The sequence below is a fragment of the Enhygromyxa salina genome (assembly GCF_002994615.1).
GTDB classification, from domain to species: Bacteria; Myxococcota_A; Polyangia; order Nannocystales; family Nannocystaceae; genus Plesiocystis; species Plesiocystis salina_A.
On record NZ_PVNK01000112.1, the window covers coordinates 1 to 55881 of the forward strand.

Here is a 55881-nt window from a genome sequence, read left to right on the forward strand (position 1 = left end):
GGCCCCCGACGCCCCGGCCCCCGACGCCAAAGATCCGACCGGCGCCGACCAAAAAGACGACGCCAAAAAAGACGACGCCAAGGCGGACGGCTGAGCGCCTGAGCGCCTAGAGGTGCTTCGCAACGTCGGGCTTGCGGACCTTCCAGATCCAGCCGTCGTACAGGAAGTGCAGCAGCGAGGTCGCCGTGTAGTACACGAGGTAGGGCTCGCTGCTGCGGTGATCCACGAGGGCGAAGAACAAGCCTGACAGCGCGAGCGCGATGATCGGGCCCCAGACCAGCGGGCGCGCGAGCATCCGGGCCGCGACGCCCCGCTGCGCGTCGGCCCGCGCGGCGAACTTGCGGCGGCCGAACACGTGAAAAAAGAACACGTACTCGACGGCGTGGGCGACCCCGAAGCACAGGTAGCCGACGATCGGTCCGTGGGCCACGAACACCGCCAGCAGCGCCGCCGTCGAGCTCAAAAAATTAATCCGCGGGATCCGCTCGCGCAGCTCGAGGGTCGCGGCGCGCTCGTGGCCGAGCCAGCTCAGGCCGAGGTTCAAGGTCACGCTGGCGACGAGGGCCAGGACCGCCCAGCCCAGCCAGCCGTGGATCAGCGGGTCGACGGTCTCCAGCAGCTTTCGGGCGTTGCCGATCCCGGCGAAGGTCGAGGGCCGGAACATCGTGGTGAGCACCGCCGTGAGCGCGACCGCGGACCACAGCAGGCGCAGATCTCGACGACCGTGCGCGCGCGTCTCGAGCCCGCCGCGAGCCTTGGCCGCGTAGATCCGGGCGATCCCGTGGCGCTGCATGATCGTGTGCCACATGTTCCAGGTGCCCGTGACGATCAGGACCAGCATCCACGGCCGCAGCTTCAGCCCGAACAGCTCGAGGCGCAGCTCGCCCTGGACCCGCAGGATCAGCGCCAGCGCGACGAACAACAGCGCGGGGACCACGGTGTAGGCCCGCAGCCGCTGACGAAAGGTCTCCCGATCGCCGTAGACCAACAAGAAGGTGTAGTGGCGATGGACGTAGCTGACACCGAGCGCGAGCAGCATCGCCAGGCCCAGGCCCGGCTCGGTCCCGTTGCCGTCACGTCCGCCGATCGACCAGCTCCCGTCGAGGCCCAAGACGAAGACCACGAACAGGTAGAAGGGGACCCACGCCCAGGCGATGCAGGCCGAGTCGAAGCATGGGCCGACCAACCAGCCTGGCCCGCTCGCGGACGACCTCAGATCTGCGCTTCCCGCGGTACTCATCGCGTTCCGGCGGCCCCCGCTGAGTTTAGGAAAGATGGCGCGCCTCCCACAGCCAAATCTGCTGTTTGGGCGCAACCCACAGGTGTGTATCATGCCGCCCTCCCCACTCGATGAGCGTCGGGAGCAAGCAAGGAGACCTGCCCACGATGGAATTTGGTTCCCCGGAATGGATCGAGACGTCACTCGCCCGCCTCGACGATCTAGAGCGAGAGCGTGGACAGCACGAGGAGGCGATCGAGACCTCCGACGACCCCGCCGCGCTCAAGCAGCACACCGCAGCCCTCGATCGCCTCGACGCCGAGATCAAGTCGCTGTACGCCCAGCTCGAGGCGGTCGCCGAAGACGACGAGGACGGTGACGAAGACGACGAGGCCACCGCCGAGGTCGCGCCGCCCATCACCCAGGGCGACGACGAGCTCTCGGCCCCCCACTTCGCCGCGACCACAGCTGGGACCGCGGCTGCGACGAACACGCCCGAGGTCGTCGCCGAGACCCTCGCGTCTGCGGCCGGGAACCCGTTCGGCAGCCCGAGCCCGAGTCCCGCGGGCGGGGGCGGGGGCTTCGACGCCCCCGCGCCGATGTCCTACGACGACGACGACCTCAAGCCCAAGGGCGCCGGGGGCAAGTGGGTGTTCCTCGGCGTGGTCTTGGTCGCGGCCGCGGGGATCGGGGGCTTCTTCGCCTGGCAGAACATCCAGGCCAACAAGCCCAAAGAGCAGGGGCCGACCGAGCCCCAGCGGGTCATCAAGGCCGCCGAGGTCCCCGACGACACCGAGGCCCCGAAGGCGGCCCAGAGCGGCAACGCGACGATCTCGCCCAACGCCAACCCGGCCGCCAACAACAGCGGCAACACCAAGAAGAAGAAGAAAAAAGAAGAGAAGAAGTCCAAGCCGATCGAGCTCAAGGGCGGCGACGGCCCGCTCTGATCCGCCTGGCCGGACTCACTCACTCGCTCGGCGCGCCGAGCCAGCGCAGCGTGTGCTCGCGAGCGCGCTCGAGGGCTGCGGCCCCGCGCGCGAGCGCGCCGGGGTGAACCCGAGGCAGGTCGTCGATGACGATGACCTTGCGCTCGGCCCGGTCGCGGCGCTCGCCGGCCTCGTCGCCGGACAGCCGCGGCCACCGCGAGCGATGCGGCAGGTGGTGGTAGAGCGCGCGCTCGCCGGGCGCGAGCGCCGAGAAGCCGGGGCGATCGCTGATCCCCCCGTCCGCGTGGAGGCGGCCGCCGATCCGCACGGGCCCGAACATCAAGGGCAGCGCGCAGCTGGCTCGGATCGCGGGGCGCAGCGGTCCGCGCTCGTGGACCCACGTGCGACGAGCGCGGAGCTCGTGGGTCACGGCCGCGAAGGGGATCGGGCACTGCTCGATCCGCTCGACCAAGGGCTGGCTGCTGTCGGCGCGGGCGCGGGCGAGGCCGTCGAGCAGGAGGGCGTCGAGCTTGCGGCCGCGCAGCAGCCCCAGGGCCGTGCCCGGATCGCGACCCTCGTCGAGTTCCCGCCGCCGCCGCGCCCGTCGTCGAGACCGACGCAGCTCGTCCCAGCTCGGATCCCAAAAATCTTCGCGGCGCAGTCCCACGAGCATCTCGACCAGCTCCTCGCCCGGCACCCCGCTGGCCCAGAGCCCGCCCGAGATCGCCCCCGCCGAGGTCCCGACCACCCGCCGCGGGACCAGGCCGGACTGCTCCAGCGCGCAGATCAACCCGACGTGAGCGTAGAAGCCAAAGAAGCCGGCGCTCAGGACCAGGGTAAAGGGCTCGGCGGCGAGCCAGTCGGCGTGGGTTGCGATCTTCATAGGCAGTAGCGCATCCGCCAGACGCGTTGGCCCCGGCCCAGGGTGATCTGCTCGCGGCGGCTGCTCGCGTCGCAGGGGTTGTCGCGGGTGAAGGACCACTCGCCCGCGAGGTTGCGAAACCCGAGCGCGGCGGCCTCGACCCCCTCGAGCTCGGCCATGGCCGCGAGCGCGAGCTCGAACACGTCGCTGGCGAAGTGCAGCTCGCCGCCGGGGCGGAGCAAGCTGGCCACGACCTCGAGCATGCCGGGATCGACGACGCGCCGCTTGCGATGGCGATGCTTGAACCATGGATCGGGGAACAACACGTGAAAGCGATCGACAGAGCCCGGGGTGAACACCCGCTCGAGATCGACGTTGATGTTGACGTAGCCGAACGCGAGGTTGGCCCGGGCGGCCTTGCGCGCGCGCTCGCGGTTGCGCTCGACGAGCGCCTCGCGGATCTCGAGCCCGACCACAAACCAGCTTGGGTGACGCTCGGCGAGGTCGAAGGAGAACTGGGCGTCGGCGCAGCCAAGCTCGACCTCGACCCGCTCGGCGACGGCCGGGATCTCCACCTGCTCCGCGCGCGCGACCAGATACTGAGCCCCGAGCGGGTTGACGTGCTGGCGAATGCTTCGCACCGAGCGGCTTGCAATAGCAAACCCCGCCCAAGGGTGCATACATTTCGGTTCGACGCGCGGCGAGAACACTCGACAGGCGCAGCCCCCATAGTCCACGCTCGATCGATGCCTGACGCGGATTTCGATTCACCTGGTCCTTGTCCCTGCGAAGATCCGCACACGCGCGCGCGCCGACTCGCGGGCGAGCTTCGCCTCGCGCGCGCGGTTCACGAGCGGGTCATCCACGAGCTCGGCAACCCGCTCCAGAGCCTGGCCATGCTCGTCGAGCTGACCCGCGACGAGCTCCGGGCCCAGGCCCCGGACGGCCCCGGCGTCGCGCGCCTCGATCGGGCGCTGGTCTCGGTCGAGCGCATCCGCCGGGTGCTGGTCGCCTCGGGCCGCGTGCGCGCCAGGCTCTCGGACGGCGAGAGCAGACACATGGCCGCGACCTGGGGCCGACTGCTCGACGAGCTCCTCGGCTTCGTCGGTGAGCGCGTCGAGGCCTCGCGCGCGAGGCTCGTGCGCGAGACCGCTGAGATCGACCGACTCGCGGTCGAGCCAAGCTCGATGCGCGAGGCCACGCTCGCGGCCTTGGTCGGCGTGTGCGCTCAGCTCCGGGCCGGGCGCGGCGACGAGATGACGGTGAAGGTGCGAGGCCGGGTAAGCCAGGACCAGCTGTGTCTGACCGTGGCCCTGCAGGGACCGGGGGGCCCGCTCGAGATCGAACCTCAGATCTACGCGTGGGTCGACGAGCTGCTCGCCGACGCGCGCGACTGTGACTGCCGACCCGAGGCCGGCGCGCTGGCGGTGTGGGCCCCTGCGACGTCCAGGGTCCGACCCCCGACGCCTGAGTGGGGCGGCTAGAATCGGCCTGTGGGGCGGCTCGAATCGGCCTGTGGGGCTGCTAAAGTCGGCCTGTGGGGATCCCCGAGGCGTTCACGTCCGAGAGCCTGTACACGCCCGACCAGTGGTACGTCCACGACGTCGTCGAGAGCGGCGAGGACCACCTCGTTGGGATCTGCGACACGGCCACCCTCGCCGACCACCCGATGGTGGTCGCCCAGCGCCCGTGGCCGGGTCAGCCCAAGCACATCCCCGGCGTGATCATGGTTCAGATCACGGGCACGCTCGGCAACATCCACGCGGTCACGGTCCTCGGCCTGCGCATGAGCGAGGGTTGGGTCGGGTTCGGGACCAACATCCTCGATGCGCGCTTTCGCGGGTTGGGTCAGATCGGGCCACCGCTGCGCTGCGAGCTGAAGGTCGAGGATCTGCGCGAGATCAGGGGTCAGCGCTTCGCGACCTACAAATTTCGCTACGAGCAGGAGGGTCGGGTGATCTACACGTCCCGCCAGCGCGCGAGCTGGATGCGTAGCGAGGGCGCTTGACCCTCCGTCGCGGCGTCGACTAGCGTCTCGGACAAGCTCGTTACCCGCTGGAGACGCCCGTGAACCTGATCGACATCATCAACCGCATCGCGACTCGACAGCGCTGGCCGCTGCGCCAGGATCAAAACGGCGAGATCCGGGTGGAGGTCACCCTCGACGCAGGCCGCACGCAGGTCGTGACCCTCGCCTTGGGCAACGACCCCGAGGGCGACGCGGTCGCCTACGTGTGGTCCGTCGCCGGTCACATCTCGGTCGCCCGGGACCTCGCCGCGGTCATGCGCTACTCGGTCCGCCTGTCCTATGGCTGCACCGCGATCAAAGACGACGAGGTGATCGTCAAGCACTCCCTGCGCGTCGCGGGCAGCGACGACAACAGCTTCCGCAAGGCGATGTTCTTCGTCGCCCGCGCCGCCGACACCCTCGAGGCCGAGGCCTACGGCGGCGCCGACAACAACTGAACCTCCTGGCCCCCGCTATCGAAACACAGTCGAGACCATCATGAAGCTCCCGTCCAAGATCTCCGCCCTGCTCCTCGCCGGATCCCTGACCCTCGCCGTCGCCGCTTGCGGCAAGCCGACCGTCGACGGCGCCGAGAGCCGGTTCAAGGCCAACAAAGACAAGATCTCGGTGCTGATCACCAAGCAGCCCAAGAACAAGGCCGAGTTCGAGAAGAAGGTCGCCGAGTTCGAGAAGGAGCACGAAGAGGCGATGAAGGCCGGGACCGACGAAGAGAAGATCAAGAAGCTCAGCGCGCTGAACTCCCGGATGGAGAAGTACCTGGCCGAGTTCGAGAAGGCTGACGGCAAGGCTGGCGGCGCGACCAAGGCCAAGGTCGAGGTCAAGACCGGGGGCAAGGACGCTCCCTCGAACAAGCTCGACAAGGCCGGGGCGCCCGCGGTCGCGCCCGCGGCTGGTGGCAAGCTCGGGGGCGGGACCGCGCCCGCGGCCCAGCCTGCGTCTGGGGGCATGGGCGGTGGCGCCGCGGCGCCGGCCCAGCCCGCGTCCGGCGGCATGGGCGGGCAGTAGCGGCGCGGCGTCCCCGACCGAGCTCGGGGACGAAACGATCCCGGCGGCCCGGACCTACAGCCGGGTAGATGCGAGCGTCCGAGGTCGAGACCCTCCTGCGCGAGTCCGAGCGCCAAGCGCTGATCCTCGTCCTGCGTGCGCACCCCGAGTGGACGCTCGCCGAGCTCTCCCGCTGCGTCCACTCCCAGTCTCCATGCGCCGAGGCCCTCGCGCGCCTGACCGTGGGTGACCTGCTCGTCGGCGTCGGCTCCGAGCGGGGTGACCTGCAGCTGCCCGACGACGGCGGCCCGCTGATCAACCGCGCCCTGCTCGAGCGAGCCAAGCGGGCCGACGGCGAGGTCTTCGACGCGCTGGTCGAGAGCGTCATCCTCGACTCCCCTCACACCGCAGTCAGCGCCAAGTACCTTCGCGCTCGCCTCGGCGGGCCGCGCTGGAAGTTGCAGGCCGCCCTCGCCCGCCTGGTCGCGGCCGGCGTGGTCGAGCGTGGCGGCAAGACCAGCGCGACTCGATACTGGCCGCGCGGACCCACACAGCCCAAGTCGAGGTGATCCTAAGGACAAGCCCGAACTGACCCAGACAGCGGTCGAACCGCGTCGATGCTCATCGTCCACGATCAGTCCACGATCGGCGGATGAAACGCATCCTCGCGATCTCCACCCTCTTGCTGATCCCGAACTCCGGCCTCGCCGAGGCGCCGGACCTGTGCGCCGAGGTCTACCTCGACGCCGATGGTTCGGTCGCTACCGACGACGACGGGACGACCGTGTCCCGCTTTTGCGAACCGACGGGCCCGACCCCGCCCGTGTGGGCCCAAGACATCTGCTGCGAGCTCGACCGCGACGACGCCCGCTGCGTGCCCCCGGACGCCAACGGACGCTGCCGGTCTGGGTTCACGATGTGGTGCGAGTACGGCGAGCTGATCGACGGACGCGTGGCCTGCTACCAGCCCTTCGATGACGCCTGCGACGCGGGCTACTGTCAGGCGACCTTCGTGCCGCCCGCGGAGGCGGGCGGGGCGCTGCTGTGCTGCAACGGCCCGTGCGTGGGCTTCGACCCGAAGCACCCGATGTGTGACGGGGAGCTGTACTACTGCTGGGCGCCGTATCAGCACCAGAGCGGCGTCGTCGAGTGCTACGGGGGCGAGCCCTTCTAGCGTCCGGCCTTTTCGAGTTCAGCTTGTTCGGCTTCGAGCGTCGCAATCTCCGCGGAGTGAGATCCGCCCGTGAGCTCATCGATGATCCGCAGTGCGGCGATCTCCCGGCTGCGGACCTTGAACTCGGCCTCCACCAGGCCCAGGCCTGCGTAGTGTCGGCTCGCGTAGTGAAAAATGATCTTGGTCAACATCAACGTCGAGGCGGCGCTCGGCCTGTCTCCCGCCTTCATGAACGCGACTGCGGAGCGCTCCATGTCTGCTGCCAGGGCCACACCTCGTTCGGTGAACTCGAGACTCGGGTCATCGGGCTCCATCGCCTGCCACTCGCTGAAGGCGGCGATGACCTCGTCGCTACTGGCGAAGGGCGGCGGCTCGCTATCTTCGACGCCGAGGCCTCGCTGCGAGCTGCCCTTCGCCGCCACGGTCTCGGGGTCGAGATCGACATACCTGGTCGCAAGCCCCATCACGGTCGCGCCGATCGCCAATCCCACGCAGACGCTCGTCACGACCATGATCCGTGCCTTTCGTCGGCGGAGCTCCCGCTCGGGTTCACGCAGGCAGTCGCCGAGCTCGTCGAGCAGCTCGCCCATGCCCGGGAAGCGCTCCGCCGGCCGCGAGGCGAGCCCTCGTCGCAGGGCCGCGACGAGACGCTCGGGGATCCCGGACACATCCGCGGGCGTGTCCGGCTGCCCTTCGGTGATCGCAAGCCACAGCGCCAGGTCGGTCTGCCCGACGAAGGGCCGTTGACCGAAGATCACCTCCCACAGCGCGACACAAAACGAGAACTGATCCGAGCGCGGATCCCCGCGCTGATCCGCCAGGCGCTCGGGCGCCATGTAGGCCGGCGTCCCGCCGACGGGGCTGTCGCTCGAAGGTCGATCCGCTGGCCTCGCGTCGCGGCCCCGATCGCCTCCGTCGGTCCACAGCGCCCGGGCGACGCCGAAGTCCGCGACACGCACGCGCCCGTCGTCACCGACGAGCACGTTCTCGGGCTTGAAGTCACCATGCACGAGCCCGGCCTCGTGCGCGGCGGCGAGTCCTCGCCCGGCTTCGATGAACAGCCCCACCGCCTCACGCCACTCGAAGGGCTCGGCCAGTCGCGCGCGCAGATCGCTGCCCTGAACGAACTCCATCGCCATGTAGAAGAGGTCATCGACGCGATCGACCTCGTGAACCACGACGACGTTCGGGTGGTTCAAGCGGGCCAGGTTCATGGCCTCACGCCGGATCTTCTCGTCCGGCGCCCCAGTTGGCTCGTACCAGAGCTTGAGCGCGACCGTGCGATCGAGCTCGCGGTCGAGCGCCTCGAACACGACCCCCATGCCGCCGCGGGCGACCTCGCGCGCGACGTCGTACTTGCCCAGCGCGGTGCTGTGTCGGTCCGTGCCGACCGCGCTGAGGCTCTCGACGATCCCCACGCGAGCGGCGAACCTGTCGAGCGGCGACCACGAAGCCGTCAGCCGCTCGTGCTCGGCGTCGAGCTCCTCGACCGTGAGGCGCTTGCGGTCGTCCTCGTCTTCGTCGAACTCGTCCTCGGGCGCGTCGCCAACCACGGGCTTGACCTCGCCGACAACCTATCACCGGTGGGCTTTCACGGGTGATGCTCGACGACGAGGATCGCTGACCTTTCGGCCAGGTCACGTCCACGATCAAGCGTGATAATTTGCCGCCGTGGAGCTCGAAGATCTGCTGGAGCGCTGGCGAGCGGACCCCAGGCGTCACGGCGAGGAGTTCGGCTCGCGCCTGTACGCGTTGGCCTATCGCTACATCCGCAAGCGCGTCCACGACGACGCCGCGAGGGATCTGGCCCAGTCGGCCGTCGCCACGGCCCTGGCCAAGCACGAGGACTTCGTCGGTGGGAGCTTGCAGCGGTGGATCAACAAGATCGCCTCGAACCAGGTTCGTAACCACTGGCGCCGGCAGCAGCGCGAGCGAGTGCTGGTCCGCACGCCCGCGAGCGAGCTGCCCGACTCGCAGACCAGCGGGGTCTCCCGCGTGAACCGCCAACGCCAGCGCAGCTCGCTACGCAAGCGGATCGCAGCCCTGACCACGCCCTACCGCGTGGTCATCAACTGGCACCTGCGCGGGCTCTCACCGCAAGAGATCGCCTCCGAGATCAGCTTGCACCCGGGCACGGTGAGGGTTCGACTTCACCGCGCGATCCTGCAGCTTCGGAGCGCGCCCATAGCCTCGTAGTTTGTAGTCACCTCGCTCGGGTCATGGCCTGGGGTGTGCCGATCGATCGTTCGACCGACCGACCGACCCCGGCGAAGAGTTCAGCGAGGAGGTCGAGGGCGCGGCGTGTGTGTGCGAGCCCTGAGTCAAGGCGCCTCGAGCGAGCTCATCCAGGACGGAGTCGGCCACAGCGACGTCGAGCCCACCATGCACAAACAAGCACGCCCGGAAGGACTTGAACCTCCGACACCCAGGTTCGAAGCCTGATCGGCCAACCCCGTGAACGATGACTGATGTCGCGTGTTCGGGCGGCGGCTGGCTGTCAGGCTGGGTGTGGGGGTGGGGAGGGTCTCCGGGTGGTGCCGTCTGGGGGCGGTGAGATCCGCCTAGTTGGAGCACATACGGAGCACATGTGTTCGGTCCGTCACGCTACGCTTGTGCTTGCCAGTGCCAGTTTTGCAGCCGCTGTTTCTGTCGCTACAAGCTTGGTCTCAAGGGTCTCCGTCGGGCCCGCGGCCTGACTCAGGAAGATCTCGCCGAGCGCTCTGGCCTCTCGGCCGACACGATCCGGCGGATGGAGCAGGGCTCATTCTCGCCGTCGATGGACACCATCGGCAAGCTCTGCCATGGGCTAGCAGCCCGGGGTGCAATGCCTCGTGTCGCCTCGCGCCGGAATGTTCGCCGAGGGCGCGAAGCCAAAACGCCGCTGTACCGGGCGTACTGCAAGTTTTGGCGACAAAGCCATCGGCGAAAAGGCCAAGCGAGGCGGCGCGAGGCATTGCACCCCGGGCTGCTAGCCCTCGCCCGGTCAACCCTGCTCGCCAGCTACGAACTCGGCGAGCGAGATCTCTCCCGGGAGCTCATCGACGCCATCGCTAGTCTCTCGGACCGCGAGCAGCGCATCGCCTTCAACCTGATCAAGGCCATCCGAGGGCTCGGCAGTGGTTAGAATCTGGCGTGGCCGTGCGCCCGACACTGCTCCCTACCCGGCATAGCGAGCACGCGCGTACAGACCTACCACTCGGGGAAACTAACATCTTCTCCCGTGTGCTCCGCACACCGCCACTCGAGCGACCTTGCGCCGAGATGCTCTGCGGTGTGCTGGTCAACACCCCAGTGCTCCGTGAACAGCTCATGCGCTGGCTGGCCGATCACGCGGGGCTTGGCAAGCTTCCGGCCCTGGGGTCCGCCGCAATACACGTCGCTACCGAGCAGGCGATCGAGACCAAGCGCGACGACTTGCGGATCACTGCCGCCGATCCTGACACCGATGCCTGGGTCTTGCTCTGGACGGTCGAGCTCAAGGTCTTCGGTGGGTTCAACTACAGTTCTCCGATTAGGGCGCTGCATGAACGCGATGATGGGCCCGCACGGAGTGACGAGGTCCACCAAGTCAGGAACTACGACGCATGGCTCGCCAAGCAAGACGTCCAGGAGGACGTCAGGAGCGCGCGAGCCGGCTTCGTCCTGAGCACGGACCCCACGATCACTTTGCCCGAGGGGCTCGAATGCCCATGGAAGCCTCTGACGTGGACCGAGCTCGGGCTCCGAGTCGAACGCGCCATCATCGACGACTCACTGCCGCCCGGTGAGGCCGTGCTCGCCAAACACCTCGCGGGCTTCATCCGCGACCACCTGTGGACGCACACCATGACCGAGAACCCGATCCGATTCGATGACCTCGCCCTTCTCCGAGCCCACGCTAGCTACGGCGCCCAAACCCAGGAGCGCGTCGACGGCCTGGTCGCGCGATTGGTTCCACTACTCGAACGTAGCGGTCTGAAGCTCGGACCGATCAAGCACTCTCGCAAGATGTTCATGGGCCATCGACGCTCGATGGTCTGGACCAGCACGAATCCAGACGCCAAGGGTGATCTCCCCTGGTTGATGGCGGGGATCATCAGCGAGGGGATCCCCAAGCTCGCCGTGTGGCTGGAGACGGAGCCGAAGCACGCCAACAAGATGGCGGGCTGCGAGGCGGTCCGAGAGAACCTCGCCGCGTTGCATGAGCGCAACGTCGAGTGGCACGCGCATCCTGCCCATGAGGCCTCCTGGCAGGATCTGAGTCTCCGGGCCCCGCTCGAGCCCATCCTTGGCGCCAGCAATCAGGTCCAGCACTTCGAGGAGTTCTTCACCAAGGCGTTCGCCGACCTGCACGAGACGGGCGTCGCCGCCGCGCTTGCGGAAGCGTATCGCTGACTCACAGCCCGCCGAGATCCGGCCCCGACCCCTTGACCGATCCCCAGACCGCCACGACAAGCACGTACTCCTCGCGCTCGACGTAGTACACGTGGTGCCGAGTCTTGCGCATCATCACCCGGCGCACGTGCTCGCGGGGGTGAGGGTAGCGCTTCCCCACCCCGGGTGCGGTGCTGATGAGCCGAAGGACATCAGCAAGCTCCTCCTCGAAGAGGTCGGGCGCCTTGTCGCGATGCGCTCGCCACCACCCGTCGATCTCGAGGATCTGGACGTCGGCGAGCTGGGTTGTGACGACAGCCTTGTTCACCGACGGCGCTCACGAAGACGCGCGAGGATCTTCTCCGCAGGGTTGACCTCGCCCCGAGCCTCCTGCTCGAGGCTGGTATCGATCGCTGCGTTGAGGGCCTGACGCTCTCGCTCGTCGAGTTCGTCGCCCTCGTCGTCGATCACGAGATTCACCACGGTTCCCTCGGGAAGGGCGATCTCCTCGTCGACGACCAGGCGACCGTTTCGGACTGTGGCGCGGACTCCCACCAAGGCAGCGTAGCCCCACCCCGAGGACCAACGCAACGCGGCACCGGAGATCGCCCACGATCCGGGCCTGGACATCGACAGCGCCGGGGGTCGGCTTTCGCAGGCGGTCTTCCAGCTGCCGGCGACAAGCATGGCGCAGCACATGAGTCGGTCCCATCCTCGTGGTTCGGTCTGCCGCCAACTGGCGGCAGGGGTTCACGCGTGAGGCGCCGAAATTCGAGCGTCCCACCCGCCGATGTCGGCGTTGATTCAAGAAAACGACAGATGGCCGCCCACAGCCCGCCACGTGCAGATGGCGAGGGTTTTTCCAGTTCGTGTGTTCCGCGTGTGGATCGGGCGTGGGGGAAACTTATCTCCGCACCATCTGCAGAATTTCACGGAGTGAATCGCCGAATTCAATTTCTTCACGAGCTCGCAACGCGGCACCGATCCACCGGTTCCCCACGAGCTCGAACCATGCATCACCACGTGACGGTGCTACGCCGATCGTCATGGTTGCGAACTCCGATGCCTCGCCGGTGATGACCGCCGACGAGGTCGCGGACCTCCTCGGCGTCGATCGCAAGTCGATCTACGCCGCCGCCCGACGCAACGAGATCCCGCATCGTCGCCTCGGTCGTCGCTACCTCTTCTCGCGCCACGCGATCCTCCGCTGACTCGGAAGCGATCTACCCGTCCGCGCGTAGGGTCGTCGCGCTACTCTGGCGCTCCCGAACACGCGGCATCGCAACCCTTCTCGAAGGAGGGACGATGAGCGTCCGTCAACGAAAGTGGACCGACAAGCAAGGTCGCGTCCGAACCACCTACATGATCCACGTCGTCGTCACGCTGCCCAACGGTCGCAGGGCCGAGGTTCGCAAGACCTCGCCCATCCCGACCCGCAAGGCCGCACAGGCGTACGAACGCCAGGTCCGTGAGCAGCTACTCGCTGGTACCTGGGGAAAGGAGGAAGCGCAGCTTCCAACGATCACCGAGTACGCGGAGGACTTCCTGGCCAACGCCCGGGATCGCCTCAAGCCGAGCACAGTCCAAGAGTACGAGGCCACGATCCGGCTTCACCTGCTCCCCGAGCTCGGTCGCAAGCGACTCGATCAAGTTCGACCGAGGGAGATCCGACAACTCGTGTCGACGCTGCGCCAAGCCGGCAAGCAAGCCAAGACCATCAACAACGTCCTGTCCGTGCTCAGCGGCATGCTCAAGCTCGCGTGCGACGACGAGCTACTCACCCACGTGCCGCGGATCAAGCGGCTGAAGACCGAGGAGCCGAGCTTCGACTTCCTCGACTTCGACGAGGCCGAGCAGCTGATCGAAGCGGCGGCCGTCGAGCCCGACTGGCAGCGGTTGATCGTCGTCGCGCTCAACACTGGGCTTCGGCGGGGCGAACTGCTCGCCCTGCGCTGGGAGAACATCGACCTGCGAGCGCGTAAGCTCGTGGTCCGTCGCTCGACCACCCGCAACATCGAGACCGCGCCGAAGAACTGGAAGTCACGAACGATCCCGCTCAACGATCGGGCACTCGAGGCTCTGCGAGCACACCGGCACCTTCGCGGTCCGCTGGTGTTCTGCCACGAGGACGGCTCCCCGATCGCCGACCACCAGGTCCGCCCGGTCCTGCGCCGCACGTGCAAGCGAGCGGGCCTCCGCATGATCGGCGCGCACACCATGCGCCACAGCTTCGCCTCGCAACTCGCGATCCGCGGTGCCTCGATCAAGGTGATCCAGGAACTACTCGGCCACAGCGACATCAAGGTCACCATGCGCTACGCCCACCTGAGTCCGGCTGCCCGCGGTCACGCTGTCGAGCTACTCGGTCACAGCAAGAGCACACTGACAGCACACGCCGATCACGCCCGTCGCAGTCGGTGACGCCACCACACGCAAGTCCATGATCTAACTAAACAAAAAGCGCGCCCGGAAGGACTTGAACCTCCGACACCCAGGTTCGAAGCCTGGTGCTCTATCCAGCTGAGCTACGAGCGCGTGGCAGGGGTTCTAGCACAGCCACCCCGGCCCGCAAAAGCCCCCGCGAACGTCGCCTTCGCCCGCTCAGGCCTCGAGCACGTGGGCGAGCAGTACGGTCACGTTGTCCTTGCCGCCGGCCTCGTTCGCGGCGTCGATCAGCGCCGTGCAGGCCCCGTCGAGCCGCTTTTTCTTGGTCTCGACCAGCTCGAGGATCTCGTCGTCTTCGAGCATGTCGTTGAGCCCGTCGGAGCACATCAGGTAGATGTCGCCGATCTTGTACTCCTCGACGTAGACGTCGACGGCGACGTGCTCGCCGAGGCCGAGGGCGCGGACGACGACGTTGCGGTGGGGGAAGTTGCGGATCTCGTCGCCGCTCATCTCTTTCATGCGGCGCCAGTCGTTGAGCAGCGAGTGGTCCTCGGTCATCAGCTGGATCGCGCCGTCGCGGATCCGGTAGACGCGGCTGTCGCCGACGTGGCCGATGTAGAAGCGACCCTGGGCGAAGAACATGGCCTCGACCGTGCAGCCCATGCCCTTCTTCTCGGCCTCGGCCGCGGCGGTGTCGAAGATCTCGGAGTTGGCCAGCTTGATCGCGGTGACCATCCGGTTCTTCTCGAGCTCGACCTGCGGGAGCCGGAAGGGCCAGGTCCGCGCGCCCTCCTGGACGGCGCGCTTGTAAAACTCGCCGATGACCTCGACGGTGATCTGGCTCGCGACCTCGCCGCAGGCGTGGCCGCCCATGCCGTCCGACACGACCGCGACCGGGACCTCGTCGGGGATCAGCAGGTTGTCCTCGTTGTGGGCGCGGACGCGGCCGACGTCGGTCTTGCCGGCGAAGCGTACGCGGTCGGGTCCGACTGCGAAGCTGATGCTCACGGACGCGACCCCCCTCGAATTTCACGCTGCGTCATGGCTGGTCCGGCGACGTTAGCAGGGTCGCCGTGGGTCCGGCCAGAAAGTACTGGCTCGGACCGTGCTAACCTGCCTGCGCATGACCGGCTCATCAGGTGGCTCGCGCACCTACAGCCTCGATCCCAGGGCCGGAGGGGTCAGCGTGCCGCGGCTGTTGTTCGCCTTCCTCCGCCAGCGCTTCACGGGCACGGTCGCCCTCGAACAGCGCGATCCAGGCGGCCAGCAGACGAGCCAGCGAACAATCTGGGTCCGCGGCGGGATGCCAGTATTCTGCGACTGGAGCAGCCCAGACGCGCGCCTCGGCGAGCTGCTCCTGAGGGCCGGGGCGATCGACGCGGGCGGGCTCGAGCGCGCGCTCGAGGTCCACGCCGCGGGCGGTGCGATGCTCGGCGAGGTCCTGGTCGAGCTCGAGCTGATCGACGCCGCGGCCCGGACCCAGGCGCTCCGCGAACAGTGCGCGCGCAAGCTGAGCGAGCTGTTCGCACCCGGGGTCACAGGCGGCGAGGCGATCGTCACCGCCGTCGAGCACGGCAAGGGCCAGGACGACGAGCTCGCCCAGGTCAACGTGTTGGCGCTGCTGCTGACCGGGATCGGGGCCCACTACGACGACGCGCGGATAAAGGCCGAGATGGGCGCCTCGCTCGGCGGCGACATGGTCGCGACCCCGGCGCTGGCCCGCTACGAGCGGCAGTTCGGGTTCTCGACCCGCGACGCGAAGATCCTCGGAGCGCTGGCCCGAGGCGTCACGATGGGCGGCTTGATGCAGCCGGGCGTCGAGCCGGGCCGGGCGCTGCAGATCGTCTACACGCTGTGGGTCTCGCAGATGCTCCGCGTCGGCGACGACGCGCTGCAGTCGATCGCCAAGGGTGCGACCGCGGCCGCGGCCGCGCAGCAGCTCGGGGTCACGCTCGGGCAGCAAAGCGAGGCCTCGGCGGGCAGGACCGGCGCGGGCGCACGATCCAAGTCTGGGCCCAAGCCCGCGCCCAAGCCCGCCGCACCTCGTCCACCGCCACCGCGCCAAACCAAGTCCGAGCCCGAGCCCGAGCCCGAGCCCGCGCCCACGCCCGCACCCACGCCCGAAGCCGAGGCTGCCGAGGCCGAGTTCGAGACCGTGCTCGCCGAGCTCGAGGCCAAGGTCGCGAACGAGGCCAACGCCTTCGCGCTGTTTGACCTCTCGATCGACGCCGAGCGCAACGACATCCGCGCAGCCTGGGCGCAGTTGAGCAAGACCTACCACCCGGACGCGCTCGAGGGCTCGGGCCGCGCGGCCCTGCGTCCGCGGGTCGAAGCCGTGTTCGCGGCGATGTCGGAGGCCTACGGGATCCTGTCCAACAAGGACCAGCGCGAGGAGCTGCGCGAGACCCTGCGCATGGGCGGCTCGCTCAAGGCCGGCGAAGACACGACCTCGGTCGTCCGCAACGCCTTCGAGGCCGAGATGATCGCCCGCGACGCCGACAAGCTGCTCAGGGCCAGGCAGTGGGCTCGGGCCGCCGAGATGTTCGAGCGCGCCCACGAGCTCAGCCCCCAAGACAGCGACATCGAGGCCGCGCTGTACTACGCGCAGTTTCGGATCGGGTCCCAAGATCGCCAGCAGGCGCTGGTGACGATCACCCAGCTGAGCAAGCTCGTCGAAGACCACAGCGCCTGCGCGCGCGCGCACTACTTCATGGGCCTGATCCAGCTCGGCATCGACGAGGCCCACAACGCCAAGCAGAGCTTCGCCTCGGCCGTGAAGCTCGACCCACGCAACATCGACGCCGAGCGTCAGCTCCGAGCGCTCCACCTGCGCGAGCGCGGTCCGAGCTCGTCCCGGGCCGAGGCCAAGGACGACGCCAAGAAGAAGAGCGCCTTCGGCGGCCTCCGCGGGCTGTTCAAGAAGTCTTAACTCTTGCCGGGCCGCGAGCGGGGCACGCTGGCCAGGCCCGCGATCGCGATCAGGATCACGACCAGCGACGCGGTCGTGACCTCGTGGACCAGCGAGAGCTGCTCGGCCGCCTCGATCCGGACCTGCGGTCGCATGGCCACGAGATCGACCCGCCCCCACGCCTCGTGAACCCGCGGCAGCACGCCGAGGCGGTCGGCGCCCGCGATCCCGGTTGCGATCAGGGCCAGGGTCGTCCCGGCGCCGTGCCGCAGCCACCGCTGCGCGACCGCGGTCAGGATCACACAGGCCGCGAGGGCCAGCTCCGCCGTCCGCAGCGCGAGGGGCTCGGCCAGCGCTCGCGCGAGGTTCGCGTCGACGAGGGTCGTGTCGGCCTGCAGCGCGGGGACCAGGATCAGGTGACCGAGGACGATCGATCCGAGGGCGAGGCCGAGGGCCAGCATGCCGATGAGCGCTGTCAGTCGCACGATCCCCATCCAGCCCAGTTCGCGCTCGGATCGCAAATTTTTGGCTCCGCGCAGACCTCGCGCGGGCCGGGCACGAGACCGCGCTATGCTCGGCCGCGATGCAAGGCGAGGGCTCCGAAGATCCCGAGTGGACCCGGCGCGCGTGGCTGCGCGCGGGGGCCTCGGCCGCGCTGCTGGCCCCGCTCGCGGGTTGGCCACGCCGAGCCGAGGCCGCCGAAGAGAAGCTGCTCGAGCAGGCGACCAGCGAATACAACACGATCATGGTCACCGAGCGCGGCTCGATCCGGACCATGTACTTCGTCGTCGACGGGACCCGCTACATCGAGTCGCGCTGGGACATGGACCACCCCAACAGCCTCGACCTCGACTACTCGCGCACGATGATGGCCGGGTTCTTGATCCAACCCGCGCCCAAGCGCTTCATGATGATGGGCCTCGGCGGCGGGCAGATCTCCAACTACCTGTTCGAGCGCTTCCCCGGGCTCGAGATCGACGCCGTCGACATCGACCCCGAGGTCGTTCGCCTCGCTCGCAAGTACTTCGGCGTGCCCGACAACCCGCGCTACCGGACCCACGTCGGCGACGGTCGCCTGTTCATCGAGAACGCCGCCGAGCCCTGGGATCTGATCATGCTCGACGCCTTCCGCGGCGTGTTCGTGCCCTACCACCTCAAGACCCGCGAGGCCTACGCGGCCTGCCTCGCCAAGCTGACGCCCGGCGGGGTCGTGGTCGCCAACCTTCACAACCTCACGCGCATGTACCCCCACGATCGCGAGACCCTCGCGGCCGTGTTCCCGCACCGCTACTCGTTCGTGTCCGAGAGCGGCAACCAGACGACCTTCGTCGCCTCGGCCTCGGATGAGCGGGTCGGCACCTACGAGATCCGCAGCCACGCGCGGGCGGTCGCGGAGAAGTTCGACTTCGACATCCTCGGGCTGACCGCGCGCTACTACATGCGAACCGACTGGGACACCGAGTCCTCGGTCTTGACCGACGACTTCAACCCCAGCGAGCTCGAGTCGGCGGCCCAGCGCCACAACACGACGTGCATCGCCGGCTGCGCGTACCCGGCTGGTTAGAGCCCCCCGCGGGCGTCAGCGACTTTGCCACGCACGGCCGCAAGCGGCCGGTCGCGCCCTCGCTCCGCTCGGTCGCTCGGTGGGCTGGTATCAGCTGCGCGGTCGCATCCGTGGCCCCCCAGAGGGGGGCTCGTGCTCGTGTCTGATCCTCGGCTCACGTCTCTGACCACAGGGTCGTTCTTGCCCCCCGCGGGCGTCAGCGACTTTGCCACGCACGGCCGCAAGCGGCCGGTCGCGCCCTCGCTTCGCTCGGTCGCTCGGTCGGCTGGTATCAGCTGCGCGGTCGCATCCGTGGCCCCCCAGAGGGGGGCTCGTGCTCGTGTCTGATCGTCGGCGCGCGTCTCTGACCACAGGGCCGGACGGGCTGGGCCAGACGGGTCGTGACAGACTGGCAGTTAAAAAAAAGAAAGCCCCGGGGTTCGGGGCTTTCTTTCGGGGCGGACGGGACTCGAACCCGCGACCTCCGGCGTGACAGGCCGGCGTTATAACCGACTTAACTACCGCCCCCTGGTCGTTCTTGGAGCCGGGAGTCTCAGGGATGAACCGGCCGGTGTCAAGCAAACTTTGATAGCGTTATGCACGCAGATCCGCGACGACTGTGCCGTTTGCGCTGGGCTGGTGAACCCGCACGGCGCGCGGGTACAGGCGGGCCCCGAAGTCCTCGACCCAACTGACGACGCGCTCGGGCTGGGGGCAGGCGGGCATGGCCTCGACGGCCTGATCCAGGAGCGCGCGCAGGCGCTCGAGGGCGCCCTCGATGCCCAGGGTCATGCAGGCGTTGGGGCGGTCGTGGGCCATGTCTTGGCCGACCGGCTTGCCGAGGCTGGCGGTGTCGTCGAGGGTATCGCGCAGGTCGTCGGCGACCTGGTAGGCCTCGCCGAGCCGGGCACCGAAGGCCCCCCAGGACTGGGCCCGAGAGGGGGCCGAACCCGCCAGCAGCGCGCCCGCGTGAGCGCCGGCCTCGAACAGCGCGCCGGTCTTGGCCTTGTGGTAGGTGCGCAAGCCAACGCTCTGCTCGGACTCCCAGGCCTGCCCGGCGACGAGGCCCCCGCCAGCGCCGACACCTCGGGCGATACATCGGATCAGGGGAGGCACGAGGGCGGGTGAGATCCGGGCGCTGGCCACGAGCTCGAAGGCCAGGACGATCAGCCCGTCCCCGGCGAGCACGGCGAGCTCTTCGCCGTACGCGGCGTGGACCGACGGGCGGCCGCGACGGAGGGCGGCGTCGTCAAAACAGGGCAGGTCGTCGTGGACGAGCGACGCGCAGTGGAGCAGCTCGATCGCAGCGCCGATGTCGGCCTGGGCGTCGAGTTCGGAGCCGACACCACAGGCCGCAGCCACGCTCAGGCACAAATTCGGCCGCAGACGCCCGCCACCCGGGAACACGGCGTGTCGCATCGCGGCCCTCAGAGCCGGCGGCGTCGCCTGGGTCTCGCAGCGCCCCAGAGCTCGGTTGAGGGCGGCCTCAATCCGATCTGAGGCCCAATCCGAGGCCCGACTCGAGGTGTCCATGTCGAGGCCAGCCTGACCCGCCGTACAACCCTTGTCAATCTGAGGGCAGTTCTCGTTCAAACCCTGGACAGCCTTGCTCTTGGGGGTTAGGGTCGAGTTCGGGCTCGAGGTTCAGGAACGCCGCAGAGCGGCTGAATTCGGCACTTGAACGCTGAATCCACGTGTGAGTGGTGTGAGCGCGGGGGGCACTGTAGCAGAGAATCGGACGGTCGTCGTCATCGGCGGGGGCGTCGGTGGACTGTCGGCTTCCATCCAGGCCGCGGCGCTCGGCTTCGACGTGACCGTGCTCGAGCAGGCGCCGCGACTTGGCGGCAAGATGCGCGAGCTCGAGGTCGGGGGACGAGCGATCGATTCGGGACCGACGGTCATGACCATGCGCTGGGCGTTTGACGGGTTGTTTGCTGCAGCTGGGCGGACGCTCGGTGACTACGTCGAGCTCGTCCCCGTCGAGATCCTCGCCCGTCACGCCTGGCCCGACGGGAGTCGGCTAGATCTATTCGCCGACATCGATCGCTCCGCAAGCGCGATCACAGAATTTGCCGACGCGAGGGAGGCCGAGGGCTACCGACGCTTCTGCGCTCACTGCGAGCGCATCTACTCGGTCGTCGAGCAGCCCTTCTTGCGCTCGGAGCGACCGAGCGTGTCCTCGGTCGTGACCGCGAAAGGCCTGCGCGGGGCGCTGGACTTCGCGAGCATCGACTGGCACCGGACGATGTGGTCGGCGATCGGGAGCTTTTTTCGCGACCCACGCTTGCGCCAGCTCTTCGGCCGCTACGCGACCTACTACGGCTCGTCTCCCTTTCGCAGCCCGGCGACGCTCAACCTGATCGCGCACGTCGAGCAAGCGGGGGTCTGGCGGGTCAAAGGCGGCATGTATCGCCTCGCCGAGGCCCTCGTGCGGGTCGCCGAGGAGCAGGGCGTGGCGCTGCGCACGGGCGCGGAGGTCCGGCGCGTGCTCGTGGCCGACGGGCGCGCGGTCGGGGTCGAGCTGCGCGGGGGCGAGCGGATCCACGCCGACGCGGTGATCGTCAACGCGGCCCCGCAGGCCGTCGACGAGGGTCGGCTCGGGGCCGAGCTACGCGGCTGCGTCCGCTACGGGCGCGGGGCCGCGCGCTCGCTCTCGGCCGTGACCTGGTCGACCCTCGCGCGAACCCGCGGGTTCCCCCTCGCCCATCACAGCGTGTTCTTCTCGCGGGACTACCCGGCCGAATTTCGGGCGGTCGAGCGCGGGGAGCTGATCGACGAGCCGACGGTCTACGTGTGCGCCCAAGACCGGGTCGAGGCCGCCGAGCGAGGCGCGACGCCGGACTGGTCCGCGCCCGAGCGCCTCCTGGTCCTGGTCAACGCCCCCGCTCGCGGCGACGAAGATCCATGGACGAGGGTCGAGCTCGACGCCCTCGAGCGGCGGAGCTTCGCGGTCTTGCGCGACGCCGGGCTCGAGCTCGATGTGGTCGAGCAGGTCCGGACCAGCCCGGCACAGTTCGAGCGCCTGTTCCCGGCGACCGGCGGCGCGCTCTACGGCTTTGCAACCCACACGATGATGGCGCCCTTTCGTCGGCCCCAGGCTCGGGCCGGGCTCGAGCGCCTGTACCTCGCTGGCGGCGGCGCACACCCCGGCGCCGGGGTCCCGATGGTCTGCCTCAGCGGCCAGATCGCCGGGCGCGCGGTGGCCAAGGATCTCGGCCGGTCATGACTGAGCACGGACACACCCTCGCCGACGCGACGCCGGGCTTCGATGTCCCCGTTGGACCGGGCGGCTACGCGTGGTGGTACCTCGACGGGGTCTCGGACGACGGCTCGCTGGGCTTCACGATCATCATGTTCGTGGGCTCGGTGTTCTCGCCTCGCTACTTCCGGGCCCGGCGCGCGGACGCGCCCGCGGATCCGGAGCAGCACTGCGCCGTGAACGTGGCGCTCTATCGTCCAGGTCGGCGTCCAGGCCGGCGTCCAGGCCGGCGTCCCGGCCGGCGTCCCGGCCAACAACCCGGCCCGCGACCCGGCGGCCGCGCCTGGGCGATGACCGAGCACGCCGCGTTCGCGCGGGATCGCACCCACCTGCGTGTCGGCGCGAGCTCGATCCGCTGGCAGGGCGACGGCAGCGAGCTGATCGTGGAGCTCGACGAACAAAGCACGCGCTTCTTCGGACGCCCGGGGCCGCCCCTGCGTGGCCGCGTCCGGCTCCGGCCCTCGGCGCTCTTCGGCCCCCGAGTCGAGCTCGATCACTGGCGCGCCGAGCCCCGCCACCGCTGGTACCCCGTCGCCCCCCACGCGAGGATCGAGGTCGAGCTCGACGAGCCCGCGCTGCGCTTCTCGGGCTCGGGCTACCACGACATCAACGAGGGCGACGAGGGCCTCGAGCAGGGCTTCGCGTCGTGGAACTGGTCGCGCTGCGAGCTCGGCGACGAGACGGTGATCCTCTACGACGTCGTCGATCCGGGCGGCCAGGCCCACGCCCGCGCGTGGCGCTTCGTGCCCGCGTCGGCGACCCACGAGGAGCTCCCGAGCGCCAGCTTCGGCCCCGCGATCGCGCTGGCCCGGACGGGCTGGGGGGTCGAGCGAGCGGTCCGCTGCGACGACGGCCACCAGCCCGAGCTGCTCCACACCCTCGAGGACACCCCCTTTTACTCGCGCAACCTGGTCCGGACGCGGCTCGGCGAGCGCGAGGGCACGGCCGTCCACGAGTCACTCTCGCTCCGGCGCTTCGCGGCCCCGTGGGTCCGCTTCTTGCTGCCCTTCAAGATGCGCAGCGTCAGCGCGCGCTGACGGGCCAGCCGGCGTCGAGCAGCGACTGGCAGGTCTCGTTGGCCTTGATCTTGGCGTAGCGAAAGCTGCCCTTGCTGCTCTCGTAGCTGTCTTTGGCCATGGCCGCGAGGCACTTGCCGTCGGCGCCGAGGATCTTCTGACGCACGCTGACGGTGACCTCGCCGTAGATCGGCGTGCCCTTGTCGTCTCCGAAGGCGCGCGCGCTGGTCGTGGTCTTGTTGGTCACGTGGAGGTTGCCGCTGCACACGCCCGCGTCGACGTAGACGCGCATCCCGGGCTCGCCGTCCTCGTCGATGTCTTCTTCGCCCCAGTTGACGGTCCCGGACATGGTGAAGTGCGGCGTGCCCTCGACGGCCTCGAACACGATCCGCGAGTCCGGCAGGGCGTCGGCGTCGACGTAGACCTTGACCCCGCCGACGTCGGAGTAGTTGACCTTGCACGCGCGCTGGTCGATCTGGATCGAGTCGGCGGTCCGGCGCACGCGCGCGATCACCCAGGTGTCCATGCGCGTCTCGAGGGTCCCGAGCACCGGGACGTCGCGCTTGCCGAACACGACCTGGTGCCCGGCCCAGTGCTCGGTCTTGACGACCTCTTGCTCCTCCGCGGGCGCTCCGCTGGTGGCCGCGAGCTGGTGAAGCTCGAGCGGATCGGCCTGGGGGGTGACCGGCGAGAGACCGGAGACGAGCGGCGAGGTCGACAACACGAGGCTCAACGTGGCGAGGATCATGACTCGGACTTCATCCCTTCAGCTTCCCTGCGAGGGCCTGGACCACGACGGGCTTGACCTCGTCGAGTGCGCGCGTGCCGACGACAATACCCCCGGAAGCTTCAATCGACTCGCGAAGATCCTCGGAGCCGGACCCGCCGACGATCCAGGGCACACCCTGGATCGCGTCGGCGTAACCATCGATCAGCTCACGCGCACGGTACGCGGGAGGCCCGACGGTGATCGACAGGCCGACGATCGCGGGCTCGATGCTCTCGACCGCGTGGCGGATCGCCGCGGGCGGGGTCTTGGCGCCGAGCACGACCGGGCGCAGGCCCCACTGGATCAGGCCGAAGGCCACGCCATAGAGGCCCAGATCGTGGTCTTCGTCGGCGAAACAGGCGATGAGCGCGTCCGGGGCCTCGGTCTCTCGATCGAGCAGCCGCAGGAGGTCGCGGGCGAGGGCCCCGAGCGCCTCGCTCGCCATGTGCTCTTGCGCGACCGAGAAGCTGCCGTCGTGCCAGCGATCCCCGACCGCGCGCATGGTCGGGCCGATCACCCGCTGGTAGACCTTCGTGGCCGAACCCAGGAACATCGCGGCCCGCACGGCCCGCTCGACGCCGCGCGGATCAAACTGCTCGAGCGCCGTGAGGATCGCCCCGCAGATGTGCTCGTAGGGGTCGGACTCGACCGGCGCGTCGCGGCCCTCGGCGATCCGCTCGACCATCCGCGCCGCCTCGGCCGGCGCCATGCCCTCGTCGCACAGCTCCTTGAGCTTGCGGATCGAGGCCACGTCGTCGTCGCTGAACAGGCGATAGGACGACGAGCTGCGCTCGGGCGAAGGGATGCCGTAGCGCCGCTCCCACGCGCGCAAGGTCGCGGCTGGCACCGCGGTCATGTCGGCGACGGTCTGAATTCGGTATTTGCCCCTGTGGCTGGGCATGCGCTCGATCCTGCTGCTACATAATGGAGACCACGAGGGACCAGGCTTGTCAAAGGTTCTCGCCAAGAACGCCCAGGGATCATGCAAACCTTGAACATCCAGAGTTCACCCTCGACCTCCACGGCTGGCGGCGGGTCTGACACCCCGCACGCGCTGGTGATCGGTAGCGGCTTTGGCGGTCTGGCCGCCGCGGTCCGGCTCGGCGCCCGTGGCTACCGCGTGACGGTGCTCGAGCGGCGTGACCAGCCGGGCGGGCGGGCCTACGTCTACCGTCAAGACGGGTTCACCTTCGACGGCGGCCCGACGGTGATCACCGCGCCCTTCTTGCTCGAGGAGCTGTGGGAGCTGTGTGGCAAGCGCATGGCCGACACGATCGACATGCGCCCGGTCTCCCCCTTCTATCGGGTCCGCTTTCACGACGGCGAGGTGTTCGACTACCAGGGCGACGCCGAGGTCATGCGCGAGCAGATCCGCAAGTTCAACCCCGACGACGTCGAGCACTACGAGCGCTTCTTGCGGATGTCCGAGCAGATCTTCGAGGTCGGGTTCGAGCGTCTGTCGCACGTGCCCTTCGGCAGCATCCTCGACATGCTGAAGATCACCCCGGCGATGATCCGGCTGCAGAGCTACCGGACCGTCTACAACCTCGTCGCCCGCTTCATCGAGGACGAGCGCCTCCGCCAGGTGTTCTCCTTTCACCCGCTGCTGGTCGGCGGCAACCCGTTCAAGACCACGTCGATCTACACGCTGATCGCGTTCTTGGAGCGCAAGTGGGGCGTGTTCTTCCCGATCGGCGGGACCGGCACCTTGATCAGGGGACTCGTCGAGCTCGTCGAGGGCCAGGGCGGCGAGGTCCGGCTCGAGACCGAGGTCGAGGAGGTGCTGGTCGAGCAGGGCCGCGCGGCCGGGGTCCGCCTGAAGTCCGGCGAGCGGATCGACGCCGACATCGTCGTGTCCAACGCCGACTCGGCCTACCTCTACAAGCACTTGCTGCCCGCGCGCTACCGCAAGCGCTGGACCGACAAGAAGCTCGAGCGCGTGCGCTACTCGATGAGCCTGTTCGTCTGGTACTTCGGGACCAAGCGCAAGTACGAGGACGTCGCCCACCACACGATCTTGCTCGGGCCGCGCTACAAGGGCCTGCTCGACGACATCTTCGAGCGCAAGGTCCTGGCCGAGGACTTCTCGCTCTACCTCCACCGCCCGACGGCCACGGACCCGGCCCTGGCGCCCGCGGGCTGCGACGCCTTCTATGTGCTCTCGCCCGTGCCCCACCTCGACAGCGGGACCGACTGGGAGGCCGAGCGCGAGCGCTACCGGGCCAAGATCTGCGCGTACCTTTCGAGCACGATCATGCCCGGGCTCGAGGACGAGCTCGCGAGCTCGCACGTGCTCGATCCCCTCGGCTTCGAGCGAGAGCTGCTCTCGCACAAGGGCGCCGCGTTCGGGGTCGAGCCGGTCCTGACCCAAAGCGCCTACTTTCGGCCGCACAACGAGAGCGAGGAGATCGAGGGCCTGTACCTGGTCGGCGCGGGCACCCACCCGGGCGCGGGCGTGCCCGGGGTCCTGAGCTCGGCCAAGGTGCTCGACAAGGTCGTCCCCCACGCCGACGCGCTCGTGCATCGCTCAGCTCGATCCGCGCAATGACGGGCTCCGACGACGAGGCTCGCTTCGCGCCCGCGCCGGTCCGCAGCCGCGACTTCGCCCCCGCGAGGGGCTCCCGCGCCGACGCTGACGCTGACGCTGACGCTGACATCGCAGCGTGCAAGCAGATCCTGGCCGTGGGCAGCAAGAGCTTCGCGGCCGCGTCGCTGCTCTTGCCCGGGCGCATGCGCGGGCCCGCGGCGGCCTTCTACGCCTTTTGTCGGATCGCCGACGACCTCGTCGACTTCTCTGACGAGCCCAACGAGGCGGTCACGCAGCTGACCGCCCGCCTCGACCGGATCTACGCGGGCACGCCCGACGACGATCCGGTCGACCGCGCCTTCGCCCGCGTGGTCCGGGACTTCGCGCTGCCTCGCGCGCTGATCGACGCGCTGATCGAGGGCTTCGAGTGGGACGCGCGAGAGCGCGACTACGAGACCCTGGCCGAGCTGCTGGCTTACTGCGCGCGGGTGGCCTCGGCGGTCGGCGTGGTCATGACCCTGCTGATGGGCCCCCGCGAGCCGCGGACGCTGGCCCGGGCCTGCGACCTCGGGGCCGCGATGCAGCTGACCAACATCTGCCGTGATGTGCTCGAGGACGCCGAGCGCGGGCGGCTCTACCTCCCGGCCGCGTGGCTGCGCGAGCGCGGGGTCGACCCGGTCGACTTCGTGGCCAGGCCCGGGCACTACGCGGGGGACGCCCGCGTGGCCGAGGTCGTCGAGGCCGTGCTGCGCGAGGCCGACGAGTACTACCTGCGGGCGGACGCCGGGATCGGGATGCTGCCGCGGGACGCTCGGCCCGCGATCCGTGCGGCGAGCTTGATCTACGCTGACATCGGCCGGGTGATCCGCGAGCAGGGCTGCGACCCGAGCCGCGGCCGCGCGCACACGAGCAAGGCGCGCAAGCTGTGGCTGCTGATCCGGGCCTGGGTTTGGCCCACACCCTCGGGCGAGGCGAAGCATGCGGACGCGCCCGTCATCGACGAGTGCGCGTTTTTGATCGAGCCCGTGGTGGATGCACTCCCCGCGCGATCTGGCGACCACGTGTGACACCTCGCGTATCGTCCTGGGCGACCAGGATGAGCAAAGAGCAAATCGGCCCTGCACGAGCCCGCCGGCTCGTCTCGACACAGCGAACGCTCGCAGCCGTGGGCAATGGGAGCTTTCCCATATGGATTCTCGCTAATATGCCCATCTAGTCACAGCTGGCAGGTCCACCCTATCCTCTAAGTTGTATTTTCAGTGATCTGGCGGATCATTAAATTCTAAACTCGCTTGATGCAACGACTCAACATCCCACTTGTACTTTCTTGTTCGCTTGCCCTGTCTTCCGCCTGCGTCGCTGAAGACGACCCGAGGATGACGAACGACACGTTCTCGACGACCGACTCGACGACCGGCGACGGTGACGGTGACGCCGGCGAGAGCGGTGATCAAGACGGCAACGGTGACGGCGACGGCGACGGCGACGGCGACGGCGACGGCGACGGCGACGGCGACACCGGTCCAGTCTGCGGTGACGGCGTCACCGAAGGCGACGAAGAGTGCGACGACGGCAACCCCTCGGACACGGACGCGTGCACCAACGAGTGCCTGAACGCGACCTGCGGCGACGGCTACGTGCAAGAAGGCGTGGAGATGTGTGACGACGGCAACGACGTCGATGACGACGGCTGCACCAACGAGTGCCTCATGCTGAGCTGCGGCGACGGCGTGGTTCAGGGCATGGAGGAGTGCGACGACGGCAACATGGACGACACCGACGACTGCACCTCGCTGTGCACCGCCGCTGTCTGCGGTGACACCTTCGTGTGGGCCGGCCACGAGGAGTGCGACGACGGCAACATGGACGACACCGACGACTGCGTCGCCGGGTGCATCTCGGCGACCTGCGGCGACGGCTTCGTCCAGGACTTGGTCGAAGAGTGCGACGATGCCAACATGGATGACACCGATGACTGCGTCGGCGTCTGCGTCGCGGCCGTCTGCGGCGATGGCTTCGTTCAGGACGAAATCGAGGAGTGCGACGACGGCAACATGGTCGACGACGACGCGTGCACCAACGACTGCGTCTCCGGGAGTAGCTGTCTCAACAACGATCAGTGGCAGGCCGTCGACTGCACCACGAACTCGTGGGTCTGGTCGAGCGATCGCGTCAACGCGCCAACGCTCCAGGAGGCCAACGACCAGCATGTGCTGTGGGCCGGTTGCAGCCACGCCCAGGACGCCGGCAACACCTGCAGCCTCGATGGTACGGGCTGGGTCTCGACCGCGGTCGTGCCGATGGCCGGGTGCAACGCGACCTGGTACCACCTCGGCGGGAGCTACACGGGCAACTGTGCCGGACACGACGGCGACCAGGTCCGCCGCCTCGTGCTCGACGCCGACGACTGCTACGACTACTGATGTAGCGACCAACTCGCTGGGGCCTTGGAGCCCGTGGTGCAATGCATCGCGGCTCCTCGCGCCGGATTGTTCACTCGCGCGCGGCCCGTGCCTGGGCGCGCTCGCGATCGGCCTTGTCCTTGGCTTCGGCGGCGCTCGGGTCCTTCTCGATCTGGGCGTTCTCTCGCTCGATCTCCAGCATCAAGAAGGTCGCGGCGATCACCATGATCACCAAAATACTCAGGACCTGGAAGGGCAGCGAGATCAGCGAGAGCGACACGCCCTCGGGCCCGGCCCGGCGGCGGCGCATCTTCTTGGCCAGCTTCTCGTAAAAGTCTGGCGGGGCCTCGACGTCGGGCAGCTCGCGCACGACCGAGAGCAGCTTCTGCAGATCCTCGACCTCGCGCCGGGCCTCGGGCGAGTCGTCGAGGTACTTCTCGAACGACGCCGCGTCGCCGGCCTCGAGCGCATCGTCGAGGTAGGCGGTCATCAGCTCGGCGTTGGAGTCGGCGGCCATGGTCGTGATCGTGATGCTGAACCTAGTGGTGAATCTGGGGCGCGAGGCGCCCAGGTCAAGGTTAGTCGCAGAACCGGCGGGGTAAAGAGCTTTGTGTGTTCACGGCTCCATGTAGGGCTCGAGCCGGGCTTTGAGGGCGAGGCGGGCGCGGTGGAGGCGGCTCTTGAGCGTGCCCTCTTGGAGGCCGGTGATGTTGAGGATCTCGGCGTAGCTGAGGCCCTGGATGTCGCGCAGGACGATCAGCAGGCGGTGCTCCGGCTCGAGCTGGGCGATCTCGGCCTGGATCGCGCGCTCGAGCCGGTTGCCGAGGATCGTGGCCTCGGGCCCGGGGACCACGCTCTGGAGCGAGACGACGGCGCCGCCGTCCTCGCCGCGGGTGTGGGCCGCGGGGGTCTCGTCGATGTCCGACGCGCGGTGGAAGTTGCGACCCTTGAGGTACTTGATCCGGTTCTTGCAGGTGTTCGAGGCGATCCGATACAGCCAGGTGTAGAACCGGCCCTCGCCGCGGTAGTTGCCGATCCCGCGATAGACCGAGATGAAGACCTCTTGAGCGATGTCCTCGGCCTCCTGGCGGTTTCCGATCATCCGGAACACGAGGCCGAAGATCCGATCTTGGTAGGTGTGGACGAGCTCCTGGAAGGCCCGCTCGTCGCCCTGCTTGAGCCGACGGACGAGGCGGCGGTCCTTGGCGTCGCGCGCGGCTCGAGCCTCCTCGGTCTCGGGCTTGCCGCGGAAGCGCCGCTTCGGCCCTTGTTTGGGGCTGTCCGCCACAGGCTGCGGCGACGCAGCTCCTGCTTCGCTTGCGTCACCGGCCTTGGCGTCGGTGCGGCTGTCCTCGGCGTTCACTTGCGCGTACACGGTCGCGGGTCGGGCCTGAGTGACACCGTGCCCCAGGTCAGGTTCCCAACGGCCGGAGATTCCGGGCGCGACAGGGGGGATCATCCGCGCGAGACGGCTCGGCGGTCAAGCGCGCGCGAGGAATAGTTGTTTTGTGTCGGGCCCTCACCCGACCCAGGCGCGGATCAGGGCTGCGAGCATCCACGCCAGCATGGCCAGGTTCGCCGCCCCAGCGCCGAGCATGACGAAACGGAGGCACTCGCCGCGGTTGCCAGCGTCGGCCGAGCCGAGCAGGCGCGCAGCGACGAGCACGGGCCAAAGCGGCACGACGATGATCCCCGCGACGGCCCACCACGGCAGCCCCGGGACCACCAGCCAGCCGAAGCCGATCGCCACGGCGAGCATCTCGAGCGCGTGGCGGCGGGCGTCGAACTGGCCGTAGCGCACGGCGTAGGTCCGCTTGTTGGCCGCCCGATCCCCGGGGTAGTCGGGCAGCGAGGTCAAGAGGTTGCCGACGTAGCCAAACAAGAAGCAGGGCAGGAGCCCGAGCCAGGGCAGGCCATCAAACTCCCCGGCTTGGGCGTAGAAGCCGATGATCGGCAGCACGACCCCGAGACCTAGACCCTGGAGCAGCTCGCCGTGCCCGCGATAGGACATGCGCAGCGGCGCGAAGCTGTAGGCCCACATCAAGCCCGCGCCGCCGACCACGAGCACGGGCAACCACCACAGCTGATGGATCAAGGCCAGGATCAGCGCGACCACGACCATCGCGCCGAGCATGATCCACGCCGCCTTGCGCAGGGCCTCGGGCGAGAGCTTGCCCTCCTGGATCACCCGTGAGCCGCCCGACACCACCGAGGGCGAGGGGTTGATCGCGTCGGCCTCGCGGTCCGCGAAGTCGTTGGCGAACACGACGAAGAGCTGGTTGAGCGCGCCGAGCAGCTGCACGGCGCCGAACAATCGCCACGAGAAGCCCCCGTGGGCCGCGTAGGCCAGGACCTGGCCAAGGATGAGCGGCACCGCGACGTTGGCGGCAGCCAGCGGTCGGGCAGCCTGGACCCATGCGCCCCAGGGCGACATCGTGGCCACGGTAGGCGCGAGTCCAGCGCAGCGCAAGCCAGCCCGCGCCGGAACTCGCAAGCTGGGGGGTGGACGGCGCGCGGACCCTGGGTTACGCAGCTTCGCTCAGGCCGTGCACGTCAGCGCCACATCGCTCCTCGACCGGCGACTCTTGCTGTTCACGGGCAAGGGTGGCGTCGGCAAGACCACCTTGGTCGCGGCCCTCGCCCTCGAGGCCGCCCGCCGCGGGCGCCGGCCGCTGGTCGTCGAGCTCGGCCACCGCGCGTCGATGGAGGCGGTGTTCGAGGTCGACCACATCGGCTACGAGCCGCGCGACGTCGGCCGGGGCGTCCACGCGATGAACCTCGACTTCGAGTCCGCGCTCGGCGAGTACTTCGAGGAGCACATCCCGATCAAGCGGGTCGCGCGGACGATCATGCGCAACAAGACCCTGCAGAAGTTTTTTCACGCGGCGCCCTCGGTCTCGGAGGTCGCGATCCTGAACAAGCTCAGCGCGCTGGAAAACGCTCGCGCGCCGGGCGGCAGCACCATGCGCTGGGATCCGATCTTCGTCGACCTCGACGCGACCGGCCACGCGATCATGCTGCTCAACCTGCCCTCGGTCATGGACGGGCTGATCGGCGACGGGCCGATGCGGCGCATGGTCGACGGGTTCTCGAGCCTGCTCAGCGATCCGCGTCGGACGATCCTGAGCCTGGTCACGCTGCCCCTCGAGCTGCCCGCGCAGGAGACCGTCGAGCTCCACCAGCAGCTGACCCGCCACCACGACGTCGCCCTCGGCGTGCTGTTCGTCAACCAGGTCCCGCGCCGACCGCTGAGCCCCACCCAGGCCGGGATGCTCGATCGGCTCGAGCACCACGCGCGGGAATTTGGCATCGACACCCTCGTCGACGACGTAGCGATCGCTCGCCGCGCGATGCGCTATCACGCCAACGCCCGCTCGCAGATCAACCGCCTCCTGCGCGAGGTCGACATGCCGATGGTCGAGCTCCCGAGCGTGGCCGGGCGCGTGCTCGACCTCGACACGATCGCCGCGATCGGCGAAAAAACCCTCACGCTGCTCGACAGCGGGCAACAGCGCGAAGAGACCAACGTGACGGCAATTCCGCGCCGTTGAGGAGCGAGAGCGAGCAGGTGAGCGGGATCGACGAGCTACTTGTGCGCCAGCGGCTGCTGATCGCGGTCGGCCCCGGTGGCGTCGGCAAGACCACGGTGTCCGCGGCGATCGCCCTGCGCGCGGCGGAGCTCGGGCAGCGGACCCTGGTCCTGACGATCGACCCGGCCAAGCGCCTCGCCGACGCCCTCGGCCTCAGCGGGCTCGACGACGAGATCCGCGAGGTCCCGACCGACGACCTGAGCAAGCTCGGCGTCGAGGTCCCGGGTCAGCTCTTCGCCGCGATGTTCGACAACGCCGCGAGCATGGACTCGCTGATGAGCCGCGTGGCGCCCGACGACGAGACCCGCGACCGGGTCCTGCGCAACCGCGTGTACCGGGCGATGGCCGGGACCCTGGCCCGCAGCCACGCCTACCTCGCGATGGAGCGGCTCCACGAGGTCATGGCCTCGGGCGACTACGACCTCGTCATCCTCGACACCCCGCCAGCTCGCAACGCCCTCGACATCCTCGACGCGCCCTCGCGGCTCGCAACCTTCTTGGAGGAGGGGGTCGTCAAGTGGTTCGTGCGCCAGAACAAGGGCCGCGGGCTCCGGGCGCGGCTGATGCAGAGCTCCGGGGCCGCGGCGACCAAGCTGTTCGAGGTCGTCGTCGGTCAGGAGCTCGCCCGCGAGACGCTCGCGTTCTTCGAGGCCTTCTACGGCATGCGCGAGGGCTTCCACGCCCGGGCCTCGGCGATCCAGAAGATCCTCCACGCGCCCGAGACCAGCTTCGTGCTCGTGAGCTCGGCCGACGCCACCCACCTCGCCGACGCCGAGGCCCTCGCAGCCGGGATCGCGAGCCGCGGCGTGCAGATCGACGTCGCCGTGTTCAACCGCGCCTACGAGCGCCTGACCCACGCCGACCCCCTAGCGATCGTCAGCTCGGCTGGCGAGCTCGACAGCCCGACCACGATCCGGCTGCTGTTTCGCGACGAGCTCCACCGCCACGAGCGCGAGGCGATGACCTCGCTCCTGGCCAGCCTCCACGAGGTCCGGACCCGCGCCGCGAACACCAACCTCCGCGCGCTCGAGTCGATCCGCCGCCTCGCCCAGCAGCTGCCCGAAGACGCGCTCGGGCTGATCATCGCCCGGCTCGACGGCGACATCCGTGATCTGCCGGGCCTCCACACCCTCGGCCCCTACCTCGCGGCCGAGCGCACGCTGCCGCGGAGCTGAGCCCGTCTCTTTGGCTGACGCCGGGGCCGGATCGGTCTAACGTGGGCGACATGAACCAGCCGCCGCCGCAGCAGCAGGGTCGCCAGCAACAAGCTCCGGGCCGCGCCGTCGCCCGAGCGCCGCAGGGCTCGATGGCTCAGCCGGGCTCCGGCGAGCAGCTGTTCGCCGGCATCGCCAGGCACAGCGCGCGACTCGGCGGCTACCTCAAGTGGGCGGGGATCTCCGTCGTCGGCGGGGCCGTGGCGATCGGGATCAACATGCTCGACCTCGGCGTGCCCGGCTGGGCCCTGGGCCTGCTGTGGCTGATCGGGCTGCCCGGGCTGCTGTGGACCTACCTGACTCACATCTCGACCAAGTACAAGGTCACCCACCGCCGGGTCGAGACCGAGCACGGGGTCCTCGCCAAGAAGGTCGAGTCGCTCGAGCTGTGGCGTGTGCTCGACGTCGAGTACTCCCAGTCACTGGTCGACCGCATCTTCAAGAACGGTCGCATCAAGCTGATCAGCACCGACCAGAGCAACCCCGAGCTGGTCCTCCACGGCCTCCCCAACCATCGCCAGCTGTTCGAGGAGCTCCGCGACGCGGTCCAGGCCGCCCGCCAGACCAACCGCCCCATGGAGCTGGCCCCAGGCTCCGACCTCGGCGACTTCCAAGACGGCGGCGGCGAAGTACTCTGAGTTGCTGACGCCTGTGGGGGTCCAAGCCGACGAGCCCCCGCGAAGCCCACACCTGCCCGCAGAGCGAGCTAGCGAGCGACCGGGCGCGAAGCGGCCCTGCGTGGCGGAGTTGCTGACGCCTGTGGGGGTCTAAGAAAGCTTCAAGCTGCGGCGGAGCTCGAGGTAGGGGCCGGAGACCGAGAAGGCGATCAGGCCCTTGATCAGCTCGCGGCCGTCGGCCGAGACCCCGACGCCACCTTGGAGGATGACCCGGGCGGCGGTGTCGATGCTGTCGCAGACCAAAAAGCCGGCCCGGGCGGCGGCGTGGTCACAGCCGCGCAGCCAGCTCTTGGTGTCGGCGCCGCCGCGCTCGATGACCTTGGCGACGGCCTTGCGCAGATCGTCGAGGCGCGAGGGCGGGAGCATCTTCTTGATCGCCTCGGCCCAGCCCCGGGCGGCCTCGCGCTGCTCCTTGGGGATCGCGACCTTCGGCTGGGTGAGGCCGACGGCGCCGTAGATCGCGTCGCGCAGGCTCGACGACGAGGGCAGCAGCGCGGCGCCGATCAGGTGCGGGTGGACCCGGGCGATCGCGCGGCCGGCCCGAAACGCGATCGCGGCGTCGGGCTGACGGGCGAGGGCCTCGTCGCCGGCGAGCAGGGTCGGGTACACGCCCTTGGCGTCACCGAGGGCGGTCACGCGAAAGCCCCCGGCCTCGCCCTTGCGCAGGTAGAAATCCGGCGGCGGCATGTCGATGACCTGAGACATGTAGGCGACCCAGCGGGTCAGACCGGTGGCCTGCATGGTCACGGTCTCCCGCTGGCTGCGCTCGACGCCGACCGAGGCGTGGGTCAGGCCCTCGCGCGCGGCGATCACCGGCCACAGGAGGCCGTAGAGATCCGAGAGTCGCGAGCTCGTGTGGCTGGGCAGCAGGGCGTCGCGCCAGAGCTTGCGCGAGATCGAGCCGCGCGGCGGCTGGTAGCTGTCGCCGGGCTCGGCCGCGAGCTCGAGCTCGGCCTCGTCGGCCTGCTTGAGGAAGCGCAGCGTCCGCGACACGCAGATCGCGGCGTCGCGCTGCTCGGCCTTGAGGTAGAGCTCGACGAGGCGGTGGTAGCTGTCGTAGTCGAGCGGGTTGTCGCGGATCAGCGTCTGGACCTGGCCGATGCCCTTGTCGAGGGCGTCGTCGCCGAGCTGGACCGAGAGCCCGATGACCTTGTTGCGCCGCGCGGTCTGGCCTTCGTCGTCCTCGCCCGCCCCGAGCGTGCGCGCGAGGGCGATCGCCTGCTCGTAGGCCAGCATCGCCGTGCGCGGGTCGTCGAGGCGCTGCTCGTAGAGCGCGGCGATGCTGTCGAGCAGCTCGATGCGCTCCTCGACGGCGTCCTCGGGCGTGGCCTTGAGCCGCCCGCGCAGGACCTTGGACAGCTCGCGCCAGTCGCCGACCTCCTCGAGGCTCTCGCGCACGGCGTTGAAGGCCTTGTCGTGGAGCGGATCGGCCTCGAGCACGCCGATCAGCCGCGCGCGGACGACCCCCCCGGTCGCGTCGAGCTTGTTGGCGCGCATCAGCGAGGCCGCGGCGTAGCGGTACTTGGCCTGGATCGGCCCGTGGTCTTGAAGCTCGGCGAGGCGATCGAGGACCCCGATCGCCTCGGACCACTGCTCGGCGTTGCTGTAAAGATCGAGGGCGCGGTGCAGGAGCGAGAGGTCGTCGGGCCGGCTCTCGAGGACCGCGCGCATCTGGGCCACGGCCTCGTCGGGGCGGTTGAGCTCGTCGGCGAGGGTCGTGGCGAGCTCGAGGCGCAGATCCAGCAGCTCCGAGGCCCGGGCCTCGCGGCGGTCGTCCTCATCGTCGAGCTCGGCGAGCTCGGCCGCGAGCACGCCGATCAGCCGCTCGCAGGCCTCGACCTTGCGCGCGGGCCCGTCGACGATCTCGACCAGGAAGCGGGCCGCGTCGACGTAGGTCGGATCGAGATCGAGGGCGCGGTCGATCATTTGGAGGGCCTTGCCAGCCTCGCCCATGCCGTGGCGGGCCTGGCCCATGCGCAGGTAGAGCTCGGCCTGGTCCCGCGGCCCGACCTCGTCGCCACCTTGGATCGCCAGGCCCTGGTAGGCCTTGAGCGCGGCCTCCCAGCTCTCGGACTCGAGCTCGAGATCGGCGAGCGCCCGACCGACCTCGCGGTTGCGCGGATCGAATTGCTTGGCGTCGCGCAGCAGCTCGCGGGCCGCGGCCTTGTCGTGGACCGCGAGCGCGCAGCGACCGGCGAGGGCGTGGACCTGGGCGTTGAGCTCGCGGTCGTCGGGGTTGGCGGCCCGGGTCTGCGAGACCCAGCGCTCGGCGTGGGGCCAGGCCTCGTCGAGCTCACCGCGCTCGACGAGGCGCTCGACGAGCATCCCGGTCGCGCCTTGGTGGTGGGGATCGAGCTCGACGACCTCGCGGATCAGGGGCAGGGCGCGGTCGGGCTTGTTGAGGGTCTCGACCCAGGTCTTGGCCGCGGCGAACAGCTCGCGGACCTTCTCGCGCGGGTCGCTGCTGGTCTGGGCCGCGCGGATCTGGGCGTCGAGGGCCTCGAGCGGGCGCTGACGCTGGTCGAGGATCTCGCGCAGCAGCGCCCACCCACGGCTCGCGGACTCGTCGAGCTCGAGGGCCTCGCGGACCCGGGCCTCGGCCTCTTCGAGCTCGCCCGCGCGCTCGCGCATGCGCGCGACGGTGACCAACATCGAGGCCCGATCTGCGGGGCTCTCGGCGTCGGCGATCCGCTCGCGCAGGAGCTGCTCGGCCCGCTCCTGATCGCCCGCGTCTGCGAGGCGCTCGATCAGGAGGTCACGCCAGCGGCCCTCGGACGGGTCGAGCTCGACGAGGCCCTCGAGCGCCGCGCGCTCGCGCTCGGGGTCGTCGAGGGGCCCGGACACGAGCTCGTGGAGCTGCTCGTAGGCCTCGACGCGCGCGGCGTCGGGCAGCGCGACGACCTTGGCCCGACGCTCGAGCAGCTCGGCGAGGCGCTCGAGCGCGCCCTCGCTGCGGTAGTAGCGGATCAAGCCCGCGACCGCGTCGAGGACCAGGGCGTGGTCGACGGGCAAGGTCGCGACGATCCGCTCGCGGCAGTCGGCCGCGCGCTCGCCCCCGTCGGCCTCGCGGTCGAGCAAGCTCGCGGCCTCGGCCAGGAGCTCGGCCCGGCGCCCGCTGTCGTCGACGACCTCGGTCAGCACGGACAGGGCGTCGATCAGGCCCTCGCGCGCGCTCGCGGCCTCGCCCGAGTCGCCCTCGGCCTTGGGTCGCAGCAGCGAGGCGAGCGCCTCGGCGGTCGCGAGGTCGCTGCGGTCGCGCTCGATCAGGCGGCGGTACTGGACGATCGCGCCAGCCTCGTCGTCGTTGCGCTCGACCATGATCTCGGCCGCCTCCTTGCGCAGCGCGCTGGCCTCGGCGTCATCGAGGTTGCCCTCGGCCCGGGCGGGGAGGACCTCGGCGAGGATGTCCCAGCGCTCGAGCTCTCGCGCCCAGCGCTCGCTGGCCTCGAGCGCGCGGGCGTTGTCGGGATCTTCGGCGCGGACGTGCTCGACGGCCTCGAGCGCGCCGTCGTGCTCGCCGAGCTCCCCGAGGATCTGCGCGGCCTCGATCAGCGCCTCGTGGCGGACCGGGCCGGTCTCGAGCTCGGCGATCGTCAAGAGCCCGGTCGCGAGCTCGGCCGGGCGGTCGGCCTTGCGATAGGCGACGAGCGCCGCGCGCTGGAGGTCGAGGTTCTCGGGCTCGAGATCGAGGGCGTCCTCGTAGACCGCGATCGCGCGGTCGAGCTCGCCGACCTGCTCGAGGTAGATCTGCGCGGCGCGAGCGAGGATCTGCAGCTGCGCGTCAGCTTGCGGGATCCGCCGACCGACGCTGCGCAGCTTCTCGGCGACCGTGGCCCAGCGACCGGTGACCTCGGCGAGGCGCAGGAGGTCGTCGACGAGGGGCAGCTGGGCGTTGACGGAGATCGCGTCGACGAGCTGGAGGATCGCGTCGAGGGCGGTCCCGGGGGCGTCGAGGTGGCGCTCGCTGATCTCGGCGAGCTCGCGCAAGAGCACGATCTTCTCGCTCTCGGCCTGGCTGATGCGCGCGCGGATCTCGAGCACGTCGGCGACGCGATCCCAGCGCTGCGCGGCCCGAGCCTCGCGCTCGATCCGTCCGATCGCCTCGCGCGCGGGCAGGTGGGCGGGCTTTTGGTCGAGGATCCACTTCCACGCGTCGAGGTCGTTGGGGTCCTCGGGCTCGACGATCCGGACCGGAGCGCCGGGCGTGGCCGGGGCCGCGACCGGCTGCTCGACGACCTTGGCCTCGACCTGATCGAACTTGTGCGGGGTCGTGAGGATCGTCGCGATCTCGGTCCGCAGGGTCTTGGGGTCGGGGCGCCGCGAGGGGTCCGGGTGCATGGCCTCGGTCAGGAGGGCGTCGACGCGCTGGTCGATGCCCTGAACCAGGCTCGACGGGGCCGGGACCGAGCCCAGCGGCAGCGCCCCGGTGATGCAGCGATAGAGCATCGCGGCCAGGGCGTAGGTGTCGCTGGCCGGGCTCGGGACCGCGCCGACGAGCAGCTCGGGCGCGCCGTAGCCATGGTTCTCGCGCACGATCGCCGGGCGGGCCCACGAGACCAGGGGCAAGAAGCCGAACCCGCGCAGCTTGGCGCCATCTTGGGTGATCAGCACGTGGCGCGGGTGCGGGCTGCGGTGGACCAGGCCCTTGGCGTGGGCGAGGCCGATGACCTCCATCAGCGGACCGATGATCTCGAAGGCCTTGTCGAGCGGGAGCGGGTCGGCGGTCTGCTCGAGCAGGCGCGAGAGCGGCACGCCCTGATCGGGCTCCATGATGACCCCGAACACGCGGCCCTCGGCCACGCCCCCGCGGACCCGAACTAAGGCGGGGTGATCGATCTCGGCCAGGATCCCGACCTCGTCGATGAAGCGCCGACGCTCGTCGGGGCTGACCGCGCGGCCGAGGGTCCCGACCTCCATCGCGACCAGCGCGTTGTCCGAGGCCCGGTCGTGACACTCGAGCCAGATCCGCGAGCCGACGCGGCCGCGCACGGTCTCGAGCGCGAAGCGGGGCGAGACCAGGGCGAGGTTGCGGTCCTGCTCGGCGGCGGCCTCGAGCCCGGTTCGGGCGGCCGCCTCGTCGCCCTCGACGAGGGCGAGGAGCGCGAGGTTGAAGCGCGCGAGGCGTTGGTCGCGGGCCTCGGCGTCGTGGGTCACGACCTGCTGAAAGGCCTTGCGCGCGCGCTTGTGCCAGCGGCTCTGGGTCTTGCCCGAGACCCGCGCGTGGGCCAACCACACGCTGCCGAGGCGGAGCAGATCTCGGTTGGGCACGGACTCGATCCCGCCCGGGAGCGAGGCGACCAGGCGATCGACCTCGTGGGGGTCGACGCCGAAGGCCGCGTCGACGCCGAGGTCGACGCGCGGCGGCACGGGTCGCAGCACCCGGCTGAGCTCGATCGCCGCGAGCTTGTCGGCCGCGCGCGACTCGAGCGGCTCGCCCTCGCTCGCGGTCGCGAGCGCGCTCAGCAGCGCCGCGACCCCGCCCTCGGGGAGCTCGCAGACCTCGACGCCGCTGTGTTCACGGATCTGCTCGGCCTCGACGGAGCTCGGGTTGGCGACATAAAGGTAGTGGGTCGAGGCCGTCGCGGGGATCTTGGCCAGGATCGTCAGGATCTGGCGCAGGTCGGGATCGCCGAGCTCGAAGCCGAGCAGGACGAGGGTCGCGCTGCGCTTGACCTCCTCGACGAGCTCGCGCAGGTCGTGGTCCCGAACCAGCTCCTCGCTGCCCGGGGTGTGGAGCACGTAGTCGCCGGGCATGCCCTTGCTCGCGTCGCGGCTGATCCGCGGTCGCTCGTGACCCGCGGCCTCGCGTGCGCGGGCGTGCAGGTCCGGGTAGGCGGCCGCGAGGCACCCTCGCCACCGGAGCTGGCCGAGCGGACGCAGCGGCTCGGGCAAGGTCTGGTCCTCGTCGACCGCGGCCGTGAGCGCGGCCTCGAGCGCGTCGCTGCCACGGTGGCGGCGGAGCCAGTCGAGGACCGTCAGCCGCTCGCCCGCGTCGAGCAAGGCCTCGAGCTCGGCGCGCGGCCCCTCGTCCGTGTCTGCGACCAGCTCGCGCAGCACCTCGGCCCAGCCCGGGCGTTCGGCCAGGGCCCCGATCCCCGCGCCTGTCCACAGCACGCAGTCACCAGCACGAATCGCAACACCCAGATCGCTCGGAATCTCTTGCATGGCCTCTCGCAAGCCTGGCGCAGCGGCCAGGCCCATCGAGGGATGGTCGCAAACAGGTGGCCGAACGACCAAACGCGGCAGACACACACCAACGAGCCCGGTCCAGGCTCAGACGTGAGAAGTCGCGCGAATCGGTGATCCGCTGCACAGGTACTCAGCCTCCTGGCGCGCGCGGCCCCAAAAGGGCGACGGGGCTGGTAGATCGTGCGGCGATGACCACCGAAGCCGGCGATCCCTATCGTGCGCCCCGCGGCGTCACCCTCGTAACCGGGGGCAGCGGCCACTTTGGCGCCAATTTGGTCCGCCGCCTCCTCGCCGAGGGCCACGAGGTCCGGGCGCTGATCCAACCCGAGGCCAACAACCGCGCCCTCGACGGCCTCGAGCTCGAGCGCTTCGCCGGCGACGTCCGCGACCCGCTACGGATGCGCGAGGCCTGCGGCGGCTGCGGGCAGGTGTTTCACGCCGCCGCCAAGGTCTCGACCCGGGCCCCGACCCCCGCACAGGAGCGCGAGATCTGGGAGATCAACGTGCTCGGCACCCGCAACGTGGTCCGCGCGTGCCTCGACGAGGGCGTCGATCGGATGTGCCTGACCGGCTCGTTCTCGGGCATCGGCATCGACCCCGAGACGCCGTCGCGGCCGGTCCACGAGGGCATGCCCTTTTATCCCTTCATGGACTGGCTGCCCTACGCGCGCAGCAAGACCCTGGCCGAGCACGAGGTCCTCAAGGGCGTCGCCGAGGGGCTCGAGGCCGTGATCGCGATCTCGACGGGCATCATCGGACCCCACGACTTTTTGCCCTCGCGGACCGGGAAGGTCTTGATCGACTTCGCCTCGGGCAAGCTGCGCGGCTACATGCCCGGCGGCTCGGAGTTCGTCCGCGCGGCCGACCTCGTCGAGGGCCACCTCCTGGCCATGGCCAAGGGCAAGCCCGGGCGCCGCTACCTGCTGTCGACGGAATTTTTGACCCTCGACGGTCTCTTGGATGTGTTCGCCGAGCTGGTCGGCCGGGCCAAGCCGCGGCTGCGCGTGCCCGTGCCCCTGATGAAGACGCTCTCGCGCGCCTACGCGTCGACGGTCCGCCGGGTGGTGCCCGACGCGCCTCAGCGACTGACGCCGGGCGCGATCGAGATCCTGGCGATGAACCGCCACGCCGACATCTCGCTGGCTCGCGAGGAGCTCGGGTTCGAGCCGACCTCGATCCGCGAGGCCGCGCGCGAGGCCCACGAGTTCTTCCGCGACCAGGGCATGCTCTGCCGATGAGGCCGCGTGGGGCCGTAGGCTGGCGGCCGAGGGGCGACGAACGTTTGGGCTGAGTCGAGGCCGCAGCGCTCGACTCAGGACGAGCTGCGCTTGCGCTTGGGTTTGCGCCCGAGCCGCAGCGCCGAGCCTGTGTGCGTGCCCTCGCTGCCGACCCGCGCCGACGCGCTGCCGGTCCCGGTCCCGGTCCCGGTGATCTCGCGTCGCCCCGGGGCCTCGGGCGGGCGCTGAGGTCGGCCGGCGCGACGAAGGCTGCCCTTCTTGGCCCGGCGCCGGGCCTGGGCGGCGTTGTCGTCGAGCCACGGCGACGAGGGCTCGCGCTCGCGGGCGGGGGGTGGCTCGGGCAGCTCGGGCAGCTCGGGCAGCGGGGGCAGCTCGAGGCCGATCAGGTCGTGTTCGGGGGTCGACCGGTCCCGGTTGCCGGGGTCGTGGCGGCCGGCTCGCGCGACGGTGCTGTCGCGGCTGTCCTCCCACACTCGCTCGCTCTGGACCTCACCGTAGTCCGGCGCGCCGCCGGGGGCCGCAGACGGATCCCGGGGGCGCGGACCGACGCCGCCTCGCGCGGGGTCGTAGACCGGCTCTCGCTGACCTCGAGCGAAGGGCTCGGTCGGCTGCTGGTCTCGGGTGTTGGGCACGTCGTGATGGTCGTGGCCACCATGGCCCCCGTGGCCATCGTGGCCATGATGGCCATCGTGGCCGCCGTAGCCGTAGTCCGGCATGGGCCGATAGACGTCGCTGCCCCTGATCTGGGGCGCGTCATGGTCCTGCGCGTAGTCGTCTTGGCTGAGGTCTCGCCCGTAGTCTTGGCCCGGTCGCGGTCGGCCGCGCTCGCGTGGACGACCGCGCCGGCCCGCATCCGAGTCCGAGTCGGAGTAGCTGGTCCCGTACTCGGGCGGCGGCTCTCGGATCCAGTCGCCCTCGGAAGGCTCCCTCGGGTAGCGGACGCCTCGCCCCCCGCGAGGGTCCTCGCCGCTGTCTTGGGCCGGGCCCCGCTCGTGGTGCTCGCGCGCAGCTTCGCGTCGGGCTCCTCGCGGCTCGCCCCAGTCCTCGCGGGCCTGGTCCCGGCCCGGCTCGCGCCCGTAGCCCGGCTCGTAGCCGAGCTCGTGGTCCATCGCGTTCGGCGCGGCGTCCCGGTAGTCGTCCCGCGGCGGCTCGAGCGAGTCTCCGAGCCAGGGCGCGGCCGTCAGCTCGCTGTCGCGGCCGGCGGCGACGGCGTCGAAGATCTCGCTCGCGAGCCCGATCCCGGGCGGACGCCAGCCGCCGTTCATCTTGTCGTGCATCAGCTCTTGCACCTGGCGCAGGAGCGCGAAGTACTCCTTGCGCGTGCGCTTCTCGTTGAGCACGTAGAACTCGCCGCCTGCGATGCCAACGCAGGCGAGGCAGTGCACGCAGTCGGTGCACGCCACGCACAGCGTCAGGTAGCGCGAGTTCGTGCAGTCGCGCGAGTCGTCGCAGTAGCTGATCTTGCGGCAGCCGACGCAGCGCTTGGACTGGGTCGCGCCGACGCAGTCGATGCACTCCTCGCAGTAGGTGCAGTCTTCGCAGGAGTCACAGCCGACGCAGAATCGACAGTGATTGCACGCGCGGCAGTCCTCGCAGCTGAAGTTGCCCTCGCCGGGATCGTCGTCGCTCGCCTCTCGATCTTCGATCAGGTTCTCGAGCGCGCGCAGGAAGTCGTCGAGGGTCATGTCGGGACGATCGAGGGTACGCGGCTCGGGAGGTCAGATCCAAGCCCTGTCTGTGCGGACCTATGGACGGACGCGCAAGGGCACGACTACACTCCGCCGACCTCATGCTCCGCGAACGCGCCATCGGAGGCAACGCGCCAGTCGCGCTACTCCTCGGGACACTTGGGATCCTCGGGGCCCTCGGCTGCAGCCCCCAGGTCGGCGACCCATGCAAGCGCGCCACCGACTGCGGGCTCGACGGGGTCCGGCAGTGCGACGTGTCCAACGCCTCGCGCGATCCCGACCAGGATGGCGAGTGCATCGTCGAGAACTGCAGCTTCGGGGTCTGCCCCAGCGAGGCCGTGTGCGTGAAGGTGTACGCCAGCGACTTCGTCTCGATCGCCTGCGACCCGGACACCGAGGACATCGGCAGCGACAACTGCCTGCCCAACGAGGTCTGCCTGCCCGAGGGGCTGTGCGCCGACGAGATCCGGGCGCGGACCAGCTGCCGCCGCAAGTGCAAGACCGACAGCAACTGCCGCAGCAACTACAAGTGCGAGGAGACCGGCGTGGGCGGGGTCTACGTCGCGCCGGATCCCAGCGATCCCACGCGCCAGCTCAGCGCGAAGATCTGCGTGCCGCGCTAGCTCGAGCGGCGTGACCAGGAGCCAGCGCCGCGCGCCCGGACGCTCCGAGCTACTCCAACCACGCGCAGATCCGCTCGATCGCCTCGAGCGTGCCTGGACAATTGCGGTGCAAGAAGGACTCGTCGAGCTGACCGTCAAAGCCCGCGAGCTCGCGCAGCGCCTGCGCGCCATCGAAGTTGACGTAGGCCAGGCGCGCCGTCAGCTCGGCGCGCGGCCGGCCAAACTCCGAGCCAGGCAAGATCGCGACCCCGGTATCGTCGAGCAGCCGCCGACACAGCTCGACGCTGTCGGTCACGCCTCGGGTCGAGAGTCGCTCGCGCAGCGGGGAGAAGTCGGGGAACAGATAAAAGGCGCCCTCCGGCATCGGGCAGCGCAGGCCGGCCCGCTGGAGGCGGGTGGCGATCCAGTTGCCGAGCAGGGCGAGGATCCGGCGTGAGTCGGCGAGGTAGCGCTCGATCTCGGGTCCGCCCTCGAACGCGCGCACGGCCGCAAATTGGATCGGCGCCGAGGTCGAGGTGAAGGTCTCGCTCGCGGCCGCGGCCATGGCGTCGAGGAGCCAGCGCATGCGCGGCGGAAACAAGAAGGTCCCGAGCCGCCAGCCTCCGGCGCCGCACCACTTGCTCAGGCCCGACGAGACGATCGTGCCCTCGGGGTAGTAGCGGGCCATCGACACGTGCTCGCCCGCGTGGTGGAGCTCGCCGTAGATCTCGTCGCTGAGCAGGACCACGCCGTTGCGCTTGGCGACCTTGGCCAGCTGCTTGCACTGCGCGGGGCTGTAGGTCCGCCCGGTCGGGTTGGCCGGGTAGTTCAAGATCACGATCCGCGGTCGCCCGGGGTCCTCGGCGCACAGCTCGTCGAGGCGCTCGGGCTGCAGGCGCCAGTCGTCGTCCTGATCGGTCTGGACCATGCAGACCCTGCGCCCGATGATCTTGGCCTGGGGCGCGTAGGACACCCACGCAGGCGTGGGGATGACGAGGTCACCGTAGTAGACCAGCTGGAGCAGAAACATCAGCTCCTTGCTGCCGGGGCCGATCAGCACGTCGTCGCCGCTGCGCGAGATGTCGGCCCGGCGAGCGTGATAGTCGGCGACGGCGTCGCGCAGGGCCCGGAGGCCGCGCACGGGCAGGTAGTCCTTCTCGCCCGCGTGCGTGCGCAGAGCCTCGACGACCGGCTCGGCGACGGGGAAGGGCGACTGGCCGAGCCCGAGCTTCCAGACCTTGCGGCCGTCGGCGATCAGCTGATCGCTGTGCTCGTTGATCGCTACGGTCGCCGAGCTCCGCATCCCACGGACGTTGAGGTTGAGGTGGACCTTCGGGCGCCGAGACACGATTGATCATGATGGTAGCGACGGACCGGCGCCCGTGTCGACATCCAAGTCGACCGAATCTGCGCGCTCGAGCTCTACGAGCCCGGGATGTCGAGATACGTGAGCTCCAGGAACGCCGCCAGCGCCGGCGCGAGCGAGGCCATGTGATCGCCGGGGACCTCGATCTTCTCGAAGGGCTTGCCGAGCTCCCACGCGCGTCGCTCGAGCGCCGCGGCGTTGTCGATGAACCACGGATCGTCGCGGCCGACATAGGCGACGTGGCGGTGCACCATCCACGGCAAGTTGGGCCCGAGCACGCGCAGCTCGGTCTCGCTCGGATCGCTGGGGTCAAAGCGCACGAGCTCGCGGTTGCCCGTTGACGCGGCCCAGCGCCCAAAGGTCTCGGGCACGTAGATCCCCCCGCAGCTGGCCGACATCCGCAGCGGCAGCTGCGGGTACAAGCTCAACATCGCCGCGACCGCGCCGCCGATGCTGTGCCCGAACGCGTAGACTCGCCGCCGGTCGACCATCGGCTGGGCCGCGAGCCACTCGACGGCCGCGCGAGCGTCGTCGACCTCGCCCCACAGCAGCTCGAAGTCGCCGGGGTTGCCGTTCTCGCCCCGGAGCGTCGGCGCCATGACCACGTAGCCGGCGTCGAGGAAGGGCCGCACGGCCTCGAAGTCGTCGGGCCCGAAGGCGAAATCCCCGTGAAAGTAGACCAGCGCCGGGGCGCTGCGAGAGCCGCTCGCGCCGAGCGGCGTCGCGTACCAGGCCCGCAGCGAGAGCTCGCCAGAGGGATAGGTCACGGACTGGACCCCGCGCGGCGGCGCGTCGTCGCTGTACTCGCCCGGCGAGGGGCCGAGCTCACGCAGCTGGGTCTCGTGTGCGTGACGACGGGCGAGGTAAGGCGTTGTCGGTTCCGCGCGCACGACCTCGTCGGGGCGCGCGACCTCGCTTTTGCGACAGCCCGCGGGTCCTACGCCGAGCGCGAGCGCGACGCTGATCAGCGCCGCGGGACTCCAGCCGGCTCCCAGAGCCACAAGCCGCGCTCGGGAGTGCCGCACGGACCGCATGGCTCGAGTGTGCGGGTTGTGCGGGTCCCGGTCCATGGCCGACTTTGGTCGGGACCGGGATCCTGGCGCGTCGCATGACACACGCGCCCGAGCTTGCGCCGCTGCCGAGCCGAGTGCATGTTCCGCCGCGAGTGACCACCAGCGACCATACCCGCGAGGACATCCGAAACCTCGCGATCATCGCCCACGTCGACCACGGCAAGACCACCCTCGTCGACGCGCTGCTCAGCGAAGCAGGCGCGTTCGAGCGAGGGGAGCTCGGCGTCGAGCGGGCCCTCGACAGCGGAGACCTCGAGCGCGAGCGCGGGATCACGATCACGTCCAAGCCCACGGCGCTGTCGTGGAAGGACCACCGCATCAACCTCGTCGACACCCCAGGCCACGCCGACTTTGGCGGCGAGGTCGAGCGCGTGCTCAACATGGTCGACGCCGCGCTCGTGGTCGTCGACGCGTTCGAGGGCCCGATGCCCCAGACCCGCTTCGTGACCGAGAAGGCCGTCGAGATGGGCCTGCAGATCCTGCTCGTGGTCAACAAGATCGACCGGCCCGGCTGCGACCCTCACGGGGCCGTCGACGCGACCTTTGATCTGCTCGACGGGCTCGGCGCGAGCGACGAGCAGCTCGATTTCCCGGTCGTGTTCTGCTCGGCCCGCGAGCGCTACGTCATGGCCGAGCCCGACGACGCGGACAGCGAGCGTGAGCCGATCTCGAGCATCCTGGATCTGATCATCGAGCGCGCGCCCCCGCCCAAGGTCCAGCTCGACGCAGCCCCGGCGATGTGGGTCTCGACCCTCCACCACGACAACTACCTCGGCTACCTCGCGATCGGCCGGATCGACAGCGGCACGATCGAGTCGGGCAAGCGCCTCGCGCAGATCCGGCCCGTGCCCGGCCGCGAGCCCGACCCCGTCGGCGACTGCGCCGAGCAATTCCGCGTGACCAAGCTCCTCGGCTTTCAGGGCCTGCGCCGGTTCGAGATCACCGAGGCCCGCGCGGGCGACATCGTCGCGGTCGCGGGCATGAGCACGCTGCAGGTCGGCGACACCCTGACCGACACCGCGCCCGAGCGCCGCCGCGTGTTCCCGGCCCTGGCCGTGGATCCGCCGACCCTCTCGGTCCGCTTCCGCGTCAACGACGGGCCCTTCGCCGGACGCGAGGGCAAGTGGGTGACCTCGCGCAAGCTCGCCGAGCGCCTGTTTCGCGAGCTGCGGTCCAACGTCGCGCTGCAGGTCGAGAACACCGAGTCAGCCGAGGAGTTCGAGGTCTCGGGCCGCGGCGAGCTCCACCTCTCGGTCTTGATGGAGACCATGCGCCGCGAGGGCTACGAATTTTGCGTCTCTCGCCCGCGCGTGATCGTGCGCGAGCGCGAGGACGGCACCCTCGAGGAGCCCTACGAGAACCTCGTGGTCCAGTGCGACAGCGCCTACTCGGGCGCCGTGATCGAGAAGCTCGGGCGCCGCAACGGCGAGATGACCGCGATGGAGGAGCTCGGCAACGGCCGGGCCAAGATGGGGTTCAAGATCCCCGCGCGCGGTCTGATCGGCTACCGCTCGGAGTTCATGACCGACACCCGCGGGACCGGGATCGTCGCGTCGATCTTCGCGGGCTACGGGCCCCACCTCGGCACCACCCGCCATCGGCCCCGCGGCGTGCTCGTGGTCCTCGAGCCCGGCGAGACCATGACCTACTCCCTCGCCCGGCTCCAAGATCGCGGCGTGCTGTTCGTCGGGCCCCAGGTCCCGACCTACCAGGGCATGATCATCGGCGAGCACAGCCGCGAGAACGACCTGATCGTCAACCCGAACGTGAACAAGAAGTTCACCAACGTGCGCTCGGCCGGCGCCGACGAGAAGCTGTTCTTGACCCCCGCGCGCGAGATGAGCCTCGAGGAGGCGCTCGCCTTCATCGAAGAGGACGAGCTGCTCGAGGTCACGCCCGCGAACCTCCGCCTGCGCAAGCGCTGGCTCGACCACAACGTCCGCAAGCGGATGGAGAAGGCCGCCGCCGCCGTCGGGACCTGAGCCCCGGGTCCTTGGCCAGGCACCCCGACGCCGTGGCTCCATTGAATTGAACTCACATCGGGGACTTGCTACGTCTGGGCTGTGCCTCGCCGTAGCTTGCCCCTGACGCTGTTGTTGTTGACCGTCGCGCTCGGCCCCGCTTGCAGGGGGGACGACGCGAGCGCCATCAATGAGGACGGCGACACGAGCGACACGGGCGACGCCGACGACACGGGCGACACGGGCGACGCCGAGCCCGTCGAGCCCTTCGACGAGTTCCCGGGCCTCAGCGCCGAGGTCCGGATCGACATCGACGAGCGCGGCATCCCCCACATCTACGGCGCGACCGACAACGACGTCGCCTACGCCTCGGGCTATCAGATGGCGACCGAGCGCCTGTTTCAGATGGCGCTGCTGCGGCGCCGCGCCCTCGGGCGCCAGGCCGAGGTCCTCGGCCCGGACTTCGTCGACCAGGACATCGTCTCGCGCACCTTCAACCTGCGGCGGTGGGGCCACCTCAACGCCGAGCGCCTCCGCGAGGAGGGGCCCGACGTCTACAACTACATCATCTCGTGGCTCGCCGGGGTCAACGCCCGGATCGCCGAGGTCAACGCCGGCGAGGTCCCGCTGCCCTACGGCTTCGCCGAGGCCGGGTTCACGCCCGAGCCGTGGGAGCGCGACGACGAGTTTGCGATCGGCAAGCTGTTTTATCTGGCCAACTCCAACACCTTCGAGAACGACCTGCTCGCGACGGTTTTGCGCGACAACATCCCCGGGACCTGGAACAGCTTCGAGCTCGGCAAGCCGATGTTCCCGGTCGCGATCATGCCCGACGACGAGGTCCCCCAGGGCATGAAGCCCGACACCGGGCCCTCGCACCTCGACAAGGCCCGGGCGCCGCAGCCCATGGATCCCTACTCCCCGGCGGCGGTCCACGACGCGCTCGACCGCCTCCACCACGCCATGAGTCACGTCGGCGGGTCCGGCCCCTTCGGCAGCAACAACTGGGCGATCGACGGTCGCCACACCGCCAACGGCCGCTCGCTGATCGCCAACGATCCCCACCAGCCGCTCGAGAGCCCGTCGCTGATGTACGCCCAGCACCTCAACAGCATCGACGAGGGCACGGGCACCCAGGACGTGATCGGCTTCTCCTTCGCCGGGAGCATGGGCGTGCAGCTCGGCCACAACCGCAAGCTCCACTGGGCCGCGACCACCAACTTCGCCGACGTCATGGATCTGTGGGACGTGCGCGTCGAGGGCGAGGGCGTCTGGGCCGGCGAGGACTACGTCGAGTGGGTCGCGCGCGAGGAGCTGATCGAGGTCGCGGGCGCCGAGCCGGTCGTGCTCGAGCTCAAGGACGTGCCCGACTACGGCGTGATCGTGCCCTCCGAGCTGATCCCGCTGCCGATCGCGGGCGCCGGGCGCGAGCTTCTCGTCAACTGGACCGGGTTCGCGGCGACCAACGAGGAGCAGTGCTTCGCGCGGATGTCGGCGGCCCAGGACATCCCGAGCTGGGAGGCCGGCGCGGATCTGATGGAGGTCGCCGGCTTCAACTTCGTCGCCGCGACCGCCGACGCGATCTCCTATCGCGTCCACATCTTGGTCCCCGATCGCGACCTCAGCGGCGGCGCCTTGCCCTACGTCGTCATCGACGGCGACGACGACGCGTCCTACTGGACCAGCTACCTCTCGGAGGACCAGCTCCCCAGCAGCCACGCCGACAGCCGCGGGTGGATCGCCTCGGCCAACAACGACCCCTGGGGCTTCACCTTCGATGGCGACGTGACCAACGACCCCTTCTACTACGGCTTCTTCTACGCCGCCGGTCACCGGGCCAAGCGCCTCCACGACGAGCTCGAGCGCCTGACCGAGCAGGGCGAGGTGAGCGTGCAAGACATGCAGGCGCTGCAGCTCGACAGCCACAGCCCGATGTCCGACGAGCTGCTCCCGATCGTGCTCGACGCGGCCGCCCAGATCGGGACCAACATCGACCTCGCCGAGTTCGAGGGCAACGAGGACATCCAGACCCTCGCCGCCGCGCTCGACAGCTGGGATCAGACCATGGACCGCGACTCGGCCGGCGCGCTGATCTGGCACCTGTGGCTGCACAACATGGCCTGGGAGGCGGTCCAGGACGACTTCGCGTTCCTCTATACCCTCGTGTTCGCCGAGCAGCCGCCCTACATCATCAAGATCCCCGCGCTGGCCATGCTCCACCAGTACTCGACCGACGGGCTGCTGCAGGTCAGCCGCGAGTGGATCGCGGTCGAGGCCCTTCGCCGGACCGCCGAGTGGCTCAACCAGACCTACGGCAGCGTCGACCCTGGCGGCTACAGCTGGGCCGACATGCACGGGACCCGGTTCAGCAACCCCTTCGGCGGCGAGCTCGACGGCGGCTGGACCCCGACCAACGGCGGCGAGGACACCCTCAACGTGTCCTCGTCCAACTTCTACGCCGGGCCCAGCGGCGATCCGGCCGAGCGCTTTGACTCCAACGACGGGCCGATCTTCCGGGTGGTCACGAGCTTCGCCGAGGACGGCACGCCCGAGGCGACCGTGAACTTCCCGCGCGGCAACTCGGGCGAGCCGGGGTCTCCGCACTGGGACGACACCCTCGAGGACTGGGCCAACGGCGTGTACTCGCCGCTGCCCTTCCGCCGCGAGGAGGTCGAGGCCGCGACTCAGAGCAGCTTCACGCTCACGCCCTGAACCGGGCTTTAACGCGGCTTCACGGTGTCCCGCGTGGCGCTCGCCTCGTCGCTGCCCTCGCCATCGAGCGGGCAGCGCATGCTCTCCACGTGAAACTCCACCCGCCGGTTCCTGTGCCGCTGGCCAGCGCTATCGTTCGGTCCCAAGGGCCGAGACATGCCGAGCCCGACAGCCGAGAGCCGGCTGGCCTCGACGCCGTGCGCCACCAGCCAGCTCACGACCGCGTCGGCGCGGGCCTGGCTGAGCTCTAGGTTGCGGTCGGCGGCCCCGACGTTGTCGGTGTTGCCTTCGACCCGCAGCTTGGTGATCTCTGGCTGATTGGCGAGGACCTCCACGATGGCCTTCAGGAGGTCCTCATCGTGCTCGTCGACGACGGCGCTGCCGGTCGCGAACTCGATCTTCTCGCCGAGGCGAAGCTGGCAGTCCGCGAGCTCGATCTGGGCTGGCACCTTTGGGTAGAGCTGAAACTGGAACGACAGATCAGGGCTCTGGGCGATCATGTTCGGGGTCGTGAAGTCCATGCGACCGTCGAGGGAGCTGAGCAGCTCCGCGTTCTCCATGACCGGCCACCACGGGGCGACGTCCAGGCCCGCCTCACCATCGTGATAGGACCACGCGACAAACTCGGAGCAGATCATCGCCATCTGACCGTCGTCGGTCCCGGCGACGAAGGTCACGACCGCGCGTACGACCCAGCCGGCGGTCGAGGCGAGCCCGGCGACGAAGCTGTCCCACCAAGACTCCGAGTCATCGAGGCGGACGCGGTTGTCGTTGGCGACGAGGGCCATGCTCGCGATCGCGGCGAGCTGCCCCCACGCGTAGGGGACCTGCCAGTATTTGGACTTCTCGACCACCCAGTACTGCTGCTCGTCGGTGATGCCATCCCGCCGATATACGTCCAGTGTCGTGCAGCCCGCGACGGTGTCTTGGAGGGTGTGTGTGACCAACCCCTCGGAGAGCATCTCGGCCGTCTGGTCGTCGCCGAGGTAGAGCGCGACGTGTGAGTACCACGGTCGTCCGAGGCGATTGGGCTGGCCGAGTTGCATGCGCTCCGCCACCTGGATCCCCGGGCTGATCAGCGTGTTGCCCTGGCACAAGAGGATGTCTCCGGGCTGCAAGCGATGATCTCGCAGGGGCTGCTCCGGCCCGCCGACGACCCGCACCGCGGTCGGTGCAAACCCCGGAGCGCTCGCGGCCAGGTAGACATCGGAGTCCAACCTGACCCGGACCCTGAATCGTGCGACCCCATTGGCGTCGGTGCTGACCACGGCGCGCTGTCCGATCGCGAGGCGCACGGCTTGGTTGAAACCGCTCAGCGTAATGTTTGTGGGTTGCCCAGCGGGTGCCGGCCCTTGCAACGCGATCGCTACATCCACGACGGTGCCGGGGAGCGCGTGAATCACCGACTGTGCGGCCTCCAGCTGCGGACGAACCTCGAAGGTTGTCCACTGGGAAGCATCGGCGGCGCCGGGGTTGAGCAGTACGCGCCCCGAGCCCTCGGGCTCGCCACCGACGTACCAGGCGTCGTAGAGCCCGTGGGGCAGCTGCGGGACCTCGAATCCGATCACGTTGCCCATGCGCTTGGGCGCGCGGTTTGGCAGCAGGACCGGCTCGGCCGTCCAGACCTGCGCGTCGGCAGCGATCTCGCCGCCGACTGCGTGCTGCCTGAGCAGGATCTCCGAAGGGGGGCGGGTGTCGGTGCTCGGGAACGCCATCAAGCTCCCGGGCGGGACCGAGGCGACGACGAGCGGCTGGCCGTCGATCCCCGTCACGTGGGGGATGTTGAAGTCCTCGCCGGGGAGCGGGACTGGGCCGTCGGTATAGATCGGTGCGTATCGGGGGCTGGACAGCTCGGCCCCCGCGTGTCCGTGGCAACCGGCCCCGAGCGCGGCGAAGAGCAGCAAGCCGACCACGAGCGTCGGGCGCGCGATCACACTGCAGTGTACCGCGGGTCTGCTCGCCGACGAAGGCCGCCGTATCGCCCGGGGCGCCAATCGCTTCGTCGATGTTCGAGGCACGAACTGGCGGATCGCGCGACCCGTGCCGCAGCCGCCGCACCGCCTGGTCGCGAATCTCTCACCGCCGAGACTCGCCGGCCTCGCGAGGGTGCGGCTGGCGTCAGCTGGCCAGCTCTCGAAGGGTCGAGAGGCTGGGCACGAACAGATCGCTCCCGCCACGAAGCTCGACGAAGCGCGGCAGCTCCCGGCGACGTCAGGGTTGGGGGCGCCGGGCGCGACGAACTTTGTCTTGTTCCGTGGTCAGAGCCGATGACGCGAGGGTCCCATTCATCCAGTTTTGTTGGACGTACTCGAACAGCCGCGGGCGCCCTCACGCTCGATTGCAAGAGCCCAACCGCGAGACAAGGCTCGGTGTCACCCGACTCAGTCGCCGACAGACCAAGGCCGCGCGCTTCGACAAGACCGACGGGGCAACGGCTGTGGCATTTTGCGTGGACACCACCGGTGAGACCTCGGATATCCACACGGTTCAATACTTCCCCGGTGATCCGATGGTCGATAAAATCATGCGCGAGACCGTCGCGACCTGGCGCTTCGAGCCTTTCATGGTTGATGGCAAAGCCATCAAGGCCTGCACCCAAAAGGTCTTCAAGCTCGAGTTCAAGTGACTTGATCTTGAAGGGCCCACTCGCCCGGCTGGCGGTCGGACATGCGCGCTGTGTCGCCGCCGCCGCGCTCAGCTCGGATCTCGATCGAGAAAGCCGATCAAGGCCTGGTTGAACGCCTTGGGGTGCTCCATGTTGGGCGCGTGGCGAGCGTCCGGGAGCACGACCAGCTCGGCGTCGAGCATCTTCGCCAGGCGCTGGCCGGCGGCGAGCGGGAACACCGGATCGTTTTGGCCCCACAGGACCAGGGTCGGCCGCGGCGCGGGCAGGGGCCGGCTCGTCAAGTCGTCGATGTTGTCGACGAGCGCGTCGACGAGCGCGGCCTTCTCTTGGGGCCGGTCACCGTAGAGGCCCGTGAGGATCTGGCGCTTGGCCCAGGCGGGGACCTTGGGCGGCCGCTGGTAGGCGAGGTCGAGCAGCACCTGGACGCCGTCCTCGTCCGTCGGGATCAAAAACTCGGCGGCCGAGTCGACCTCGAAGCGATCGCACAGGGCGCGATACTCGTCGAGGGAGAACGCGCGGCCGGGGCTGTCGACGAAGGCCATCTTGCGCACGCGCTCGGGCTCGACCAAGGCGAGCTCATGGGCGACGAGCCCGCCGTAGCTGACCCCGACGACGTCGACGGCCGGGAGCTCGAGCTCATCGAGCAGCAGCTGCATCGCGTGGACCTGCGCGTCGAGGGAGAAGTCTCGGGTGTCGGAGCTCGACGCGCCAAACCACAGCAGATCCGGGACGATCACCCGGCGGGTCTTGGCCAGGGCCTCGACCTGGTCCGGCCACTGCCAGATCGCCGACGCGCCAAAGCCGTGCAAGAGCAGCACCGGTGTGGCCTGGCTGACGGCCCCGCCATCTTGGTAGGCCAGGGTCACGCCGTCTTTGGTCAGGCGCTTGGCGTCGAGCTGCGCGCGATCGTAGCGGTGCTCGAGGTGACGCTCGGTCATGCGCACGACGTTGCAGCCGCTCGTGATCACGAGCCCGAGCAGCGCGCTCGCAACCCAGCGCGAGGCGTGACCTGGGGTCATGGCGGCGCGCCTCATCCGAGCTCCTTGTCGATGTCGATGCAGAGGCCGGCCGCCGCGGCCGCGCCCTTCGAGTCGCCGAGGCCCGCGCGCTCGAAGGTCGAGACGGGCAGCAACCCCGCGCTCGCAAGCGGCAGCGTGCTCGGGTGTCGGGTCATGACGCGAGGTTACCCCGGGACCGAGGGGCCCGGGCCGGCGAGGTTGCGACGCGCGGCCGAGCTCGCGGAGCGACGAGCGTGAGGATCAGCGCGTCAGCGACGGCTACCGGCCATGCCCTCGGCGGCGCACGAGTGAGCTCAGCATCCTCGGCTGTCACGGCCGCTTCACAGCGGCGAGTCCATCGCCAGCGCCCCCACCACGCCAGTGGGACTTTGACTCGAGAGTGTTTTTATCGTCTCCAAGACTCGGGGCTCCGCCCCGACAACCTCGCTCCGCTCGGCCCCCAGGTCCTAGGAGACTGGCTTTCGCCGCCTGCGGCGCCGTGATCGTCGAGGAGATGAGCATGAGCGTCGGCGCGGCCGAGTTCGGTGCCATTCTTGCGCGAAAATCACGCAATGGCGGTTCGGCCATCTCTTGCTCCTCACGCGCCTCGCCCGATCTCAAACGACAGATCAGATGGTCGTAGACACGAGAGATGGAGAACGAAGCCGTCAGCGTTGACCGCGGCGCGACCCAACTGCGGCGGCTGGAGACGCTCCTCGACGTTGCCTACGCGGTCTTGTTCGTGAACTTCATCATGTACCTCCCGGAGACGGAGGACATGGCCTGGACCGAACTGCCCTTGGGTCTGCTGTCTGTGCTCATCGACGATCACGTTGGCCTGATGAGGGTGGTCATCGGCGTCGGCCTGACGCTGATCTCGTGGAACCTGACCCACAAGCTGCTGGGGCCGCTCGAGCGGACGGACGCGTGGCACACCTTGCTCGCGCTGCTGCAGTTGATCTTCGTCTGCTTGTTCTTGTGGTTTGCGATCGCAGATCCGGAGCTCGTGAGTGTCTCCTCGAGGGCAGGTCAGAGCCTCTGTCTCGCGGTGTCCGGCTTCATCGGCAGCGCAGGTTGGGGCTACGCTCGCAAGAGGGAGCTCACCCCGGCCGGGATGAGTGAAGCCGAGAAAGATGAGGTGCTCGAGAACGCCATCATCGAGCCCACCACAGCCTTGCTGAACACCGGGTTGGCGTTCATCGGACCCGAGGTGTGGACAGCAGGGTGGTTCGTGATTCCCGTGGTGTTGATCAGCGTGCAGAAGCGAGTGGCGCGAAGGGGGTGATGGCTCGAAGATCGCAAACTACGCGCACGCGGGGTGCAGTCGGGCCTCGGCGAGGGGCCCGGGGTGAGCCGCGAGCGAGCCGGTCCAGCGCGGCCTGCTCGGCGACAACCGGTTGTGCCCTCGCCGCGGCCGCGGCCGCGGCGAGGTCGGCTGCTCACGCCGGTCCTGAGCGCCTGCGCGAGCGATAATTTCAGGGCGTCGCGGCCTCCATGTCCATCCACATCGGCTCCCAGTGGTGGCCGTCGGGGTCGTAGAAGCCGCGCCCGTACATGAACCCGTGGTCGGTCGGCTCCATTGCCGGGCGGC

49 protein-coding genes, 3 tRNA genes and 1 pseudogene (1 of these 53 only partly in view) are annotated in these 55881 nt (G+C 69.5%); 28 read left to right on the forward strand and 25 right to left on the reverse strand.

The window, feature by feature from the left end:
* Positions 1-106 precede the first annotated feature (106 nt).
* Positions 107-1186, reverse strand: coding sequence for a hypothetical protein (locus ENSA5_RS10590; protein ID WP_106391519.1), 1080 nt, complete (start codon positions 1184-1186; stop codon positions 107-109).
* A gap of 164 nt (positions 1187-1350) precedes the next feature.
* On the opposite strand from ENSA5_RS10590, the gene ENSA5_RS10595 reads away from it, so the two are divergent.
* Complete coding sequence (locus ENSA5_RS10595; protein WP_181197612.1) at positions 1351-2166, forward strand: hypothetical protein; 816 nt, start codon at positions 1351-1353, stop codon at positions 2164-2166.
* Between the two features lie 19 nt (positions 2167-2185).
* Here the strand turns inward: ENSA5_RS10595 and ENSA5_RS10600 are convergent, their stop codons facing one another.
* Both ENSA5_RS10600 and trmB read right to left on the reverse strand, forming a co-directional pair.
* Complete coding sequence (locus ENSA5_RS10600) at positions 2186-3028, reverse strand: patatin-like phospholipase family protein (protein ID WP_258182814.1); 843 nt, start codon at positions 3026-3028, stop codon at positions 2186-2188.
* Entirely contained in the window at positions 3025-3648 is a 624-nt protein-coding gene (gene trmB / locus ENSA5_RS10605) for a tRNA (guanine(46)-N(7))-methyltransferase TrmB (protein WP_181197613.1), read from the reverse strand. Before trmB ends, ENSA5_RS10600 begins: the two co-directional genes overlap by 4 nt.
* Positions 3649-3753: 105 nt before the next feature.
* Between trmB and ENSA5_RS35805 the strand changes: the two genes are divergently transcribed.
* From ENSA5_RS35805 to ENSA5_RS10640, 6 genes are all read left to right on the forward strand, one after another.
* Complete coding sequence (locus ENSA5_RS35805; protein ID WP_146155552.1) at positions 3754-4491, forward strand: sensor histidine kinase; 738 nt, start codon at positions 3754-3756, stop codon at positions 4489-4491.
* A 53-nt stretch (positions 4492-4544) separates the two neighbouring features.
* Positions 4545-5015, forward strand: a complete 471-nt coding sequence (locus ENSA5_RS10620; RefSeq protein ID WP_106391524.1) for a hypothetical protein — start codon at positions 4545-4547, stop codon at positions 5013-5015.
* A 59-nt stretch (positions 5016-5074) separates the two neighbouring features.
* Positions 5075-5473, forward strand: coding sequence for a hypothetical protein (locus ENSA5_RS10625; RefSeq protein WP_106391525.1), 399 nt, complete (start codon positions 5075-5077; stop codon positions 5471-5473).
* Between the two features lie 40 nt (positions 5474-5513).
* Entirely contained in the window at positions 5514-6041 is a 528-nt protein-coding gene (locus ENSA5_RS10630; protein WP_106391526.1) for a hypothetical protein, read from the forward strand.
* Between the two features lie 68 nt (positions 6042-6109).
* Positions 6110-6589 (forward strand): hypothetical protein, encoded by a 480-nt coding sequence (locus ENSA5_RS10635; RefSeq protein WP_106391527.1) that lies wholly within the window; start codon positions 6110-6112, stop codon positions 6587-6589.
* 83 nt (positions 6590-6672) lie between these two features.
* Positions 6673-7194, forward strand: coding sequence for a hypothetical protein (locus ENSA5_RS10640; protein WP_106391528.1), 522 nt, complete (start codon positions 6673-6675; stop codon positions 7192-7194).
* Here the strand turns inward: ENSA5_RS10640 and ENSA5_RS10645 are convergent.
* Entirely contained in the window at positions 7191-8747 is a 1557-nt protein-coding gene (locus tag ENSA5_RS10645; protein WP_106391529.1) for a serine/threonine-protein kinase, read from the reverse strand. The two genes, ENSA5_RS10640 and ENSA5_RS10645, sit on opposite strands and share 4 nt — an antisense overlap.
* Before the next feature lie 118 nt (positions 8748-8865).
* Between ENSA5_RS10645 and ENSA5_RS10650 the strand changes: the two genes are divergently transcribed.
* Positions 8866-9390 carry an RNA polymerase sigma factor gene (locus ENSA5_RS10650; RefSeq protein ID WP_106391530.1) on the forward strand — a complete coding sequence of 175 codons (525 nt, stop codon included), beginning with the start codon at positions 8866-8868 and terminating at the stop codon, positions 9388-9390.
* 199 nt (positions 9391-9589) lie between these two features.
* Here the strand turns inward: ENSA5_RS10650 and ENSA5_RS37420 are convergent.
* A tRNA-Leu gene (locus tag ENSA5_RS37420) sits at positions 9590-9650 on the reverse strand.
* 236 nt (positions 9651-9886) lie between these two features.
* Here ENSA5_RS37420 and ENSA5_RS39910 point away from each other — a divergent pair.
* Together ENSA5_RS39910 and ENSA5_RS10660 are read left to right on the forward strand one after the other, a co-directional pair.
* Positions 9887-10003: pseudogene (locus ENSA5_RS39910) on the forward strand (helix-turn-helix domain-containing protein); the annotation flags it as partial.
* 464 nt (positions 10004-10467) lie between these two features.
* The gene (locus ENSA5_RS10660) at positions 10468-11568 is read left to right on the forward strand and encodes a hypothetical protein (protein ID WP_181197614.1); all 1101 of its coding nucleotides are present in this window, start codon (positions 10468-10470) and stop codon (positions 11566-11568) included.
* 1 nt (position 11569) lies between these two features.
* Here the strand turns inward: ENSA5_RS10660 and ENSA5_RS10665 are convergent, their stop codons facing one another.
* Positions 11570-11875 carry a hypothetical protein gene (locus ENSA5_RS10665; RefSeq protein ID WP_106391532.1) on the reverse strand — a complete coding sequence of 102 codons (306 nt, stop codon included), beginning with the start codon at positions 11873-11875 and terminating at the stop codon, positions 11570-11572.
* Positions 11872-12246 carry a hypothetical protein gene (locus ENSA5_RS35810; protein WP_181197615.1) on the reverse strand — a complete coding sequence of 125 codons (375 nt, stop codon included), beginning with the start codon at positions 12244-12246 and terminating at the stop codon, positions 11872-11874. Before ENSA5_RS35810 ends, ENSA5_RS10665 begins: the two co-directional genes overlap by 4 nt.
* A gap of 347 nt (positions 12247-12593) precedes the next feature.
* On the opposite strand from ENSA5_RS35810, the gene ENSA5_RS10675 reads away from it, so the two are divergent.
* Positions 12594-12758, forward strand: a complete 165-nt coding sequence (locus ENSA5_RS10675; RefSeq protein WP_219906764.1) for a helix-turn-helix domain-containing protein — start codon at positions 12594-12596, stop codon at positions 12756-12758.
* 94 nt (positions 12759-12852) lie between these two features.
* Positions 12853-13968, forward strand: a complete 1116-nt coding sequence (locus ENSA5_RS10680; protein WP_106391535.1) for a tyrosine-type recombinase/integrase — start codon at positions 12853-12855, stop codon at positions 13966-13968.
* Between the two features lie 40 nt (positions 13969-14008).
* Here the strand turns inward: ENSA5_RS10680 and ENSA5_RS10685 are convergent.
* Together ENSA5_RS10685 and ENSA5_RS10690 are read right to left on the reverse strand one after the other, a co-directional pair.
* Positions 14009-14082 (reverse strand) — tRNA-Arg (locus ENSA5_RS10685).
* 66 nt (positions 14083-14148) lie between these two features.
* On the reverse strand, positions 14149-14940 hold the full coding sequence (locus ENSA5_RS10690; protein ID WP_106391536.1) for a Stp1/IreP family PP2C-type Ser/Thr phosphatase: 792 nt from the start codon (positions 14938-14940) through the stop codon (positions 14149-14151).
* A 115-nt stretch (positions 14941-15055) separates the two neighbouring features.
* Here ENSA5_RS10690 and ENSA5_RS10695 point away from each other — a divergent pair, with 115 nt between their 5' ends.
* A complete protein-coding gene (locus ENSA5_RS10695) occupies positions 15056-16861 on the forward strand; it encodes a J domain-containing protein (RefSeq protein ID WP_146155555.1) in 1806 nt (601 codons plus the stop codon).
* Here ENSA5_RS10695 and ENSA5_RS10700 read toward each other — a convergent pair.
* Positions 16858-17325 carry a hypothetical protein gene (locus tag ENSA5_RS10700; RefSeq protein ID WP_146155556.1) on the reverse strand — a complete coding sequence of 156 codons (468 nt, stop codon included), beginning with the start codon at positions 17323-17325 and terminating at the stop codon, positions 16858-16860. The genes ENSA5_RS10695 and ENSA5_RS10700 overlap by 4 nt on opposite strands.
* A 98-nt stretch (positions 17326-17423) precedes the next feature.
* On the opposite strand from ENSA5_RS10700, the gene ENSA5_RS10705 reads away from it, so the two are divergent.
* Positions 17424-18404, forward strand: a complete 981-nt coding sequence (locus ENSA5_RS10705) for a spermidine synthase (RefSeq protein ID WP_106391539.1) — start codon at positions 17424-17426, stop codon at positions 18402-18404.
* A gap of 433 nt (positions 18405-18837) precedes the next feature.
* On the opposite strand, the gene ENSA5_RS10710 is transcribed toward ENSA5_RS10705, so the two are convergent.
* Positions 18838-18911: transfer RNA gene (locus ENSA5_RS10710), tRNA-Asp, on the reverse strand.
* Between the two features lie 66 nt (positions 18912-18977).
* Positions 18978-19916 carry a polyprenyl synthetase family protein gene (locus ENSA5_RS10715; RefSeq protein ID WP_106391540.1) on the reverse strand — a complete coding sequence of 313 codons (939 nt, stop codon included), beginning with the start codon at positions 19914-19916 and terminating at the stop codon, positions 18978-18980.
* 172 nt (positions 19917-20088) lie between these two features.
* Between ENSA5_RS10715 and crtD the strand changes: the two genes are divergently transcribed.
* Positions 20089-21609 (forward strand): 1-hydroxycarotenoid 3,4-desaturase CrtD, encoded by a 1521-nt coding sequence (gene crtD / locus ENSA5_RS10720; protein ID WP_106391541.1) that lies wholly within the window; start codon positions 20089-20091, stop codon positions 21607-21609.
* The gene (locus ENSA5_RS10725) at positions 21606-22679 is read left to right on the forward strand and encodes a carotenoid 1,2-hydratase family protein (RefSeq protein WP_106391542.1); all 1074 of its coding nucleotides are present in this window, start codon (positions 21606-21608) and stop codon (positions 22677-22679) included. Before crtD ends, ENSA5_RS10725 begins: the two co-directional genes overlap by 4 nt.
* Here ENSA5_RS10725 and ENSA5_RS10730 read toward each other — a convergent pair.
* Positions 22666-23406 (reverse strand): hypothetical protein, encoded by a 741-nt coding sequence (locus tag ENSA5_RS10730; protein WP_106391543.1) that lies wholly within the window; start codon positions 23404-23406, stop codon positions 22666-22668. The two genes, ENSA5_RS10725 and ENSA5_RS10730, sit on opposite strands and share 14 nt — an antisense overlap.
* Before the next feature lie 10 nt (positions 23407-23416).
* Positions 23417-24328, reverse strand: coding sequence for a MerR family transcriptional regulator (locus ENSA5_RS10735; protein WP_106391544.1), 912 nt, complete (start codon positions 24326-24328; stop codon positions 23417-23419).
* A 90-nt stretch (positions 24329-24418) separates the two neighbouring features.
* Here ENSA5_RS10735 and ENSA5_RS10740 point away from each other — a divergent pair, with 90 nt between their 5' ends.
* The 3 genes from ENSA5_RS10740 (at position 24419) to ENSA5_RS10750 (ending at position 28377) form a co-directional block, all read left to right on the forward strand.
* Positions 24419-25975 carry a phytoene desaturase gene (locus tag ENSA5_RS10740; RefSeq protein WP_258182815.1) on the forward strand — a complete coding sequence of 519 codons (1557 nt, stop codon included), beginning with the start codon at positions 24419-24421 and terminating at the stop codon, positions 25973-25975.
* Positions 25972-27021, forward strand: coding sequence for a phytoene/squalene synthase family protein (locus ENSA5_RS10745; protein ID WP_106391546.1), 1050 nt, complete (start codon positions 25972-25974; stop codon positions 27019-27021). The genes ENSA5_RS10740 and ENSA5_RS10745 overlap by 4 nt, the downstream gene beginning before the upstream one ends.
* Before the next feature lie 309 nt (positions 27022-27330).
* Complete coding sequence (locus tag ENSA5_RS10750) at positions 27331-28377, forward strand: DUF4215 domain-containing protein (protein WP_181197617.1); 1047 nt, start codon at positions 27331-27333, stop codon at positions 28375-28377.
* A 70-nt stretch (positions 28378-28447) separates the two neighbouring features.
* Here the strand turns inward: ENSA5_RS10750 and ENSA5_RS10755 are convergent, their stop codons facing one another.
* From ENSA5_RS10755 to ENSA5_RS10765, 3 genes are all read right to left on the reverse strand, one after another.
* The gene (locus ENSA5_RS10755) at positions 28448-28873 is read right to left on the reverse strand and encodes an anti-sigma factor family protein (protein ID WP_106391548.1); all 426 of its coding nucleotides are present in this window, start codon (positions 28871-28873) and stop codon (positions 28448-28450) included.
* Between the two features lie 99 nt (positions 28874-28972).
* Positions 28973-29731 carry a sigma-70 family RNA polymerase sigma factor gene (locus ENSA5_RS10760; protein WP_181197618.1) on the reverse strand — a complete coding sequence of 253 codons (759 nt, stop codon included), beginning with the start codon at positions 29729-29731 and terminating at the stop codon, positions 28973-28975.
* 144 nt (positions 29732-29875) lie between these two features.
* Positions 29876-30790: a prenyltransferase gene (locus ENSA5_RS10765; RefSeq protein WP_146155557.1), complete on the reverse strand. Its 915-nt coding sequence runs from the start codon at positions 30788-30790 to the stop codon at positions 29876-29878.
* A 112-nt stretch (positions 30791-30902) separates the two neighbouring features.
* Here ENSA5_RS10765 and ENSA5_RS10770 point away from each other — a divergent pair, with 112 nt between their 5' ends.
* The 3 genes from ENSA5_RS10770 to ENSA5_RS10780 are packed head-to-tail and all read left to right on the forward strand — an operon-like array spanning position 30903 to position 33798.
* A complete protein-coding gene (locus ENSA5_RS10770) occupies positions 30903-31907 on the forward strand; it encodes an ArsA family ATPase (protein ID WP_181197619.1) in 1005 nt (334 codons plus the stop codon).
* Positions 31908-31924: 17 nt separating this feature from the next.
* Complete coding sequence (locus ENSA5_RS10775; RefSeq protein WP_181197620.1) at positions 31925-33121, forward strand: ArsA family ATPase; 1197 nt, start codon at positions 31925-31927, stop codon at positions 33119-33121.
* Positions 33122-33171: 50 nt separating this feature from the next.
* Entirely contained in the window at positions 33172-33798 is a 627-nt protein-coding gene (locus tag ENSA5_RS10780) for a PH domain-containing protein (RefSeq protein ID WP_106391551.1), read from the forward strand.
* A 129-nt stretch (positions 33799-33927) separates the two neighbouring features.
* Here ENSA5_RS10780 and ENSA5_RS10785 read toward each other — a convergent pair whose 3' ends face one another.
* Entirely contained in the window at positions 33928-40002 is a 6075-nt protein-coding gene (locus tag ENSA5_RS10785; protein ID WP_106391552.1) for a protein kinase domain-containing protein, read from the reverse strand.
* Positions 40003-40214: 212 nt separating this feature from the next.
* On the opposite strand from ENSA5_RS10785, the gene ENSA5_RS10790 reads away from it, so the two are divergent.
* The gene (locus tag ENSA5_RS10790; RefSeq protein WP_106391553.1) at positions 40215-41264 is read left to right on the forward strand and encodes an NAD-dependent epimerase/dehydratase family protein; all 1050 of its coding nucleotides are present in this window, start codon (positions 40215-40217) and stop codon (positions 41262-41264) included.
* 74 nt (positions 41265-41338) lie between these two features.
* Here the strand turns inward: ENSA5_RS10790 and ENSA5_RS35815 are convergent, their stop codons facing one another.
* Entirely contained in the window at positions 41339-42949 is a 1611-nt protein-coding gene (locus tag ENSA5_RS35815) for a hypothetical protein (protein WP_146155558.1), read from the reverse strand.
* Positions 42950-43053: 104 nt separating this feature from the next.
* Here ENSA5_RS35815 and ENSA5_RS10800 point away from each other — a divergent pair, with 104 nt between their 5' ends.
* Complete coding sequence (locus ENSA5_RS10800; RefSeq protein ID WP_106391554.1) at positions 43054-43575, forward strand: hypothetical protein; 522 nt, start codon at positions 43054-43056, stop codon at positions 43573-43575.
* Positions 43576-43624: 49 nt separating this feature from the next.
* Here the strand turns inward: ENSA5_RS10800 and ENSA5_RS10805 are convergent, their stop codons facing one another.
* Positions 43625-44902: a pyridoxal phosphate-dependent aminotransferase gene (locus ENSA5_RS10805; protein ID WP_219906765.1), complete on the reverse strand. Its 1278-nt coding sequence runs from the start codon at positions 44900-44902 to the stop codon at positions 43625-43627.
* A 74-nt stretch (positions 44903-44976) separates the two neighbouring features.
* Complete coding sequence (locus ENSA5_RS10810) at positions 44977-45810, reverse strand: alpha/beta hydrolase family protein (protein WP_181197621.1); 834 nt, start codon at positions 45808-45810, stop codon at positions 44977-44979.
* 275 nt (positions 45811-46085) lie between these two features.
* Here ENSA5_RS10810 and typA point away from each other — a divergent pair, with 275 nt between their 5' ends.
* Together typA and ENSA5_RS10820 are read left to right on the forward strand one after the other, a co-directional pair.
* Positions 46086-47975: a translational GTPase TypA gene (gene typA / locus ENSA5_RS10815; RefSeq protein WP_258182816.1), complete on the forward strand. Its 1890-nt coding sequence runs from the start codon at positions 46086-46088 to the stop codon at positions 47973-47975.
* A gap of 81 nt (positions 47976-48056) precedes the next feature.
* A complete protein-coding gene (locus ENSA5_RS10820) occupies positions 48057-50666 on the forward strand; it encodes a penicillin acylase family protein (RefSeq protein ID WP_181197622.1) in 2610 nt (869 codons plus the stop codon).
* 8 nt (positions 50667-50674) lie between these two features.
* Here the strand turns inward: ENSA5_RS10820 and ENSA5_RS10825 are convergent, their stop codons facing one another.
* Positions 50675-52600: an OmpA family protein gene (locus tag ENSA5_RS10825; protein ID WP_106391557.1), complete on the reverse strand. Its 1926-nt coding sequence runs from the start codon at positions 52598-52600 to the stop codon at positions 50675-50677.
* Between the two features lie 404 nt (positions 52601-53004).
* Here ENSA5_RS10825 and ENSA5_RS10830 point away from each other — a divergent pair, with 404 nt between their 5' ends.
* Complete coding sequence (locus tag ENSA5_RS10830; RefSeq protein WP_106391558.1) at positions 53005-53292, forward strand: energy transducer TonB; 288 nt, start codon at positions 53005-53007, stop codon at positions 53290-53292.
* Positions 53293-53360: 68 nt separating this feature from the next.
* Here the strand turns inward: ENSA5_RS10830 and ENSA5_RS10835 are convergent, their stop codons facing one another.
* Both ENSA5_RS10835 and ENSA5_RS37425 read right to left on the reverse strand, forming a co-directional pair.
* On the reverse strand, positions 53361-54311 hold the full coding sequence (locus ENSA5_RS10835; protein ID WP_181197623.1) for an alpha/beta fold hydrolase: 951 nt from the start codon (positions 54309-54311) through the stop codon (positions 53361-53363).
* Positions 54312-54322: 11 nt separating this feature from the next.
* Complete coding sequence (locus tag ENSA5_RS37425) at positions 54323-54466, reverse strand: hypothetical protein (RefSeq protein WP_181197624.1); 144 nt, start codon at positions 54464-54466, stop codon at positions 54323-54325.
* A gap of 476 nt (positions 54467-54942) precedes the next feature.
* Between ENSA5_RS37425 and ENSA5_RS10840 the strand changes: the two genes are divergently transcribed.
* Positions 54943-55575, forward strand: a complete 633-nt coding sequence (locus ENSA5_RS10840) for a hypothetical protein (protein ID WP_106391560.1) — start codon at positions 54943-54945, stop codon at positions 55573-55575.
* A gap of 190 nt (positions 55576-55765) precedes the next feature.
* On the opposite strand, the gene ENSA5_RS10845 is transcribed toward ENSA5_RS10840, so the two are convergent.
* On the reverse strand, positions 55766-55881 hold the 3' portion of the coding sequence (locus ENSA5_RS10845; protein WP_106391561.1) for a VOC family protein. The gene runs 301 nt beyond the window's last position; only the last 116 of its 417 coding nucleotides appear in the window; its start codon lies beyond the right edge, outside the window; its stop codon occupies positions 55766-55768.

What these genes read in the sequence shown, in the direction of transcription:
- ENSA5_RS10800 (WP_106391554.1), top strand. Translation starts at nt 43,054, where the DNA reads ATGCTCCGCGAACGCGCCATCGGAGGCAACGCGCCAGTCGCGCTACTC.
- ENSA5_RS10765 (WP_146155557.1), bottom strand. Translation starts at nt 30,790, where the DNA reads ATGTCGCCCTGGGGCGCATGGGTCCAGGCTGCCCGACCGCTGGCTGCC.
- ENSA5_RS10695 (WP_146155555.1), top strand. Translation starts at nt 15,056, where the DNA reads ATGACCGGCTCATCAGGTGGCTCGCGCACCTACAGCCTCGATCCCAGG.
- ENSA5_RS10725 (WP_106391542.1), top strand. Translation starts at nt 21,606, where the DNA reads ATGACTGAGCACGGACACACCCTCGCCGACGCGACGCCGGGCTTCGAT.
- ENSA5_RS10705 (WP_106391539.1), top strand. Translation starts at nt 17,424, where the DNA reads ATGCAAGGCGAGGGCTCCGAAGATCCCGAGTGGACCCGGCGCGCGTGG.
- ENSA5_RS10635 (WP_106391527.1), top strand. Translation starts at nt 6,110, where the DNA reads ATGCGAGCGTCCGAGGTCGAGACCCTCCTGCGCGAGTCCGAGCGCCAA.
- ENSA5_RS10600 (WP_258182814.1), bottom strand. Translation starts at nt 3,028, where the DNA reads ATGAAGATCGCAACCCACGCCGACTGGCTCGCCGCCGAGCCCTTTACC.
- ENSA5_RS35815 (WP_146155558.1), bottom strand. Translation starts at nt 42,949, where the DNA reads ATGACCCTCGACGACTTCCTGCGCGCGCTCGAGAACCTGATCGAAGAT.
- ENSA5_RS10780 (WP_106391551.1), top strand. Translation starts at nt 33,172, where the DNA reads ATGAACCAGCCGCCGCCGCAGCAGCAGGGTCGCCAGCAACAAGCTCCG.
- ENSA5_RS10675 (WP_219906764.1), top strand. Translation starts at nt 12,594, where the DNA reads ATGGTTGCGAACTCCGATGCCTCGCCGGTGATGACCGCCGACGAGGTC.
- ENSA5_RS35810 (WP_181197615.1), bottom strand. Translation starts at nt 12,246, where the DNA reads ATGTGCTGCGCCATGCTTGTCGCCGGCAGCTGGAAGACCGCCTGCGAA.
- ENSA5_RS10715 (WP_106391540.1), bottom strand. Translation starts at nt 19,916, where the DNA reads ATGGACACCTCGAGTCGGGCCTCGGATTGGGCCTCAGATCGGATTGAG.
- ENSA5_RS10730 (WP_106391543.1), bottom strand. Translation starts at nt 23,406, where the DNA reads ATGATCCTCGCCACGTTGAGCCTCGTGTTGTCGACCTCGCCGCTCGTC.
- ENSA5_RS10640 (WP_106391528.1), top strand. Translation starts at nt 6,673, where the DNA reads ATGAAACGCATCCTCGCGATCTCCACCCTCTTGCTGATCCCGAACTCC.
- ENSA5_RS10790 (WP_106391553.1), top strand. Translation starts at nt 40,215, where the DNA reads ATGACCACCGAAGCCGGCGATCCCTATCGTGCGCCCCGCGGCGTCACC.
- ENSA5_RS10755 (WP_106391548.1), bottom strand. Translation starts at nt 28,873, where the DNA reads ATGGCCGCCGACTCCAACGCCGAGCTGATGACCGCCTACCTCGACGAT.
- ENSA5_RS10835 (WP_181197623.1), bottom strand. Translation starts at nt 54,311, where the DNA reads ATGACCCCAGGTCACGCCTCGCGCTGGGTTGCGAGCGCGCTGCTCGGG.
- ENSA5_RS10680 (WP_106391535.1), top strand. Translation starts at nt 12,853, where the DNA reads ATGAGCGTCCGTCAACGAAAGTGGACCGACAAGCAAGGTCGCGTCCGA.
- ENSA5_RS37425 (WP_181197624.1), bottom strand. Translation starts at nt 54,466, where the DNA reads ATGACCCGACACCCGAGCACGCTGCCGCTTGCGAGCGCGGGGTTGCTG.
- ENSA5_RS10630 (WP_106391526.1), top strand. Translation starts at nt 5,514, where the DNA reads ATGAAGCTCCCGTCCAAGATCTCCGCCCTGCTCCTCGCCGGATCCCTG.
- ENSA5_RS10750 (WP_181197617.1), top strand. Translation starts at nt 27,331, where the DNA reads ATGACGAACGACACGTTCTCGACGACCGACTCGACGACCGGCGACGGT.
- ENSA5_RS10745 (WP_106391546.1), top strand. Translation starts at nt 25,972, where the DNA reads ATGACGGGCTCCGACGACGAGGCTCGCTTCGCGCCCGCGCCGGTCCGC.
- ENSA5_RS10595 (WP_181197612.1), top strand. Translation starts at nt 1,351, where the DNA reads ATGAGCGTCGGGAGCAAGCAAGGAGACCTGCCCACGATGGAATTTGGT.
- ENSA5_RS10785 (WP_106391552.1), bottom strand. Translation starts at nt 40,002, where the DNA reads ATGCAAGAGATTCCGAGCGATCTGGGTGTTGCGATTCGTGCTGGTGAC.
- ENSA5_RS35805 (WP_146155552.1), top strand. Translation starts at nt 3,754, where the DNA reads ATGCCTGACGCGGATTTCGATTCACCTGGTCCTTGTCCCTGCGAAGAT.
- ENSA5_RS10735 (WP_106391544.1), bottom strand. Translation starts at nt 24,328, where the DNA reads ATGCCCAGCCACAGGGGCAAATACCGAATTCAGACCGTCGCCGACATG.
- ENSA5_RS10840 (WP_106391560.1), top strand. Translation starts at nt 54,943, where the DNA reads ATGGAGAACGAAGCCGTCAGCGTTGACCGCGGCGCGACCCAACTGCGG.